This is a genomic window from Pseudonocardia sp. GCM10023141 (assembly GCF_042653605.1).
Map to the genome: position 1 here is coordinate 56047 of NZ_JBHSIR010000022.1, position 55358 is coordinate 111404.

At 72.7% G+C, this 55358-nt stretch carries 57 protein-coding genes (1 of these 57 running past the window's edge); 28 read left to right on the forward strand and 29 right to left on the reverse strand.

Annotation, left to right across the window (positions count from 1 at the left end):
- The 4 genes in view from ACFPFQ_RS11570 to ACFPFQ_RS11585 are tightly spaced (at most 29 nt apart) and all read left to right on the forward strand, a layout consistent with a single transcriptional unit that may run on beyond the window.
- Positions 1-82, forward strand: partial view of an SDR family oxidoreductase gene (locus ACFPFQ_RS11570; protein ID WP_379617724.1) — the 3' portion only. Its footprint begins 1625 nt before the window's first position; 82 of the gene's 1707 nt are visible here — the last part of the coding sequence; its start codon lies beyond the left edge, outside the window; its stop codon occupies positions 80-82.
- A gap of 29 nt (positions 83-111) precedes the next feature.
- The gene (locus ACFPFQ_RS11575) at positions 112-1005 is read left to right on the forward strand and encodes a metal-dependent hydrolase (RefSeq protein ID WP_379617725.1); all 894 of its coding nucleotides are present in this window, start codon (positions 112-114) and stop codon (positions 1003-1005) included.
- A complete protein-coding gene (locus tag ACFPFQ_RS11580; protein WP_379617727.1) occupies positions 1002-2057 on the forward strand; it encodes a PDR/VanB family oxidoreductase in 1056 nt (351 codons plus the stop codon). Before ACFPFQ_RS11575 ends, ACFPFQ_RS11580 begins: the two co-directional genes overlap by 4 nt.
- Positions 2054-2692 carry a TetR/AcrR family transcriptional regulator gene (locus ACFPFQ_RS11585; RefSeq protein ID WP_379617729.1) on the forward strand — a complete coding sequence of 213 codons (639 nt, stop codon included), beginning with the start codon at positions 2054-2056 and terminating at the stop codon, positions 2690-2692. The genes ACFPFQ_RS11580 and ACFPFQ_RS11585 overlap by 4 nt, the downstream gene beginning before the upstream one ends.
- 42 nt (positions 2693-2734) lie before the next feature.
- Here the strand turns inward: ACFPFQ_RS11585 and pyrE are convergent, their stop codons facing one another.
- Together pyrE and ACFPFQ_RS11595 are read right to left on the reverse strand one after the other, a co-directional pair.
- Positions 2735-3250 (reverse strand): orotate phosphoribosyltransferase, encoded by a 516-nt coding sequence (gene pyrE, locus ACFPFQ_RS11590; RefSeq protein WP_379617731.1) that lies wholly within the window; start codon positions 3248-3250, stop codon positions 2735-2737.
- Positions 3251-3267: 17 nt separating this feature from the next.
- Complete coding sequence (locus ACFPFQ_RS11595) at positions 3268-4158, reverse strand: DMT family transporter (protein WP_379617733.1); 891 nt, start codon at positions 4156-4158, stop codon at positions 3268-3270.
- A gap of 125 nt (positions 4159-4283) precedes the next feature.
- Between ACFPFQ_RS11595 and ACFPFQ_RS11600 the strand changes: the two genes are divergently transcribed.
- Positions 4284-5702, forward strand: coding sequence for a PLP-dependent aminotransferase family protein (locus tag ACFPFQ_RS11600; protein ID WP_379617735.1), 1419 nt, complete (start codon positions 4284-4286; stop codon positions 5700-5702).
- Positions 5703-5732: 30 nt separating this feature from the next.
- Here ACFPFQ_RS11600 and ligD read toward each other — a convergent pair whose 3' ends face one another.
- Complete coding sequence (gene ligD, locus ACFPFQ_RS11605) at positions 5733-6719, reverse strand: non-homologous end-joining DNA ligase (RefSeq protein ID WP_379617737.1); 987 nt, start codon at positions 6717-6719, stop codon at positions 5733-5735.
- A 50-nt stretch (positions 6720-6769) separates the two neighbouring features.
- Between ligD and ACFPFQ_RS11610 the strand changes: the two genes are divergently transcribed.
- On the forward strand, positions 6770-7138 hold the full coding sequence (locus ACFPFQ_RS11610) for a hypothetical protein (protein ID WP_379617739.1): 369 nt from the start codon (positions 6770-6772) through the stop codon (positions 7136-7138).
- Positions 7139-7142: 4 nt separating this feature from the next.
- On the opposite strand, the gene ACFPFQ_RS11615 is transcribed toward ACFPFQ_RS11610, so the two are convergent.
- Entirely contained in the window at positions 7143-7772 is a 630-nt protein-coding gene (locus tag ACFPFQ_RS11615) for a TetR/AcrR family transcriptional regulator (RefSeq protein WP_379617741.1), read from the reverse strand.
- 51 nt (positions 7773-7823) lie between these two features.
- Here ACFPFQ_RS11615 and ACFPFQ_RS11620 point away from each other — a divergent pair, with 51 nt between their 5' ends.
- Positions 7824-8672: an alpha/beta fold hydrolase gene (locus tag ACFPFQ_RS11620; protein ID WP_379617743.1), complete on the forward strand. Its 849-nt coding sequence runs from the start codon at positions 7824-7826 to the stop codon at positions 8670-8672.
- A gap of 62 nt (positions 8673-8734) precedes the next feature.
- Here ACFPFQ_RS11620 and ACFPFQ_RS11625 read toward each other — a convergent pair whose 3' ends face one another.
- The gene (locus ACFPFQ_RS11625) at positions 8735-9196 is read right to left on the reverse strand and encodes a VOC family protein (protein WP_379617745.1); all 462 of its coding nucleotides are present in this window, start codon (positions 9194-9196) and stop codon (positions 8735-8737) included.
- A complete protein-coding gene (locus tag ACFPFQ_RS11630) occupies positions 9193-9768 on the reverse strand; it encodes a DinB family protein (protein ID WP_379617747.1) in 576 nt (191 codons plus the stop codon). The genes ACFPFQ_RS11625 and ACFPFQ_RS11630 overlap by 4 nt, the downstream gene beginning before the upstream one ends.
- Positions 9769-9837: 69 nt before the next feature.
- On the opposite strand from ACFPFQ_RS11630, the gene ACFPFQ_RS11635 reads away from it, so the two are divergent.
- Positions 9838-10797, forward strand: coding sequence for a helix-turn-helix transcriptional regulator (locus ACFPFQ_RS11635; protein ID WP_379617841.1), 960 nt, complete (start codon positions 9838-9840; stop codon positions 10795-10797).
- Between the two features lie 16 nt (positions 10798-10813).
- Here the strand turns inward: ACFPFQ_RS11635 and ACFPFQ_RS11640 are convergent, their stop codons facing one another.
- On the reverse strand, positions 10814-11239 hold the full coding sequence (locus ACFPFQ_RS11640; RefSeq protein ID WP_379617749.1) for a MarR family winged helix-turn-helix transcriptional regulator: 426 nt from the start codon (positions 11237-11239) through the stop codon (positions 10814-10816).
- Between the two features lie 51 nt (positions 11240-11290).
- On the opposite strand from ACFPFQ_RS11640, the gene ACFPFQ_RS11645 reads away from it, so the two are divergent.
- Positions 11291-11893: a TIGR03086 family metal-binding protein gene (locus ACFPFQ_RS11645; protein WP_379617751.1), complete on the forward strand. Its 603-nt coding sequence runs from the start codon at positions 11291-11293 to the stop codon at positions 11891-11893.
- A 46-nt stretch (positions 11894-11939) separates the two neighbouring features.
- The gene (locus ACFPFQ_RS11650; protein ID WP_379617842.1) at positions 11940-12980 is read left to right on the forward strand and encodes a zinc-binding dehydrogenase; all 1041 of its coding nucleotides are present in this window, start codon (positions 11940-11942) and stop codon (positions 12978-12980) included.
- A 12-nt stretch (positions 12981-12992) separates the two neighbouring features.
- On the opposite strand, the gene ACFPFQ_RS11655 is transcribed toward ACFPFQ_RS11650, so the two are convergent.
- The 3 genes from ACFPFQ_RS11655 to ACFPFQ_RS11665 form a co-directional block, all read right to left on the reverse strand.
- Positions 12993-13505 (reverse strand): mycothiol transferase, encoded by a 513-nt coding sequence (locus tag ACFPFQ_RS11655; protein ID WP_379617753.1) that lies wholly within the window; start codon positions 13503-13505, stop codon positions 12993-12995.
- Between the two features lie 683 nt (positions 13506-14188).
- A complete protein-coding gene (locus ACFPFQ_RS11660; RefSeq protein ID WP_379617757.1) occupies positions 14189-14908 on the reverse strand; it encodes a DUF222 domain-containing protein in 720 nt (239 codons plus the stop codon).
- 590 nt (positions 14909-15498) lie between these two features.
- Positions 15499-15921 (reverse strand): pyridoxamine 5'-phosphate oxidase family protein, encoded by a 423-nt coding sequence (locus ACFPFQ_RS11665; protein ID WP_379617759.1) that lies wholly within the window; start codon positions 15919-15921, stop codon positions 15499-15501.
- Positions 15922-16067: 146 nt separating this feature from the next.
- Between ACFPFQ_RS11665 and ACFPFQ_RS11670 the strand changes: the two genes are divergently transcribed.
- Positions 16068-16253, forward strand: a complete 186-nt coding sequence (locus ACFPFQ_RS11670) for a DUF7455 domain-containing protein (protein WP_379617761.1) — start codon at positions 16068-16070, stop codon at positions 16251-16253.
- On the opposite strand, the gene fahA is transcribed toward ACFPFQ_RS11670, so the two are convergent.
- The 4 genes from fahA to ACFPFQ_RS11690 are packed head-to-tail and all read right to left on the reverse strand — an operon-like array spanning position 16242 to position 21152.
- A complete protein-coding gene (gene fahA, locus ACFPFQ_RS11675; RefSeq protein ID WP_379617763.1) occupies positions 16242-17426 on the reverse strand; it encodes a fumarylacetoacetase in 1185 nt (394 codons plus the stop codon). The genes ACFPFQ_RS11670 and fahA overlap by 12 nt on opposite strands.
- On the reverse strand, positions 17423-18622 hold the full coding sequence (locus ACFPFQ_RS11680; protein ID WP_379617765.1) for a homogentisate 1,2-dioxygenase: 1200 nt from the start codon (positions 18620-18622) through the stop codon (positions 17423-17425). Before ACFPFQ_RS11680 ends, fahA begins: the two co-directional genes overlap by 4 nt.
- Positions 18622-20190: an FAD-dependent monooxygenase gene (locus ACFPFQ_RS11685; RefSeq protein ID WP_379617767.1), complete on the reverse strand. Its 1569-nt coding sequence runs from the start codon at positions 20188-20190 to the stop codon at positions 18622-18624. Before ACFPFQ_RS11685 ends, ACFPFQ_RS11680 begins: the two co-directional genes overlap by 1 nt.
- The gene (locus ACFPFQ_RS11690) at positions 20187-21152 is read right to left on the reverse strand and encodes an MBL fold metallo-hydrolase (protein ID WP_379617769.1); all 966 of its coding nucleotides are present in this window, start codon (positions 21150-21152) and stop codon (positions 20187-20189) included. The genes ACFPFQ_RS11685 and ACFPFQ_RS11690 overlap by 4 nt, the downstream gene beginning before the upstream one ends.
- A gap of 504 nt (positions 21153-21656) precedes the next feature.
- On the opposite strand from ACFPFQ_RS11690, the gene ACFPFQ_RS11695 reads away from it, so the two are divergent.
- The 6 genes from ACFPFQ_RS11695 to ACFPFQ_RS11720 all read left to right on the forward strand — a co-directional run bounded on the left by ACFPFQ_RS11695 (position 21657) and on the right by ACFPFQ_RS11720 (position 28827).
- Positions 21657-22421, forward strand: coding sequence for an alpha/beta fold hydrolase (locus ACFPFQ_RS11695; protein ID WP_379617771.1), 765 nt, complete (start codon positions 21657-21659; stop codon positions 22419-22421).
- Between the two features lie 3 nt (positions 22422-22424).
- Entirely contained in the window at positions 22425-22793 is a 369-nt protein-coding gene (locus tag ACFPFQ_RS11700) for a hypothetical protein (RefSeq protein ID WP_379617773.1), read from the forward strand.
- Positions 22794-22816: 23 nt separating this feature from the next.
- A complete protein-coding gene (locus tag ACFPFQ_RS11705) occupies positions 22817-24448 on the forward strand; it encodes an amidohydrolase (RefSeq protein WP_379617775.1) in 1632 nt (543 codons plus the stop codon).
- 525 nt (positions 24449-24973) lie between these two features.
- Positions 24974-26155: an HNH endonuclease signature motif containing protein gene (locus tag ACFPFQ_RS11710; RefSeq protein WP_379617844.1), complete on the forward strand. Its 1182-nt coding sequence runs from the start codon at positions 24974-24976 to the stop codon at positions 26153-26155.
- 171 nt (positions 26156-26326) lie between these two features.
- Positions 26327-27193, forward strand: coding sequence for a crotonase/enoyl-CoA hydratase family protein (locus ACFPFQ_RS11715; RefSeq protein ID WP_379617777.1), 867 nt, complete (start codon positions 26327-26329; stop codon positions 27191-27193).
- Positions 27190-28827 carry an AMP-binding protein gene (locus ACFPFQ_RS11720; RefSeq protein WP_379617779.1) on the forward strand — a complete coding sequence of 546 codons (1638 nt, stop codon included), beginning with the start codon at positions 27190-27192 and terminating at the stop codon, positions 28825-28827. Before ACFPFQ_RS11715 ends, ACFPFQ_RS11720 begins: the two co-directional genes overlap by 4 nt.
- A 5-nt stretch (positions 28828-28832) precedes the next feature.
- On the opposite strand, the gene ACFPFQ_RS11725 is transcribed toward ACFPFQ_RS11720, so the two are convergent.
- The 4 genes from ACFPFQ_RS11725 to ACFPFQ_RS11740 are packed head-to-tail and all read right to left on the reverse strand — an operon-like array spanning position 28833 to position 31874.
- A complete protein-coding gene (locus ACFPFQ_RS11725; protein WP_379617781.1) occupies positions 28833-29912 on the reverse strand; it encodes a malate/lactate/ureidoglycolate dehydrogenase in 1080 nt (359 codons plus the stop codon).
- Positions 29912-30184: a DUF6295 family protein gene (locus tag ACFPFQ_RS11730; protein ID WP_379617783.1), complete on the reverse strand. Its 273-nt coding sequence runs from the start codon at positions 30182-30184 to the stop codon at positions 29912-29914. Before ACFPFQ_RS11730 ends, ACFPFQ_RS11725 begins: the two co-directional genes overlap by 1 nt.
- An 8-nt stretch (positions 30185-30192) precedes the next feature.
- Positions 30193-30924, reverse strand: coding sequence for a dienelactone hydrolase family protein (locus ACFPFQ_RS11735; RefSeq protein WP_379617785.1), 732 nt, complete (start codon positions 30922-30924; stop codon positions 30193-30195).
- A gap of 32 nt (positions 30925-30956) precedes the next feature.
- Complete coding sequence (locus ACFPFQ_RS11740; protein ID WP_379617787.1) at positions 30957-31874, reverse strand: SDR family oxidoreductase; 918 nt, start codon at positions 31872-31874, stop codon at positions 30957-30959.
- 99 nt (positions 31875-31973) lie between these two features.
- On the opposite strand from ACFPFQ_RS11740, the gene ACFPFQ_RS11745 reads away from it, so the two are divergent.
- From ACFPFQ_RS11745 to ACFPFQ_RS11765, 5 genes are read left to right on the forward strand one after another with little or no spacing between them, the layout of a single operon-like run.
- On the forward strand, positions 31974-33173 hold the full coding sequence (locus ACFPFQ_RS11745) for a TetR/AcrR family transcriptional regulator (protein ID WP_379617789.1): 1200 nt from the start codon (positions 31974-31976) through the stop codon (positions 33171-33173).
- 42 nt (positions 33174-33215) lie between these two features.
- Complete coding sequence (locus ACFPFQ_RS11750; RefSeq protein ID WP_379617791.1) at positions 33216-34676, forward strand: OB-fold domain-containing protein; 1461 nt, start codon at positions 33216-33218, stop codon at positions 34674-34676.
- Entirely contained in the window at positions 34673-35866 is a 1194-nt protein-coding gene (locus ACFPFQ_RS11755; protein WP_379617792.1) for an acetyl-CoA acetyltransferase, read from the forward strand. The genes ACFPFQ_RS11750 and ACFPFQ_RS11755 overlap by 4 nt, the downstream gene beginning before the upstream one ends.
- On the forward strand, positions 35859-37391 hold the full coding sequence (locus ACFPFQ_RS11760) for an AMP-binding protein (protein WP_379617794.1): 1533 nt from the start codon (positions 35859-35861) through the stop codon (positions 37389-37391). The genes ACFPFQ_RS11755 and ACFPFQ_RS11760 overlap by 8 nt, the downstream gene beginning before the upstream one ends.
- Positions 37392-37401: 10 nt before the next feature.
- Entirely contained in the window at positions 37402-37743 is a 342-nt protein-coding gene (locus ACFPFQ_RS11765; protein ID WP_379617796.1) for a YrdB family protein, read from the forward strand.
- Here the strand turns inward: ACFPFQ_RS11765 and ACFPFQ_RS11770 are convergent.
- The 6 genes from ACFPFQ_RS11770 to ACFPFQ_RS11795 all read right to left on the reverse strand — a co-directional run bounded on the left by ACFPFQ_RS11770 (position 37651) and on the right by ACFPFQ_RS11795 (position 44156).
- The gene (locus ACFPFQ_RS11770; RefSeq protein WP_379617798.1) at positions 37651-38154 is read right to left on the reverse strand and encodes a MarR family winged helix-turn-helix transcriptional regulator; all 504 of its coding nucleotides are present in this window, start codon (positions 38152-38154) and stop codon (positions 37651-37653) included. The two genes, ACFPFQ_RS11765 and ACFPFQ_RS11770, sit on opposite strands and share 93 nt — an antisense overlap.
- Positions 38151-39611 carry a DHA2 family efflux MFS transporter permease subunit gene (locus tag ACFPFQ_RS11775; protein WP_379617800.1) on the reverse strand — a complete coding sequence of 487 codons (1461 nt, stop codon included), beginning with the start codon at positions 39609-39611 and terminating at the stop codon, positions 38151-38153. Before ACFPFQ_RS11775 ends, ACFPFQ_RS11770 begins: the two co-directional genes overlap by 4 nt.
- 264 nt (positions 39612-39875) lie before the next feature.
- Positions 39876-41516, reverse strand: a complete 1641-nt coding sequence (locus tag ACFPFQ_RS11780) for a cation acetate symporter (protein ID WP_379617802.1) — start codon at positions 41514-41516, stop codon at positions 39876-39878.
- Positions 41513-41872, reverse strand: coding sequence for a DUF485 domain-containing protein (locus tag ACFPFQ_RS11785; RefSeq protein WP_379617804.1), 360 nt, complete (start codon positions 41870-41872; stop codon positions 41513-41515). The genes ACFPFQ_RS11780 and ACFPFQ_RS11785 overlap by 4 nt, the downstream gene beginning before the upstream one ends.
- Positions 41873-42084: 212 nt before the next feature.
- Positions 42085-43773: a cation acetate symporter gene (locus ACFPFQ_RS11790; protein WP_379617846.1), complete on the reverse strand. Its 1689-nt coding sequence runs from the start codon at positions 43771-43773 to the stop codon at positions 42085-42087.
- Positions 43773-44156: a hypothetical protein gene (locus ACFPFQ_RS11795; RefSeq protein ID WP_379617806.1), complete on the reverse strand. Its 384-nt coding sequence runs from the start codon at positions 44154-44156 to the stop codon at positions 43773-43775. Before ACFPFQ_RS11795 ends, ACFPFQ_RS11790 begins: the two co-directional genes overlap by 1 nt.
- 84 nt (positions 44157-44240) lie before the next feature.
- On the opposite strand from ACFPFQ_RS11795, the gene ACFPFQ_RS11800 reads away from it, so the two are divergent.
- From ACFPFQ_RS11800 to ACFPFQ_RS11815, 4 genes are read left to right on the forward strand one after another with little or no spacing between them, the layout of a single operon-like run.
- Positions 44241-44948 (forward strand): GntR family transcriptional regulator, encoded by a 708-nt coding sequence (locus ACFPFQ_RS11800; RefSeq protein WP_379617808.1) that lies wholly within the window; start codon positions 44241-44243, stop codon positions 44946-44948.
- Positions 44941-45984 (forward strand): ADP-ribosylglycohydrolase family protein, encoded by a 1044-nt coding sequence (locus tag ACFPFQ_RS11805; protein ID WP_379617810.1) that lies wholly within the window; start codon positions 44941-44943, stop codon positions 45982-45984. The genes ACFPFQ_RS11800 and ACFPFQ_RS11805 overlap by 8 nt, the downstream gene beginning before the upstream one ends.
- On the forward strand, positions 45981-47378 hold the full coding sequence (locus tag ACFPFQ_RS11810; RefSeq protein WP_379617811.1) for a purine-cytosine permease family protein: 1398 nt from the start codon (positions 45981-45983) through the stop codon (positions 47376-47378). Before ACFPFQ_RS11805 ends, ACFPFQ_RS11810 begins: the two co-directional genes overlap by 4 nt.
- Entirely contained in the window at positions 47375-48289 is a 915-nt protein-coding gene (locus ACFPFQ_RS11815) for a PfkB family carbohydrate kinase (protein WP_379617813.1), read from the forward strand. Before ACFPFQ_RS11810 ends, ACFPFQ_RS11815 begins: the two co-directional genes overlap by 4 nt.
- A gap of 75 nt (positions 48290-48364) precedes the next feature.
- On the opposite strand, the gene ACFPFQ_RS11820 is transcribed toward ACFPFQ_RS11815, so the two are convergent.
- Positions 48365-49735: a carotenoid oxygenase family protein gene (locus ACFPFQ_RS11820; RefSeq protein ID WP_379617815.1), complete on the reverse strand. Its 1371-nt coding sequence runs from the start codon at positions 49733-49735 to the stop codon at positions 48365-48367.
- A 108-nt stretch (positions 49736-49843) separates the two neighbouring features.
- On the opposite strand from ACFPFQ_RS11820, the gene ACFPFQ_RS11825 reads away from it, so the two are divergent.
- Positions 49844-50416 carry a helix-turn-helix transcriptional regulator gene (locus ACFPFQ_RS11825; protein WP_379617817.1) on the forward strand — a complete coding sequence of 191 codons (573 nt, stop codon included), beginning with the start codon at positions 49844-49846 and terminating at the stop codon, positions 50414-50416.
- Positions 50416-51627 carry an MFS transporter gene (locus tag ACFPFQ_RS11830; protein ID WP_379617819.1) on the forward strand — a complete coding sequence of 404 codons (1212 nt, stop codon included), beginning with the start codon at positions 50416-50418 and terminating at the stop codon, positions 51625-51627. Before ACFPFQ_RS11825 ends, ACFPFQ_RS11830 begins: the two co-directional genes overlap by 1 nt.
- A 2-nt stretch (positions 51628-51629) precedes the next feature.
- Here the strand turns inward: ACFPFQ_RS11830 and ACFPFQ_RS11835 are convergent, their stop codons facing one another.
- From ACFPFQ_RS11835 to gabT, 4 genes are all read right to left on the reverse strand, one after another.
- A complete protein-coding gene (locus ACFPFQ_RS11835) occupies positions 51630-52421 on the reverse strand; it encodes a LytR/AlgR family response regulator transcription factor (protein WP_379617821.1) in 792 nt (263 codons plus the stop codon).
- Positions 52418-53518 (reverse strand): sensor histidine kinase, encoded by a 1101-nt coding sequence (locus ACFPFQ_RS11840; RefSeq protein WP_379617823.1) that lies wholly within the window; start codon positions 53516-53518, stop codon positions 52418-52420. Before ACFPFQ_RS11840 ends, ACFPFQ_RS11835 begins: the two co-directional genes overlap by 4 nt.
- A 70-nt stretch (positions 53519-53588) precedes the next feature.
- Positions 53589-53843, reverse strand: a complete 255-nt coding sequence (locus ACFPFQ_RS11845) for a hypothetical protein (protein ID WP_379617825.1) — start codon at positions 53841-53843, stop codon at positions 53589-53591.
- A 79-nt stretch (positions 53844-53922) separates the two neighbouring features.
- Positions 53923-55260: a 4-aminobutyrate--2-oxoglutarate transaminase gene (gabT, locus tag ACFPFQ_RS11850; protein WP_379617827.1), complete on the reverse strand. Its 1338-nt coding sequence runs from the start codon at positions 55258-55260 to the stop codon at positions 53923-53925.
- Positions 55261-55358 lie beyond the last annotated feature (98 nt).

Consider the following 55358-nt stretch of genomic DNA (forward strand, 5'->3'; position numbering starts at 1 on the left):
GGCGCACGCGAGCCTGCTGCTCTACCGGCTCACCCCCGGGCTCGTGCGGGCCGTCGCGAAGCGCGAGATCGGCCCGAAGTAGCCCCGGTCCGACGAACAGGAGGGACACCGATGTCCGCACATGATGACGCCGACAAGGTCGCGCTGCACGCCCGTGACGTCGCCTTCGACTGGTCGCAGCTGCCGGTGCACTGGATCCCGGACGAGCCGTTCGCCACGCACCTGCTCGACGTCCTGCACCTGCTGCTGCCCGAGGGCGAGCGCTGGTTCGTCGAGCTGTTCTCCGAGGCGCTGCCGCTGATCCGCGACCCCGAGCTCGCCGAGGACGTCCGCGGGTTCATCGGGCAGGAGGCGATGCACGCCGAGTCGCACCAGTCGGTGCTCGATCACCTGACCACGCGCGGCATGGACACCGGCCCGTACGTCGACCAGGTGGCCTGGATGTTCCAGAAGGCGCTGGGCGACCGCGGGCTCACCGGCGCGGCCGCGCACGAGTGGCTCGTCGAGCGGGTGGGCGTGGTGGCCGCCATCGAGCACGTCACGGCGTTCCTCGGCCAGTGGATCCTGGAGTCTCCCGGCCTGGACGCCGCGGGAGCCGACCCGACGATGCTCGACCTGCTGCGCTGGCACGGCGCCGAGGAGGTGGAGCACCGGGCCGTCGCGCACGACCTGTACATGCACCTCGACGGGCGCTACCTGCGCCGGATCCGCTCCCTGATCACCGCGGGTCCGATGCTGGTGCGGCTGTGGATCAAGGGCGTCGCGTTCCTGCTCTCGATCGACCCGCGCGAGCCCGGCACCCCGCCCGTGAAGCCGACCTGGCGCGCCATGCTGCGGGCGTCGCGACGCGGGCTGGCGCCCACCGGCTGGGCCACGCTCAAGGCGATGGCCGCGTACGTGCGGCCGGGCTACCACCCGTCGCAGTACGGCTCCACCGACCTGGCCGTGGCCTACCTGGCCGTCTCGCCCGCGGCGCGAGCGGCCGAGGCCCGGGGCGCGGCGTGAAGGACCCACTGGCCACGCACAGCGTCGAGGGCGTGCAGCCCAACGCCATGATGCGCCGCGTCGACGCCGTGGCCGCGCGGGCCGCCCGGATCGCGGAGTGCAGCGGGCGGCGGCGCCGGCCGGCCCCCGGCGTCGACCGCGACATCAAGGTCATGATCGCCGAGCTGCGGGCGGAGGCCACCGACGCGGTCGGCCTGCGGCTGGTCAGCACCGTCGGCGACCCGCTGCCGGGGTGGCGCCCCGGAGCGCACCTCGACGTGACGCTGCCCTCGGGACGCGTCCGCCAGTACTCGCTGTGCGGCGACCCGTCCGACCGCTCCTGCTACCGGATCGCGGTGCGTCGCATCGACGGCGGGGCCGGCGGCTCCCGCGAGGTCCACGAGCTGGCGCCGGGCACCCGGCTGACGGTGCGCGGGCCCCGCAACGGGTTCCCGTTCGTCTCCGCGCCCGCCTACCTGTTCCTCGCGGGCGGCATCGGGATCACCCCGATCGCGCCGATGGTGCGCGCCGCCGCCGCGGCCGGTGCCGACTGGCGGCTGGTGCACACCGGCCGTGACCTGGCGTCCCTGCCGCTGCTGGAGACACTCGCCGGGCTCGACGAGTCGCGGATCCGGCGGCGCTCCGACGAGGAGCACGGCGGCCCCGCGACCGCAGCGGAGCTGCTCGCCGACCTGCCCGCGGGTGCCGCGATCTACTGCTGCGGGCCGCCACCGATGATCGACGCCGTTCGCCGGGCCGCCCCGACGTCGCACGGCTACCACTCCGAGCGCTTCTCCCCGCCCCCGGTGCTGGGCGGGCGACCGTTCGTCGTCGAGTTCTCCCCCGGCGGCGAGACGGTCGAGGTGGCCGCCGACCGGAGCGCGCTCGACGCCATCCGCTCCGTCCGCCCCGACATCGCCTACTCCTGCCAGCAGGGCTTCTGCGGCACCTGCCACGTCCGGTTGCTGTCGGGTTCGACGGAGCGTGACACCGCGGGCCCCGGCCGGATGGCATTGTGTGTGGGGCGGGCCGCAGGCGACCGCGTGGTGGTCGAGCTGGGACGGGGTGCATGAGGGGTTCTTCACCGGAGGGTTCCACCCGCCGCCCGGCGCGGCGGATGGTGCCGGAACGCCGCCGCGAGCACCTGATCGAGACGGCGCTGGAGCTCTACAACCGGCTGCCGCCCGAGCAGGTCACCGTCGAGGACGTCACGCGTGCCGCCGACGTCTCCCGCGCGCTGTTCTACCGCTACTTCGCGAACGTGGGCGAGCTGCACGTCGCCGCGCTCGGCTCGGTCGTCGAGGAGCTGACCGGCCGCATCACCGCGCCGCCCGGCGGCACGCTGGTGGAGCAGTTGCGCGCCGCCATCGACGAGTTCATGGCCGTGGTGGAGCGCCACGCGTCGGCCTACGTGGCGCTGCTGCGCAGCGGCTCGGTGTTCGCGACCGGCCGCACCGACGCCCTCGTCGACTCCGTGCGCCACCACATCATCGACCTGCTCATCGAACGCAGCGGCGTGACCGACCCGTCGCCGCTGGTCATGGCCACGCTGCGCGGTTGGGTCGCGCTCGCCGAGGGCAGCTCCGTGGCCTGGATCCAGCAGCCGATGATGTCACGTGACGAGCTGCTGGACTGGCTCACCGCCCAGCTCCCGGCCATGCTCGCCGTCACGGCGCAGTACGAGGGCAGCGCCGCCATCATGACGTGAGGCGGGTGGCGGAGCGTGCGCGGCCGGATGCGCAGCCCCTGCTCAGCGCGCCGCCAACGCCGTCCGTGTCAGGGCCGCCCGCAGCACCAGCCCGTCGGCGAGCAGGTTGGCCGCCCCGCCCTGCTCCCGGTCGATCGCGCACACCACGGTCTCGAGCAGCGCACCCTCGGCCCGCAGCGCCGCGCACGAGGCGAGCAGCGCGCCTGCCGTCGTCACCACGTCCTCGATCACGACCACCCGCCGGCCTGCCACTGCAGCACCTTCCGTCCGGCGCTCGGTGCCGTACGGCTTCGCCTCCTTGCGGACGAACGCCGTGGGCAGGCCGGTGAGCTGCGACATCATCGTGGCGATGGGGACGCCACCCAGTTCCATCCCGGCCAGCAGGTCGCAGTCGGGCAGCAGCGCCACCATCGCCTCGGCCACCTCGCGCAGCAGGGCCGGGTCGGCCTCGAACCGGTACTTGTCGAAGTACTCGGCGCTGACCTGGCCCGAGCGCAGTCGAAACGATCCGGTCAGACGGCAGGTGGCGTCGACACGGGCGGCGAGGGTGGCGTCCATGGCTGCAGCGTTCCAGGTCAGGCGGGCACCGCCGGCACGGGCTGTTCCTGCTTCGCCTTGCGCGCGGCGGTGGCCAGCACCGATCCGGCGAGGATCAGCACGAAGGACACGACGATCGCCACCGTCAGCGGCTCGGCCAGGAGCAGCACCCCTGCCGTCACCGCGACGGCCGGGCACACGTAGGTGAAGACCAGCGCGCGGGAGGTGCCGACCTCGCGGATCAGTGCGAAGAACACGAGGAACGCCAGCGCCGTGCAGAACAGGGCCAGGCCCGCCAGCGCGGCCAGCACCGGTGTCGACGGGAGCGCCGAGGGCCACGTCAGCCCGGCCGGGACCGCGTAGACCAGCGCCGCGAACCCGAGGCAGGCCGCCGTCATCGGCAGCGACGGGACGTCGGCGAGCTTGCGGGCGGCGATCTGCGGCGCCGTGGCGTAGCAGACCGCGACGACGAGCACCTCGACGATCGCCCACGGGTCGCCGCCGGTGAGGCCGGGTCCGGCCAGCACGACGACCCCGACCAGCCCGACACCCAGACCGACCCAGCGCACCGTGCCGAGCTGCTCGCCGGCGCCGGTCAGCCGGGCGACGACCACACCGACGATCGGGGACGCGGCGATCAGCAGGCCGGTCAGCGAGCTGGTGAGGTGGCGCTCGGCGTCGGCCAGCAGCCACCACGGCACGACGATCTCGATGACGGCGAACGCGAGCAGCGGTCGCCAGTACGGCACCAGCGGGCGCAGCCCGCCGCGGCGCAGTGCCAGCGGCAGCAGGATCGCCGCGCCCACGGCCGTGCGCGCGAACACCAGCACGGGCGTGGACACGCCCTCGACCGCCACCTTGATCATCAGGTAGGGGATGCCCCACAGGAATGCCATGAGGGTGAACAGCACCCAGCCACGTCTGGTCACGAGAACTCCGGTTCATGAGTGCGGGTCTCCATGCACTCAACCTAGAAGCCCGATTGGCCACATGTAAGCTCCAATCAACGTCACCTTAATTGGGCCAATGTCGACACGGTCGGGGAGGCGACGCCGTGGAGTTCCACGTGCAGCTCACCGGGCGCGGCGACCTGGCCGCACGGATCTACCGCCAGCTGCTCGACGCCATCCTCGACGGTCGCCTGCGATCGGGCGAGCGACTTCCGCCCACGCGCGAGCTCGCCGAGCGGCTCGACGTCTCCCGCAACACGGTCGCCGTGGCCTACGACCGGCTCACGGCCGAGGGTTTCCTCGTCGCGAGGGTCGGGGCCGGCACGTTCGTGGGCGCCCAGGCCCTGCCGCCGACCCGGCCCCGCGCCGCACCGGTCGGCGACGTCGCCCCCCGTGCGCTCTGGGCCGATGTCAGTGCCCCGGCGGCAACGGTCGCACCCGACCACGACTTCCGCGTCGGCATCCCGGACGTGCGCCTGTTCCCGCTGCGGACCTGGCGCCGGCTCGTCACGAGGGAGCTGCACGGGCCGGCGTTGCGCACCGCGGGCTACGACGACGCCGCGGGCCACGCGGGCTTGCGCGCGGCGATCGCCCGCCACCTCGGGGTGTCCCGCTCGGTCAACGCCGCCCCCGCCGACGTCCTGATCACCCACGGCGCGCAGCAGGCGCTCGACCTCGTCGCCCGCGTGCTGATCGAGCCGGGTGGCTGCGTGGCCGTCGAGGAACCCGGCTACCCGCCCGCGCGGCAGCTCTTCAGCTCGCTCGGAGCGCGGGTGATCGGTGTGCCGGTGGACGCAGACGGGCTGGTGGTGGACGCGCTGCCGGCCGACGCGCGGCTGGTCCACGTCACGCCGTCGCACCAGTTCCCGCTCGGCACCGCGATGTCGCTGGCCCGGCGCACCGCGCTGCTGTGCTGGGCCGAACGCACCGGCGCCGCGATCATCGAGGACGACTACGACAGCGAGTACCGGTTCGGCGGCCGCCCGCTGGAACCGTTGCAGAGCCTCGACCGGTGCGGGCGCGTCGTCTACATCGGCACGTTCTCCAAGACGCTGCTGCCGAAGCTGCGGCTGGGCTTCCTCATCGCGCCCGCGTCGCTACAACCGGCCCTGCGCGCCGCGAAGCGGCTGAGCGACCTGCACGGCGACCCGGTGACGCAGGGGGCCATGGCCGGGCTGATCGACGAGGGGCTGCTGGGTCGCCACATCCGCAGGGCCACCCGTGTCTACGCCGCTCGCCGCGAGGCGGTGCTGGCCGGGCTGAGGGAGCACCTCGACGGGCTGCTGTCCCCCGTGCCGTCGGCCGCGGGCCTGCACCTGTGCGCGCGCCTGCGCCCGGGCGTCGACGTCGACCTGCCGCGCGTCGTCGCCCGCGCGGCCGAGGCGGGCGTCGGGGTGGAGAGCCTCGCCGACCATTGCGCCGCGACACCGCCGCAGGAGGGGCTGGTGCTCGGCTACGGCGCGATCGACGAAGACGGGGTCAGCGAGGGCCTGCGGCGGCTGGCGGCGTGCTTCGGTCGGTGAGACAGCGGCGATCGGACGCCGGGCCCGCATTCAGCCGAGCGGGGGACGCACCACCTCCGACGGCTCCCGATCGGGCCGCAGCCCGCGCCACGCCGCGTGGCGCAGGTGGCCGTCGTGGGTCCAGGTCCGGTGCTCGACCTCCCCCACGAGCTCCGGCGTCACCCACACGGCCCCGGACGCCTCCGCCGCCAGGATGTCGCTGAAGGGCGTGGTCGGTGCGGCGAGCCCTTCGAGCCGCAGGAGCAACGCGTCGAGCGCGCGGTCGGTGAACCCGGTGCCGACGTCACCGATGTAGCGCAACGCCCCGGCGTCGTCATAGGCGCCCAGCAGCAGTGACCCGAGCCCGCCCGCCCGGCGGCCCTTGCCGCGCCGCCAGCCCCCGATCACCACCTCCTGCGTCAGCACGAGCGCGGTCTTGACCCAGGCCGGCGACCGGCGGCCCGGTTCGTAGCGCGCAGCCCGGCGCTTCGCGACGATGCCCTCCAGGCCGTGCTGGCGGGCGACGGCCAGCAACTGCTGGCCCGTGACCCCGTCGACGCTGGGCGGCACCCGCACCAGCGGTCCAGCGCTCTCCAGATCGAGGCTGTCGAGCAACGCCCGGCGGGCCACGTACTCCTTCGCGAGCAGCGGCTCGTCGTCGAGGACGAGCAGGTCGAAGGCGTAGAACAGCACCGGGACCGCCGCGCGCAGCTCGGGGGCCGGCCCGCGCACATGCATGCGGTGCTGCAGCAGCCCGAAGTCGGGACGGCCCTTCGCGTCGAGCGCCACGATCTCGCCGTCGAGCAGCAGCCGCCGCCCGCGCGCGGCGCCCGGCAGCGCGTCGAACTCGGGATAGCCGCCGCTGACGTCGTTGCCGTTGCGGCTGTGGGCACGCCACCGCTGCCCCCCGGTCCCGATCACCGCGCGGATGCCGTCCCACTTGAACTCGAACGCCCATCCGGGCCCCGCAGGTGGGGTGCCGGCGGTGGCCAGCATCGGCACGAGCGGCGCGGGAAGCGCCTCCTGCCCCTGTTCCACGAGATCACCGGGCCCTACTGTCAGGATCGCCCACGACGAGGGAGTGTGCGATGAACGATCAGACTGCCGGATCGGGCGGCGGAATGCCGTCCCCCGACATGGTCGAACAGATCCGTTCCCTGCTGGGACGCCTCGCCGAACTACCCGGACAGGTGACGGGCGGGCTGGGCCAGGCCGCCGGCGGGCTGCCCGGGATCACCCGGCCGGGTGCGCTGTCGGCGGCGCAGATGTCGAGCCTCACCTCGGCGATCACGGCCCAGCGCAGCACGATCGCCGCCCTGCAGGCCCAGCTCATCGCGTTCGACGAGCAGCTCGCGGTGCTGGAACAGCTGGTGGATCCGCTGTCCAAGCTGGCCGGAACATGGGCGAGCGTCGAGCGCGGGATCCTCGGTGGCGGGCACGGCGCGCCAGGCCAGTAACGCGTCAGGCCAGTAGCGCGTCGGCCAGCGTGCCGGCCATCCAGCGCTCCCACCGCTCGCCGCTCCAGCCGCGCGCGGCGAGGATCAGGTAGACCTCGATGCTGTTGAGCGCCAGTACGATGTCGGTGGCCTCGTCCACCGACATCCCGGGCTTGAGCGCGCCCCGGTCGGCGAACAGCTGCACGAGCACGCGCATCGCGGTGGCGCGCTGTTCCTGGTTGGTGGCCCACTGCGCAGCCATGTCGGGGTCGACCACCGCGGCGTCGCGCACCACGCTCATGATCGGCGCGATCCGCGCGTAGATCTCGCGGCCACTGCGCACCCAGAGTGCGATGGAGCGCCGCGAATCGGGCTCCGCGACGACCTGCTCGATCCACGGCCGGTCCAGCAGCGCCACCGGCTCGTCGTCGCCGACCGCCGCGATGTCGACCGCTTCCTTGAGCACGGTGCGCTTGTTGCGGAAGTGGAAGTAGACGGTCTGCACCGCGACGCCCGCGCGCTCGGCGATCTGTTCGAGCGTCGTGTTCCCGTACCCGCTCGCGACGAAGAGCTCGGCGGCCGCATCGACGATGCGCCTGCGGGTGGCCCTGGCCTGGGCAGTCCGTCCGGTCGGAGGCTTGACAGCACCGCTCATTCGCTGGAGTCTAACTCTAGAGTTCAACTACAGCGAAACGGGGATACCGTCATGGGCACGATCACCGACGACCAGGCCATGACCGTGCTCGACGTCGACGGCGACCAGGTCGCCTACACCGACTCCGGCGGCACCGGCACGCCGTTGCTGCTCCTGCACGCCGGGGTCTTCGGCTCGTGGTTCGCACCCCTGGCCACCGAGCCGGCGCTCGACGGCCACCGCGTGATCCGCGTGCTGCGGGCCGGCTACACCGCGGGTCCCGCACCGTCGCGCCCGCTGTCGATGGCCGATCACGCGGCGCACGCCGCCGCCGTGCTGGACGCGCTGGGCGTGTGCGACGCCCACGTCGCCGGGCACTCCTCCAGCACGGAGATCGTGCTGCAGCTGGCGCTGGACCGGCCGGACCTGGTCGCCGCGCTCATCCTGTCCGAGCCGCCGCTGGTCGACAGCCTCGCCGACCCCGCCGACCTGGACGTCCTGCACGCGACGCTCGGTCCCGTCATCGGCGCGGCCATGGGCGCCTTCGCCGCGGGCGACATCGCGAGCGCGTACGACGCGTTCATGGGCGGGGTCTGCGGGCCCGAGCACCGCAGCGTCCTCGCGGCGGCGCTGGGGGCCGACGCCGTGACCCGCGCCGAGCAGGACTCCCGGTTCTTCTTCGCCGACGAGGTGCGCGCGGCCAACATGTGGACGTTCGACGCCGCGACCGCGGCACGCGTCACGCAGCCCGTGCTGCTGGTGCAGGGCGGGGAGAGCCCGGCACCGACCCACCGGCTCGTCGCCCATCTCGCGGGGATGCTGCCCGACGCCCGCATCGCGACGATCGAGGGCGACAACCACCTGCTACCGCTGCGCAGCCCGGCAGCACTCGCCGAGCTGGTTGCGGGGTTCGCAGGGTAGGCGGCTAAGGGTGGGCCGCAAAAGGGTGGGCCGCAAAAGGGTGGGCCGCAAAAGGGTAGGCCTCAGTCGAGGCAGAACTCGTTGCCCTCGGGGTCGGTCATCACGATGTGGCCGCCGCTCATCGGCGGAGCGGGCTCCTCGCGGTGCACCCGGGTGGCGCCGAGCGCGACGAGCCGGAGGCACTCCGCCTCCAGCGCCGCCATCCGCTCCTCCCCCTGCAGGCCGGGAGCGGCCCGTACGTCGAGGTGCACCCGGTTCTTGGCGATCTTGTCCTCGGGAACCTGCTGGAAGAACAGCCGCGGGCCGGGTCCGTCCGGATCCTCGATGGCCGACCGCGTGTTGCGCTGCTCCGGCGGCACGCCGATCCGCGCGAGGAACTCGTCCCACGCGGCCAGCGGGTCGGCACCGGCGGGCACCACCACGCCGGGCGGTCCGGGGTGGACGTAGCCGAGCACGTCACGCCAGAACGTCGAGAGCGCCTGCGGGTCGTGGGCGTCGAAGGTGACCTGGATCTGACGGCTCATCGGGTGGCTCCGTTCGAGTGCAGGTAGAGATCGCGCAGCAGGCAGACCTCGGACAGGTGGTGGATCAGCTCGCGGTGGATGTGCAGCACCAGGTCGGCCATCGGGGCCTCGGGGAAGGGCTCCTCGTCGCCGACCCGGACCAGCAGCCCGGCGGTACCAAGGCCGCGCACCCCGGCGAGCCAGACGTCGAGCTGGGTCTCGAGCTGCTCCAGTGCCGCCTTCGCGCTGCCGGCGTACTCCCAGGTCTCGTACGACGCGGCCGGCGCACCGAAGTGCGCCGCGTTGCGCACGGCCAGCACGCCCACGATGACGTGACCGAGCCGCCACGCGATCGTGGTGAAGGGTGCGGGGTCCGGCGCCGGGAACGCGAAGTCCACCGTGAAGTCACCCGTGCCGGCCTGCACGGGCGCTGTCGAACTGCCGCGCGGCCGCACGCTCCAGGCGTCCGGCACCGGCGACCAGAAGTACTCGTCGTCGGTGAGGCCCTCCAGCCGGGCCCGGATCAGGTAGCTCCACTGGAACTCCCACTGCTCGCGCAGCGCCCGGTTCCAGTCGATGTCGTGTTCGGTCATGGGAACCACCCTGGCACCGATAGCGGACAGTATCGCTCCGCTATCTGCGGCAGAGTGGGTGACGTGGACGTGACGAGCGGTGCCGACCGGGGGACGACGGAGCGGGTGCTCACCCTGCTCGGGCTGCTGCAGCAGCGCCAGGTCTGGACCGGACCCGAGCTGGCCGACCGGCTCGGCGTCACGGCGCGCACGGTGCGCCGCGACGTCGAGCGGCTCCGGACGCTCGGCTACCCGGTCCACGCCAGCCAGGGTGTCGGTGGCGGCTACCAGCTCGGGGCGGGGCAGGACCTGCCGCCGCTGCTCCTCGACGACGAGGAGGCGATCGCCACCGCGGTCTCCCTGCTCGCCGGCGCGGGTGGCGCGGTCGCGGGCGCGGGCGATGCCGCGCTCCGGGCACTGACCAAACTCGACCGGGTGCTGCCCACCCGGCTGCGGCACGAGGTCCAGGCGCTCGCCGGATCCGTCGAGTCCTTCGGTGGTGGCCGCACCCCCGTCGACCCCGACATGCTCATGACACTGGCCAGGGCCTGCCGCGACGAGGTCGAGGCCGGCTTCGACTACCCGTCCGGCGGCGAGGTGCGACGGCGGCGCGTCGAGCCCTACCGGCTGGTCGCCTCCGACCGGCGCTGGTACCTGCTGGCCTACGACCTCGACCGGGCCGACTGGCGCAGCTTCCGCGTCGACCGGATCACCGCCGCGGCACCGCGATCCTGGCGCTTCCGCCCGCGCGCCGCGCCCGACGCCGCGACGTACGTCCAGGAAGGGGTGGCGAGCCGGGTCTACGCGCGGCAGGCACGCTTCCTCGTGCACGCGCCCGCCGCCACGGTGCGTGCCCAGATCCCGGCGTCCGCTGCGGTCGTCCGGCCGCGCGCCGACGAGCGCTGCGAGGTGCTCGCCGGCGCCGACAACCTCGACGGTGTGCTGCTGCACATGGCCATGCTGGGCCACGCCTTCGACGTGCTGGCGCCGCCCGACCTCGCACAGCGTTGCCGGGTGCTGGCCGAGCGGCTGCTGGCCGCGGGGACCTGAGCCGCGGCCACCCCGTTCAGGGTGCCCAGGCCCGCATCAGCTTGGCGAGCGTGGCACGCAGGGCGCGCTGCTCGGCGTCGTCGAGGTCGGCCAGCAGGTCGTCCTCCATGCCCCGGATCGCGGCACGGCACCCGGCGAGCACGGCGCGCCCCGGCGCGGTCAGCGCGACGACCTTGTTGCGGCGGTCGGCGGGGTCCGGTGTGCGCCGCAGCAACCCGCGCGCCTCGAGCCGATCGAGGATCGGGATGAGCCGGGTCTTGTCGCGGCCGACGCTCGCCGCGAGCTCGGACTGGGTGGACGCGGCGCCGCGCTCCAGACCGCTCAGCACCGCGTAATCCCACATCTCGACGTCGTGGGCGCGCAGCACCGGGATCTCCGCGTCGAGCACCGCGCGGGTCAGCGCGTACAGCATCGCCCCGAGATCGCGGTCCGGCTCGTCCACCGGGAGATCCTACCCCTTGACATATCGTCTACCTTCGTAGATCGTCTACCTATGACTACGATTACTGATCTGCGCCCCCTGCACCTGCGTGCCCTCGTCGACGCCCACCGGATCGTCGCCGCCGTGCGACCCGCCGACCTGACGCTCCCGACACCCTGCACCGACTGGGACCTGCGCGCCCTGCTCGCGCACATGATCGGCCAGAATCACGGCTTCGCCGCCGCCATCGCCGACGGCGACGCGCCCGTCGAGTCCTTCGCTCCCCTGCCACCCGATCCCGACGACATCATCGGGGACTGGACCCGGTCCGCCGACCGGCTGACCGCGGCGTTCACCGCCGCCGCGCCCGACCAGCAGGTGCGCCTCGTCGAGATCAGCGCGGAGCAGCCGTTCCCGCTGACGATGGTGGCGATGTTCCAGCTCGTCGACACGGTGATCCACAACTGGGACGTCGCCACGACGATCGGAATGGCCTACCGCCCCGACGACGACCAGCTCGCCGCGTCGCTGGGCATCGCCCGCCAGATCCCCGACGGTGCGGACCGCGAGCGACCGGGGGCGGCGTTCGCCCACGCGGTGCCCGCCACCGACGACCCGACCACGACCGACGACTGGACCACGACGCTCGCCCTGCTGGGCCGGCAGGCGCGGTAGCTGGCACGAGGATCTTCGGCGGGGCAGGATCGGGAGTGTGACCTCGATGCTGGCCGGACGCCTCCACCTCGATGACCGCCGCTTCGCCGTCGAGGAGGTGCCGGTCCCGGAGCCCGGTCCCGACGAGGTGCTCATCGCGGTGCAGGCGGCGGGTGTCTGCCTGTCGGACGTGCACCTCATCGACGGCACGCTGCGCCCGTCGTTCAACACCGCGGGGGTGGTGACGCTGGGCCACGAGGTGGCGGGTGTCGTGCACACCGTCGGATCGGCGGTGCCCGCCGGCTGGGCACCGGGCACGCGGGTGGCGCTGCAGGCGGGCCAGACCTGCGGGCAGTGCGCCAACTGCGTGCGTCACCGCTCGCCGTGCCAGCAGATCCGCACCCGCGGCGTCGACTACGACGGCGGGTGGGCCGAGTTCGCCCTGGCCCGCCACGACACGCTCGTCGCGATCCCCGACACGCTGCCGTTCGACCAGGCGTCGATCATCCCGGACGCGGTGTCCACCCCGTACGCGGCGATCGTGGTGACCGCGGGCGTCCGGCCGGCGCAGTCGGTCGGGATCTGGGGTGTCGGCGGGCTCGGCGTCCACGGCGTCCGCGTGGCCCGCCTCGCCGGTGCGGCGCCGATCATCGCCGTCGACCCGCTGCCCGGGGCCCGGGAGCGGGCACTGGCCGCCGGCGCCGACGTGGCGCTCGACCCCACCGACCCCGGGTTCGCCACAGCCGTCGCCGCGGCCACGGGCGGGCGCGGCATCGACGCCGCCTTCGACTTCGCCGGCGTCGCGGCCGTGCGCAACCAGGCCGCCACCGTGCTCGCGCCGGGCGGCCAGCTGGTGCTCGTCGGGCTGACCGCCGAGCCGATCACCGTGGCCAACGGCACCCTGTTCAGCTTCAAGGGCAACGTCCTGCGCGGCCACTACGGCTCGGGCGCCTCCCACGTCGAGGACCTGATCCGGCTGGCCGGAAGCGGACGGCTCGACCTCGGGCCGTCGATCAGCGCACACATCCCGCTGGCCGACGCCGCCGCGGCGGTGGAACAGCTCGAGCACAAGGAGGGCGACCCGATCCGGCTGATCCTGGTGCCCTGACCCGGCACGGGGTCAGGCGCGGCGCTCCAGGATGCCGCGGACGAAGCTCGCCTGCCCGGCGTGCTGCGCATCGTCGTCGATGACGCTGACGAGCCGCACGCCCAGGGTGACGGGCGGGTCCCACCGCGTGTCGACAACGCGGTCGAGGTCGTCGTCGGTGAGGGTGCGCAGGTATTCGACGGTGCTGGCATGCACGGCGTCGTAGTAGCCGGTGAGCAGCTCCCCCGACACCGCGCCCAGCGCGGCGATCTCGGCACTGCCCTGCCCGTAGCCGGTGGCCCGCGGGCCGAACGGGAGCGCGAACCGTTCCACCCACCCCTGCGCCGTCCACACCTGCTCGTGCCCCGCGACCTCGGCGACGTGGTCGTCCTGCACGCGCGTGAGGTGCCACACCAGCCACGCGATGGAGTTGGCCTCCGGATCGAGCCGGTGGCCGAGCTGCTCCTGGCCCAGGCCGTTCACGACGGTGTGGACGTTCTCCTGCACCCTGCCGACACTGTCGACGAGAAGATCGATCGCGTTCATGGTGATGACTCTGCCGGATCAGGGCCGTGGGCGCCCCTCCGGGAACTCCCAGGACTGGGACAGCAGGCTGTCATTGCCCGTGACACGCCCAAATGCCGCGGACCATCCTCCAGCCCGCAGGTGCGGAACCGGTTCAGAAGGGTGGCGGCCCGGTGTCGGTGTCCTGCTTCGCCCGAGCCGGTGGTGGCCGCTGTGGCGGCGCTGGTGGTTGCCAGAGGATCCGTAGATCCACGTGGCGGGCGACGGCGGACTCCTCGTGTTCGGCGGGTTGGGGTTCGGGAAGGTCGTGGCGGAGGGGTTCGCCGCGGGTGGTGTAGGTCCTGCCGAGCGGGCTGGTCCAGACGAACCGTCCCGGTGTCGGCTGGGTGAGTGTCCAGCCGCGATCTTTGTCGGGGCGGTGGCGGTGGCAGGCGGGTGGATCTGCACGACCCCACCGCGCGCCCGGCCACCACCGGCCTTCGGCCGTGAACGCAAGTACCCACCGTGGAGCAGGTGCCCGTTGTCGTCGACGATCGCGATCTCCCACGACCCACCCCGATACTGCCGCGCCACCGCAGCACGAGCGACCTCGGCGGAGACCGGCCCGACACCGGCGATCTCCCCGGGCCACTCATCACGCCCCATCAAGGTCGGCAGCCCGACGTGGACCTCGACCCCTTGACGGACCAACTCGGTGTCGCCGATCAGGGCGTCGATGATCTGCGCTTCGGTGAGGCCTTGGAACCGCCCGTCGAGCATGCCCAAATAGAGATCGGCACTGATCTGGCCGAGCGTTCCCGGGCACCCCTTGCGCCGCGGCCCAGATGACACGACACACCCCGCTTCTCCACCGCACCCCGACACTTCCGCCGCTGATAGGCGGGGTCGATGGCCAGGATCGCGCGCCACAACCGGTTCGCCAGCTGCCGCGTCGTCCAGCCCGACGCACCCGGCACCAACCGCTCGCACACCACAGCGATCTGCGCCGCCGACAACTCAGCGGGATCGAGGTACTCGCAGAACATCCACGCCTTGCTCCGGTCGATCCGCCCAGCCCGAAAGGCCGCCAACACCACTGGCAGGTGATCGTGGAGGTGTTCGGCCAAGCCGAGCTCCCGATCGGCGGCGGTCGGGGTCAAGGTCAGCAGGGCGGCGATCTCCGATGACCCCCACGCATACGAGGTCCCGGCGCGCCCGACCTCGGCGTCGCCGAGCTCATCGAGCGGCGTGGAGCGGGCGAGGTGCACCATCCCGATCAACATCTCCGCGGCGTCATGCGCCCGCTGCCGAGCCCGCGCGGCGACCACGTCACCGATGTGGGCGTTGGGGATCTCGCTCCACACCATCGCGGCGAGGACCACGGCCAGCTCCGGCCCGGGCGGCAGGGCTGCCGCCCGTTCCCAGGGCCGAACCGGATCCTTCACGGCTCGAACATACGTGCGAGCACCGACACTTCCGGGCCTTCTGGCGGGGTTTGGCAAAAGATCTTGAGAGTTGCTTCGCCGGCCCCCTGGCTCGCGGGTCCATCTGTCCCGACCCGTGCGCTGAGCTACACCGACGCGCCCCGCGGCAACGCTTGACCCGCTCTGCGCGGTGCCCTACCGGGCGAGGCTGCAGAGTGTTCTCCCGCCGACGAGACAGCGCCGAAGCCGGGATACGAAACCCCAGCCCGACCTGACCGGCGGAGAAGCTGAGGCGCCCCCACCTGGCCGCATCCGGCCCGCGGCCGATTTCGCCGATCCGACACGCCATCGCGCACCATCGCCGTGCCGGAATCGCGAAATCACCGTGTCGAAATGGCGAGATCAGCCGCCCCGCGCACACACGAGCCCAACTCGCGGGTCCATCCGTCCCGACTCGCGCGCAGACCTGCACCGACCGGCCCCACAGGCAACACCTTGCCCGGCTTCCAGAGAGCCCTGCCGGGCAAGAGAACCCGAGCGCGCGCACCAGGGACCTGCGTGTCCTCCCCGAGACCTGCCCCGCCGGCGAGGCGGCACGAAGCCGGGCCGCCTCACCCGTACCGCTTCACCGTCTCCGGCTCGATCACGATCTTCACCAGCTCCCCGTCCAGCATCGACTGCAGCGTGGCCTTGCGCTCGGGATCGCTGAGATCCCAGTACCGCGCCCCCAGCCGGGCCGCCAGCTCGACCGCGCCCTCGGCGACGACCGTCGTCTTCCCGACGACGGCCACCCAGTACTCCCGTTCCCCCATGTTGTTGCCCGCCACCAGCGACGCCCGCGGCACGCGGGCCACGCTGCGCACCTTCGGTGAGCTCGCCAGGGAGAACAGCTCGATGGTGCCGGCGTCGGTGAGCTCGAACCACACCGGCCGCGGTGAGGGGAACGTCGAGGGCTGGGCGGGTGTCGTGGTCAGGTAGCCGACCCGGGTGCGGGTGAGGAACTCGCGGTCGGTCGCGGTGAACTCTGCAGCCATGCCCCGATCCTGCCCTCCGGGCCTTGCCGGATGGTGAGGTGGGCCTGCCCGATCACGGCGGCAATGGTGCTGAGCCGGGGAGTCCGCAGATGGCGCGGCGGCGGCAGACTTCTCCCATCAGCCAGCCCGTACGGAAGGAGAAGGTCATGATCACCACGCCGATCGCCATGCCCCTCACCGCCATGGATCGCTGCGACCGTTGCGGCGCCCAGGCCAAGGTCCGCGTCGTCCTCGCCGCGGGCGAGCTGCTCTTCTGCGGCCACCACACCCGCAAGCACAGCGAGAAGCTCGCCGAGCTCAGCGCCGACATGCGCTGGGAGTCACGCCCCTGACGACCGCGCGGGCCCGATCCGTCCCGTCACCTCGCCGAACGCGATCCGGGTGCCATCGGGCCCCGGCGCGGTCGCCGAGATCGTGACCTCGTCGCCGTCCTCCAGGAACGTGCGGACGCTGCCGTCGGGCAACGTGATCGGCTGGGAGCCGCCCCAGCTCAGCTCCAGCAACGACCCGAACTGATCGCGCTCCGGACCGCTGACGGTGCCGGAGGCGAAGATGTCACCCGGCCGCGTCGGCGCCCCGTTCACCGTCATGTGGGCGAGCTGCTGCGCGGCCGTCCAGTACATCGACGCGAACGGCGGGCGCGTGACGACGTGCCCGTTGAGCCGCACCTCCAACTCCAGGTCCAGCCCCCAGTCCTCGACGTCGCGCAGGTACGGCAGCGGCTCCGGGTCGCGCGCCGGCGGTGCCACCCGGGCGGCCTGCAGCGCGTCGAGCGGCACGATCCACGGCGAGATCGACGTGGCGAACGACTTGCCCAGGAACGGGCCCAGCGGCACGTACTCCCAGGCCTGCAGGTCGCGCGAGGACCAGTCGTTGAGCAGGAACACGCCGAACACGTGCTCGGCGAAGTCGGCCACGTCGATCGTCGAGCCCAGCTCCGATCCCGCGCCGACGACGAACCCGACCTCCGCCTCGATGTCCAGGCGCACCGACGGCCCGAACACGGGCGCCGGGTCCTGCGGGCCCTTGCGCTGCCCCTGCGGGCGCACGATCGGCGTGCCCGACACCACGACGGAACCGCTGCGCCCGTGGTAGCCGATGGGCAGGTGCTTCCAGTTGGGCGTGAGCGCGTTGCCGTCCGGCCGGAAGATCTTTCCGACGTTCGTGGCGTGGTGCTCGCTGGAGTAGAAGTCGACGTAGTCGCCCACCTCGAACGGCAGGTGCAGCGTGAGGTCGGCACGCGGGTACCGGACCGCGGCCGGGTCGTCGGCCCACTGCCGCACCGCGGCGCGCACCGCGGTCCACGTCGCGCGCCCGGCCGCGAGCAGCGGGTTGAGCACCGGCGCGTCCAGCAGCGGCGCGAACGGGGTGTCCTGTGCCATCGCGGAGACGTCGAGCACGTCGTCGCCGTGAGCGACCCCGATGCGGCGGCGATCACCGCCGAAGGTGTTGTCGCCAAGGGAGAAGACCCCGTAGGGCAGGTTGTCGATGCCGAAGCCGGTCACGCGCTGGGTCCCCTTCCGGCCCACGTCCAGGCGTACGCGGGATCTTCACTGGCGACTGCGCCCTCACCGAGCTCCATCGGGCGGAACGTGTCGACCATGACGGCGAGCTCGTCGAAGAACTCCGCCCCGATCGACTTCTCGACGGCGGCGGGTTGCGGGCCGTGCGAGTGCCCGCCCGGGTGCAGGCTGATCGAGCCCTGCGTGATCCCAGAACCCTTGCGGGCCTCGTAGTTGCCGCCGCAGTAGAACATGATCTCGTCGGAGTCCACATTGGAGTGGTAGTAGGGCACCGGGATCGACAGCGGGTGGTAGTCCACCTTGCGCGGCACGAAGTTGCAGATCACGAAGTTCTGCCCCTCGAACACCTGGTGCACCGGCGGTGGCTGGTGCACCCGCCCGGTGATCGGCTCGAAGTCCGCCACGTTGAACGTGTACGAGTACAGGCAGCCGTCCCAGCCGACCACGTCGAACGGGTGGGTCGGCACCACGTAGCGGGTTCCGGTGATGCCCCGGCTCCCGCGGTGCTTCACCAGCACCTCGACGTCGCCCGCCGCCACCGTCAACGGCCCGACGGGCCCGTGCAGGTCGCGCTCGCAGTAGGGCGCGTGCTCCAGCAGCTGGCCGTAGCGCGAGAGGTAGCGCTTGGGCGGTGCGATGTGGCTGTTGGCCTCGATCGCGTAGCAGCGCAACGGCTCCGAGCCCGTCGGCACCCAGCGGTGGGTGGTGGCGCGGGGCAGCAGCACGTAGTCGCCCTGGCGCGCCTCCAGCGAGCCGAACACCGTCTCGACGGTGGCGGTGCCGGACTCGACGTACACGCACTCGTCGCCGACGGCGTTGCGATAGAGCGGTGATGCCTCGCCCGCCACGACGTAGGAGATGCGGACATCGGCGTTGCCCAGCACGAGCCGCCGCCCGGTGACGACGTCGGCCGCCTTCCACTCGTTGTCGCCGAACAGGTCGTGCAGCTTGAGGTGACGCGGCAGCAGCGGCCGGTTCTCGGTGGTGGACTGGTCGGGCAGCTCCCACGGCGTCGCGTCGACGATCGCCGACGGCACACCCGCGTGGTAGAGCAGCGACGAGTCCGAGGAGAAGCCCTCCTCCCCCATCAGCTCCTCGTAGTAGAGCGCCCCGTCCGCGTTGCGGTGCTGCGTGTGGCGCTTCGGCGGGATCGCGCCGACGCTGCGGTAGTAGGCCATCACAGTCCTCCTGTCGTGCGGCGGATCACCGTCGCGAGCAGTGCGGGATCCGGGCCGTCCAGCACCGCTGCGATGTGCGCATCGGGGCGGATCACCCACACCTCACCAGGTTTCGCGCCCAGCGCGACGGTGAGCTCGCCGGACGGGTCGATGTCGGGCAGGCACAGCACCCGGACGGGGCCGGAACCTGGTGGGATCGGCAGCGCGTCCGTGGTCAGCACCAGGATGCCGTCGCGGGCGAGCTCGCGCAGACGCGTCACCCGTCCGGCGACCACCACCGGCGCGTCCGGCACCAGGACCCCGGGACCGGCGGGCGGCACCTCACCCCGCGGCGGGCGCCCGGCGAACGGCCGCGCCGCATCCGGGGTCGTGAGCGGGGAGTCGACGTACCAGTACGGCTCCGAGAGCCGTCCCGAGTCGACGAGCGCGCGAGCGCCCGCATCAACGGCCGCCCGCTCCAGCACATCGACGCGACGTTCCGCCCGCGCGGCATCGGGTGGCACCAGGAAGTCCATCGTGGCCGTGGTGACCGCGATGTTCTCCGTGGCCGCGGCGTGGCGCTCGCAGTGGTAGCTCTCCAGCAGCTGCTCGGGCGCCCAACCGCGCCGCACGTAGGCGATCTTCCAGGCCGCGTTCTCCGCGTCGGCGACACCGGAGTTGAGGCCGCGCGCGCCGAACGGCGACACGAGGTGCGCCGCGTCGCCCGCCAGCAGCACCCGTCCCACGCGCATGCGGTCCACGAGCCGCGAGTGGAACCGGTAGACCGACTTCCAGGCGATCTCGTAGGGGGTGGCGCCGATGATGGCGCGGATCCGCGCGTCCAGCGCGCCGGAGCTCGACTCCGCGTCGAGGTCGAAGCCCGCGGGCACCTGCCAGTCGATGCGGAAGAGCGAGTTGGGGCACGGGTGGATCAGCACCTGCCGGCCGGGGTTCCACTCCGGGTCGAAGTAGAAGCGCCGCTCGGTGGCCCAGCCGGGCAGGTCGGCGCGGATGTCGCAGATCAGGAAGCGGTCGTCGAACGAGTGGCCGTCGAAGCTGACGCCGAGCTGGGTACGCAGCTCGGAGGCACCGGCACCGGGGCACGCGATGACGTGGGACGCGCGCAGCAGCGTGTCGCCACACCGCACGTCGACCCCGTCGCCGTCCTGGACGATCCCGGTGACCCGTCGCCCCCACCGCACCTCGATCAGCGGCTGGGCGGCGATCGCCGCATCGAGCAGCTCCTCGGTGCGCGACTGGGAGATGTTGACGAACGGCGGGAACGCGGAGCGGCCCTGGTCGGCGAAGGTGTAGCTGAACAGCTCGGCGTCGCGGTGGAAGGTGCGCGCCGTCGTCCAGGTGAGGCCCTCCGCCGCCACCTGTGCCCCCACCCCCACAGCGGCCCAGACGTCGAGCACGTCGCGGTGCTGGCAGATGGCCTTGGACCCGACGAGGTCACGCGCCGGGCGCTGGTCCAGCACGATGCTGGCCACCCCCCAGCGCGCCAGCAACAGCGCGGCGGTCTGCCCGACCGGCCCGTTGCCGATGACGATCACGGGGTCCGTGCGCTGCCCCGATGCGTCGCTCATGAGCCCTGCAGCTGCGCCCAGACCTCCTGGTCGCGCTCGGCCGTCCAGATCACCGGACGCTCGACGCCTGCCAGCTCGTCCCACAGCCGGGAGACGTCGAAGGGCAGGCAGTGCTCGAAGATCGGCCAGCGGCCGTACTGCTCGTGCAGCGCGGCGTGGCTGGCCTCGAAGGCGTCCTTCAGCGTGCCGCCGCGCGACTGGGCGGCGCCGACCTCGCGGATCATGGTGTCGAGGAAGTGGCGGGTCTGGGCGATCGCGGCATCCACGGCGGCCCGACCCTTGCTGACACCGCCACGGCCACCGATCAGCGTCTCGGCGCCGATGGCCTGGACGCGGTCCAGCGTGGTGGAGGACCAGTCGCGGTGGAACGCGTCGCCGGTGTACAGCGCGGCCTCGGCCTCCACCAGGTCACCGGCGAAGAGGATCTTGTGCCGCGGCAGCCAGCCGACGATGTCGCCCTCGGTGTGGCCGCGCCCGCAGTACTGCAGGACCAGGTCGCCGCGGTCGCCGCCGAGGTCGATGGTGAGCCGGTCGGAGAAGGTGAGCGTCGGCCACGTCAGCCCGGGAACGGAGTCGGCGCCGTCGGCCAGGCGCGGCATCCGAGCGAACTCCGATGCCCAGTCCTGCTTGCCCCGCTCGGCCACCAGCGCGCGGGTGTTCTCGTGCGCGACGATCACCTCGGCGTCGAACGCGGAGGCGCCCAGCACGCGGACGGCGTGGTAGTGGCTCAGCACGAGGTAACGCACCGGCTTGTCGGTGTGCTCGCGCAGCATGGCCAGCCACTTCCGCGCCGCCACCGGCGTGGCCAGCGCCTCGAAGCAGACGAGGAAGTCCTCGCCCTCGATGGCGCCGATGTTGGGGTCACCCTCCGCCGTCAGCGCGTAGACGCCATCGGCCAGCACCTCGAGGGTCTGCTCCTTCTCGGCGAGGTCCCCTGACGACGCGAACGGCTTCGCTGGCATTCCCGACCCCTTCGTTTGATCAAAGCTTTGACTACCTGACGCAGCGTACGGGAGACGGTGGCATGGGGAAACCCCCGAAGCGCCCTGCACCGGATTGCAGGAAAGCCACTTTCCTGCAACCTCGTTGCGGCACAGTGGCTGTCAGGAGAATCCCCATCCGAACGCGGCCTACCAGCGGGACCTACCGGGAAGCGCATCCGACGCCCCCGCGCCGGGCCTGTTGCGAGAGCCTGCCGCGCCGGGTGAGTGATCAACGCCCACCGGTTCCGGTTGGATCATGAGCCAGTGCGCGCTCGACCACCGACACGAAGATCAACGCCCACAGGCTCATGGTCAACACCGAACCAGTAGGCGTTGATCACCCCAGTTGTGCCCTCCTGTTGATCTGCCGGCCCGGCGAGGGCGCCCTGAAGCCGGGACGCACTGCCCAACCGCACCCGAGAGCGCCGATTCTCATCCTTCATGGCGGCCTCCGGCCGGAGCCCCGCGTAATACCCTCCGAGCGTGCCCACCTTCACCTCCCCCGACGGGTTGACGCTCGCCTTCCACACCTGGGGCTCCCCCGGAGAGCTGCCGCCGGTCGTCCTGCACCACGGCTTCATCTCCAGCGGCCGGGGCAACTGGGAGCACCCCGGCATCGTCGCCGTGCTCGTCAACGCCGGCCGCCACGTCGTCGCGATCGACGCGCGCGGGCACGGCGCGTCGGACAAGCCGCACGACCCGTCGTGTTACGGCGAGCAACGGATGGCCGACGACGTCTCCGCGCTCGCCGACCACCTCGACTTCGGACCGTTCGACCTGGCCGGGTATTCGATGGGCGGGATCGTCGCGGTCCTCACCGCCGCGCGCGAACGGCGGGTGCGCCGGCTCGTCGTCGGCGGGATCGGCGAGGGCGTCCTGCTCCACGGCGGCGTCGACCGGCGCAGCATGACCCCGCTGGCGCTGGCCGAGGCGCTGCGGGCCGACGACCCGGCGACGATCACCGATCCGACGGCGCGGACGTTCCGCCGGTTCGCCGACCGGACGGGCGGCGACCGCCTCGCGCTCGCCGCACAGGCCGAGGCCGCCCACCAGGATCTCGTCGACCTTCTCGCGATCACCGCACCGACGCTCGTGATCGGCGGGGACCGCGACCCGTTCGCCCGCGACATCGAGAAGCTGGCCGCCGCGATCCCCGACGGGCGGGCCCAGGTGGTGCCCGGTGACCACGTGACCGCGCTCGAGTCACCGGAGTTCGCGGCGGGCCTGCGCGACTTCCTGGCGGGCTGACCGGTGGCCGAGACCTGGACAAGCGCCGAGTGCGCCGCCGCCTGGGGCGTCAAGACGCCGACGTGGCTCGGGTACGTCTCGCGGGGGCAGGCGCCCGAGCCGTTGCCCGGCACGAGCTCCCCCAAGCTGTGGGACGCCGAGGCGGTGCGCCGCTTCCCGCGCCCCGGTGCCGGCCGCTCCCGCGCCGGTGCCGGACCGGAGGCGGCCGCGCTGATCGCCCAGATGGAGGAGGTGGCCGCGGGCATCGCGGAGCTGCAGGCCCGGCAGCGGGAGCTGCTGGCCGCGGGCAAGGAGCAGGGCCTCGAGACCAGCGCCATGGCACGGGCGCTGGGCATCTCCCGGCAGACCGCCTATGGCTGGCTCAGCTCCTGACCCTGCTGGCGAACGGAGGTGCCATGCGCGTCGACCTGATCATCCGCAACGCCGCGATCCGGACCATGGACGACGAGCGCCCGGTCGCGCACACCCTCGCCGTGCACCACGGCCGGATCGTCGCGCTCGACGAGGACCTGGACGCGCGCTCCGTGATCGACGCGCAGGGTGCGGCGCTGGTGCCCGGCTTCGGCGACGCGCACAACCACATGGCGTGGTTCGGGCAGTCGCTCGCCGAGGTCGACCTGCGCGGACTGACCACGCTCGCGCGGCTCTACGACCGCGTCGCCGAGCGCGCCACCACGCTCGCACCGGACGCCTTCGTGATCGGCTCCGGCTACGACGACACGGCGATCGGTGGCCACCCGCACCGCCTCGGGTTGGACCGCGCTGCGGGCGGGCGCCCGGTGCTGCTCAAGCACCGCTCCGGACACGTCACCACCGTGAACAGCCCGGTACTGGACCGGATCGGCGTGCTCGACGGGTCAGCCGCCGTGCCGACCGGTGGCGTCGTCGTCCGGGACGAGCACGGCGACCCCACCGGAACGTTGGAGGAGCAGGCGCAGAACCTGGCGAGCGGGTTGCTGGTGCCGTTCGCCACCGCCGAGGTGGCCGCGGCGATCGGGGCCGCGTCGGCGGTCTACGCCGCCGAGGGTCTCACCCACGTCACCGAATGCGGCATCGGCGGCGGCTGGGTGGGACGGACCCCGCGCGAGCTGGGTGCCTACCAGCTGGCCCGCGACCGCGGTGACCTGTCGGTGCGGGTGCAGCTCATGCCGGTGGCCGACACCCTGCATGCGCTCGGCGGGCACGCCGACGATCCCGGCGCGACGGGCCTGGACCTGGGCCTGCGCACCGGTTTCGGCGACGACATGATCCGCATCGGCGCCGTCAAGATCTTCCTGGACGGCTCGCTCGTCGCGCGCACCGCGGCCATGCTCGAACCGTTCTGCGACCGCCACTCCCACGGCTACTTCCAGAACGACCCCGACGCGATGCGCGCGCTGGTCATCGAGGCGCACGCGGCCGGCTGGCAGGTGGCCGCGCACGCGATCGGGGACCGGGCCGTCGACCTGGCGCTCGACGCCTTCGCCGCGGCGCAGGCCGCGCACCTGCGGACCGACGGGCGACACCGCATCGAGCACGCCGCCGTCACCTCTCCCGGGCAGATCGCCCGGATGGCGGCGCTCGGGGTGACGCCGGTGCCCCAGGCGCGGTTCCTCCACGAGATCGGCGACACGATGGCGGCCGCGGTGGGGCCCGCCCGTGCCGGCTCGCTCTACCGGCACGCGAGCTTCCTGCGCGCGGGGCTGCGCGTGCCGGGCAGCTCGGACCGGCCGGTCGCCGCCGGGGCGCCACTGCTGGGCATGCAGTCGATGGTGCAGCGGCAGACGGCGACGGGTGCGGTGATCGGACCCGACGAACGCGTCGACGCCCTCACCGCGCTGCGCGCCTACACCGTCGACGCTGCGTGGATCGCGGGCGACGAGGCGCGGCGCGGCTCGCTCACACCGGGCAAGCTCGCGGACTTCGTGCTGCTCTCCGACGATGTCGCGGCGGTGGCACCGGATCGGATCGGGGCGATCGAGGTGGTGGGCACCTTCGTCGGGGGGCGCTGCATCCATGGTGCGGAGGGGCTGGGGGCGGAGGGATGAGCAGGCGCGGTGACCGACCGGTTGCACTGGGAGCATTCGGGCCGCTCGCCGGCGGGGCAGGTCTCCAGGAGGGTTGGGGCCCCCGGTGTGCGCGCAGCGCGCGCCCGGGCTCTCCGCCCGGTAGGGCACGGGGCCGCAGACGCACGGCTTGCCGCGAGTTGCGCTCAAACGCACCGCGAGTTGCGACGGAATGACCCGCGAGTTGGGGTCGCGTTGCACGGCCAGATGGGCATGATCAGCGAATGCGGTACCTGAGCTGCATCGGTGCACCTCAGGTACCGCACCCGGCGATCATGGCCGGCACTCCAACCGATGCGACAGATGTACGGCGGCGTCTCCCGGCCGGGCCGGCAGGGCTTCGTCGAGAACGAAGTTAATGTGATCAACAGGGCCATTTGATCACCACAAGTACGTTCTCGATGGCAATTTCCGGGCTAGCGATCGAACGCGCATTCGGATAGAATCAAGCCTATGAGAACAGCCTGACAAGCCTCCGATGAGGAGATCCTGCACGGGCTCGCCACAATAGAGACGCAGAAGAATCTACTGCGCCTCTCGGAGTTCGAATTGGTACGCGAAGCCGAGCTGCGGGGACTCGCCGGCGCGCACGGCTACAACACCACCAACGAACTCCTGCAATGCACCCAGAACATCACCAGAGCCGAGGCCCGGCGCCGGATCACCGCCGCCAAGGACGTGCTGCCCGGACGCTCCCCCAGCGGTGACGCGTTGCCTGCGGCGTTGCCGGAGACTGCGAAGGCCCTCGCCGAGGGCGCGATCTCCGCTGACCACATCGCGGTGATCCAACGGACGCTGGGCGGGTTGAAGCCGGACCTCGAACCACACCGGGTCGAGCTGGAGTCCTACCTCGCCGCGCACGCCCGCGTGTTCAACCCCTACGAGCTGGGTGTCCTCGCGCGCCGGCGGTTGGCGTTCCTCGACCCCGACGGCGCCGCACCCCGCGACACCCCACCCGCGCAGGACCACCTCTCCTTCACCGCGAACGGCGAAGGCTTCGACCTGCGCGGCTGGCTCAGCAACGAATCCGCCGCCGACCTCAACACTGCCCTCTCACCCCTGGCCGCACCCCGCCCGGCCGAGGACGGCACCCCGGATCCGCGGACCAAGACCGAACGCGACGCCGACGCACTGGTCGACCTCGCCCGCCGATCCCTGACCTGCGGACAGCTGCCTGTCGATGGTGGGGAACGCCCGCACGTCAACGTCACCATCACCCTGGAAGACCTCGAAAGCCGACTCGGTGCCGGCCTGCGCGACTTCGGCGACGGATCCATGACCGGCCCGATCTCCGCCGAGGACGCCCGCCGCCTGGCCTGCGACGGCGAGATCATCCCCATCGTCCTCGGCGGCAACAGCGAACCACTCGACATCGGTCGCTCCCAACGCGTGGTACCCCGCTGGATGCGCCGCGCATTAGCCCAACGCGACAGCGGCTGCGCCTTCCCCGGCTGCACAGCCGCAGCCCCATGGTGCTCCTCACACCACATCGTGCATTGGGCCCGCGGCGGCATCACCGCACTCAGCAACCTGGTGTTGTTGTGCACGCATCATCACATGGTGATGCACAAAGAAGAATGGGAAGTCACCATCACTGATGGTTTCCCACTCTTCCACCCACCACCCTGGATACCGGGCGGCCCCCGCCGCAATCAGATGCATCGCATCGATCTACCCATGAGCGCCTGAATGAACGCGCCCGCATGCCGTGGCGCACGCAGCGCGCATTCCCGAGGCCGTCGTGCCCTCCCGTCGACCTGGCGCAGCCCGATCATGCGCCCACCCGTGGGGCAGCCAACCTCCCCCACCGCCGGCCGGCGAGGCGCCCTTCAGCCCTTGCCGTTGCGCCATGATCCCGTCATGGACTTCACGACCCTCACCTACGAGTCCCGTGACGGCAAGGCGTACCTGACGCTCAACCGGCCCGAGCGGCTCAACGCGATCAATGACGTGATGCCCGCGGAGATCCGGGCTGCCGTCGAGCGGGCCAACGACGACGACGCGGTGCGCGTGATCGTGCTGCAGGGCGCCGGGCGGGCCTTCTGCGCGGGGTACGACCTCAAGCAGTTCGCCGAGGAGAGCAACGCATGGAGCCAGCCGCCGGTCTGGGATCCGGTGAAGGACTACCGGGCGATGAAGCGCAACACCGACGACTTCTTCACGCTCTGGCGCTCGCTGAAGCCGACGATCGCGAAGGTCCACGGGCACGCCGTGGCGGGTGGCAGCGACATCGCGCTGTCCTGCGACGTGCTGATCATGGCCGACGACGCCCGCATCGGGTACCCGCCCGCGCGGGTCTGGGGCTGCCCGACCACGGCGATGTGGGTCTACCGGCTGGGTGCGCAGCGGGCCAAGCGGATGCTGCTGACCGGCGACACCATCGACGGCACCACGGCAGCCGCGTGGGGGTTGGCGCTCGACGCCGTGCCCGCTGCAGAGCTCGACGCGGCCGTCGAGGCACTCGCCGACCGCATGGCTGGGGTGCCGACCAACCAGCTCGTCATGCAGAAGCTCATGATCAACCAAGCCTACGACAACATGGGGCTGGCCGGCACCCAGGTGCTCGCCACGCTGTTCGACGGCATCACGCGGCACTCACCGGAGGGTCGCTGGTTCAAGGACTTCGCCGAGCGTGACGGCTTCCACGACGCTGTCGCCTACCGGGACTCCGGCCGTACGATCCCCGACGGCGGCGGGCCGCTGCCCGAGCGGAGGTCGCAGCCATGATCATCGAGACGTCCTACCACCCCGCCGACACGTCCGAGCCGGTGCTGGATCTGACCGCGGGTGACCTGCTCCGGGGCGCTGCCGCCGATGCGCCCGACACCGTGGCGATCCGTGAGCTGGTGCCGGCCGGGATGGGGTCGCTGACCGGCGCCGAGCGCACCGACCGCTCGTGGACCTACGCCGAGCTGCTCGCCGACGCCGAGGCCTGCGCGCGCTGGCTGCTGGTGCGGTTGCGGCCCGGCGAGCGGATCGTCGTCTGGGCGCCCAACGTGCCCGAGTGGGTCGTGCTGCAGTACGGGGCGGCGCTGGCCGGGCTCGTGATCGTCACCGCGAACCCCGCGCTGCGGGCAGGCGAGCTGCGCTACGTGCTGGAGCAGTCGCGCGCCTCCGGGCTGTTCGCGGCGAGCGCGTTCCGCGGCACCGACATGGACGCGATCGCCACCGAGGCGCTCGACGGGTTGACGGCCGTGCGCGAGCACGTCCGGTTCGCCGAGTGGCCGGCACTCGCCGCCGAGGCGCGCGGGCTGACCGGCGATCTCCCGGCCGTCGCCGCCGGCGATCCGGCGCAGATCCAGTACACCTCGGGCACCACCGGGTTCCCCAAGGGCGCGCTGCTGGCGCACCGCGGGCTCGTCACCAACGCGTACTACATCGGGATCCGGGCCGAGATGGAGCGCGGCTCCACGTGGATCAGCCCGATGCCGCTGTTCCACACCGCGGGCTGCGCGATGGGCGTGCTCGGCAGCGCCCACCTGCGGGCGACGCTGCTGCTGCCGCTGCTGTTCGACCCGGCGCTCGTGCTCGACGCGATCGGCACGTTCCGGCCGGCGGCGGTACTCGGCGTGCCGACCATGCTCATCGCCATGCTGGCCCACCCGGCGTTCGCGACCACCGATGTCTCCAGCGTCCGGATGGCCATGTCCGGCGGCTCTGCCGTGCCACCCGAGCTGGTGCGGCGGGTCGAGTCGGCGTTCGGGTGCGGCTTCAGCACCGTCTACGGCCAGACGGAGCTGAGCCCGATCATCACGCAGACCAGCCCGTCGGACCTGCCCGACGACCGCGCCGACACCACCGGCCGCCCGCTCTGGAACGCCGAGGTGAAGATCGCCGACCCCGTCGACGGCTCGCCGGTGCCGATCGGGGAACAGGGCGAGATCCGTGTGCGCGGCTACCTGTCGATGATCGAGTACTTCGACCTGCCCGAGCAGACCGCCGACGCTCTCGACGCCGACGGCTGGGTGCACACCGGCGACCTCGGCACGCTCGACGAGCGCGGCTACCTGCGCATCACCGGCCGGCTCAAGGACATGATCATCCGCGGTGGGGAGAACATGTTCCCCGCCGAGATCGAGCAGGTGCTGTTCACCGATTCCGACGTTGCCGAGATCGCCGTGGTCGGGGTGCCGGACCCGACCTGGGGCGAGGTCGTGGCCGCGGTGATCCGGCCCCGCGACCCCGACGCGCCGCCCACGGTCGAGAAGCTGCGCGCGCTGTGCCGCAGCGAGCTCGCCCCCGCCAAGACCCCGTCGTTGTGGTTCGTGGCCACCGAGCTCCCGTTCACGGGGTCGGGCAAGATCCAGAAGTTCCGGGTGCAGGAGCTGCTGGCGGCGGGCACCTACAAGCCGCTGGACTGAGTTCGCTACCCGGCCCCCACCTCCGCGGCCACCTGCTCGATCGCCGCCAACTGCGCCGGGGGCAGCGGCACGCCCCCGGCCAGCCGCTCCGCCCGCGTGCGCGCCTCCGGCTCACCCGGCAACAGCACGTCGACGCCGTCGACGGCCGGTCGTGAGGACGCCACCCAGTCCGCGTACTCCCGACCGGTCCGCTCGAACTCCTCCTGGGTGCCGAAGTGCCGCGGCGAGAGGTAGATCGAGAGCATCCCGTTGGTGATCCGCCCGCGGGCCCCGCTCTCGGGCCCGCCGGACGTGCCGCCGCCGGTGAACGCGCCGGCCAGCAGCTCGCACATCAGCGCCAGGCCCGAGCCCTTGTGCCCGCCGAACGCGCGCAGCGCACCCAGGCCGTTGCCGGCCAGCCGCACGTCGCCGGGGGCGTAGTCGCCGTAGAGCGTGCGCGGATCGTCGGACGCGCTGCCGTCCGGCGCCACGAGCGCGTCCGACGGCAGCGCCTTGCCGCCGTAGGACGCCATCTGGACCTTGCCCTCCGCCACCAGCGACGTCGCGAAGTCCAGCACCAGCGGCCGCTCCGGCAGCGGCACCCCGATCGCGATCGGTGCCGTCGAGAACCGTCGCTCCACACCGCCGAACGGCGCCACCAGCACCGAACCCGCGACGTTGACGAAGTGGATCGAGATCAGGCCGGCGGCCAGCGCCGTCTCCGCGTAGGCGCCCACCCTGCCGATGTGGCCGGCATTGCGCAGCGCGACGATGCAGATGCCGTCGCGCGACGCCCGCTCGACGCCGAACGCCACGGCCTGGGGCGCCACGGTCTGCCCGAAGCCGAACCCCCCGTCGATCACGGCGAACGCACCACCGTCGGTGACGACCTCGGCGGTGACGCCGGGCAGCACGTGCCCAGCGCGCAGCAGCGACACGTACAGCGGGACGCGGACGACGCCGTGGCTGTCGTGGCCCGCGAGGTTGGCGCCGACGAGCTCGCGCGCGATCCGGCCGGCCTCGTCGGCGGCGCACCCGGCCGCGACGAAGATCGCCTGCACGCGCGCTTCGAGCTCATGCGCGGGAACGTGGACGGGCGGCTCCACTACTGGTCGACCGACGCGATCCCGGCGGGCGCCGACGCCAGCGCCCGCTCGATCGCGGCGGCCAGTGCCCGCGCCGTCTCCTCCGTCAGCTCCAGCGCCACCCGCGCCGACGGGCCCAGCGTCGGGTTGAGGACGTCGATGTTGACGGTGTGCCCGTACTGCGCGTGCACGGGATGGTCGACGTAGACGATGGCCTCGGTACCGGCGAACCAGCCGGTGGCGCCCTTGCCGCTGCCGTCGACGGTGATCTTCTCGGTCAGGTAGGTGCACATGGGACGCCTCAGCTCGCCAGGTGGGTGCCGTAGAAGGAGAGGATCTGCTGCCAGCCGTCGACGGCGGCCTCCGGCCGGTAGGACGGGCGGTCCACGGAGAAGAACGAGTGGCCCGCGCCGTCGTAGGTGTGGAACTCGTGCGGTTTGCCCAGGCGTTCCAGCTCCGCGGCGAGCTTCGCGGTCTCGTCCGGGGCCGGGAACTTGTCGTCGGCACCGAAGAGCCCCAGCAGCGGGCAGGACAGCTCCGGGGCGAGGTGCAACAGCGGCTGCATCGCCTTGGGAATGTTGGGCGGCGGGTCGTTGACGACGAACGCGCCGTAGCAGTCGACCGCGGCCTGCAGCTCGAGCGAGCAGGCGGCGAGGAACGAGTGCCGCCCGCCCGAGCAGTAGCCGATGGTGCCGACCTTGCCGTTCGAGCCGTCCAGCCCGCGCAGGTGCGCGGCCGCACCGCCGACGTCGCCCACGAGCCGCTCATCGGGCACACCGCCCAGCGCCCGGACGGCGGCCGCGGCATCGTCGGGCGCCGCGCCCGGCGCCTCCCGGTGGTAGAGGTTCGGGCACAACGCCGCGTACCCCTCGACGGCGAAGCGCCGCACGATCTCCTTCGTCGAGGCGTCGTAACCCGGCATGTGGTGGATCACCACGACGCTGCCGCGCGGCCCGCCGTCGAGCGGGGTGGCCAGGTACGCCTCGATCTCGTCTCCGCCATGTCCGGTGATCGTCACGGATCCGGCTTGCATAGCATCGCTCACGAACCCAGAAACTACTCGACTCAGCCGTCGAACTTCGTGAGCGACGACGTGAACGACCGCGGCGCCGACGGCACCCCGGCCAGCGCCTCGTGCAGCTCGTCGACCGTCCAGCGCTCGCCGCGCTCGAACACCTCGGTCTCGGTCCAGCCCTGCTCGAGCCCGACGCGGCCACCACCGACGCCGAACACCTGCCCCGACGCGTGGCACTCCGCGGTGGCCAGCCACGCCACCAGCGGCGAGACGTTCTCCGGCGCCCACACGTCGAACCCCTCGCCCACCTGCTTGATCAGCTCGCCGATCCCCGGCGTCTGCTCGGTCAGCCGCGTGCGCGCGATCGGCGCGATCGCGTTGACCCGCACGCCGTAGCGGTGAAGCTCCTGCGCCGCCACGATCGTCATCGCCGCGATCCCCGCCTTCGCCGCGGCGTAGTTGAGCTGACCGGGATTGCCGCGCAGCCCCGAACCGGACGATGTGTTGATCACCGACGCGTGCACGGCACGGCCCGCCTTCGTCTCGGCCCGCCAGTGGTTCGCGGCGTGGCGCAGCGGGCAGAAGTGGCCCTTCAGGTGGACGTCGACCACACCGTCCCAGTCCTGCTCGGTCATGTTGACCACCGTGCGGTCACGCAGGATGCCGGCGTTGTTGACCAGCACGTCCAGGCCGCCGAACTCGTCGAGCGCGAGCTGCACCATGTCGCCCGCGGTGTTCCAGTCCGACACGCTCCCGATGTGGGCCACCGCTCGGCCACCCGCCGCGGTGATCTGCGCGACCACCTCGTGAGCCGGGTTGCTGCCGTCGTCACCGCGCCCGTCGGGCCCGGCCCCGTTGTCGTTGACGACCACGGCGGCCCCCAGCTCGGCGAACAGCAGGGCGTGGGCCCGGCCCAGGCCCCGACCGGCACCGGTGATGATCGCCGTTCTCCCGTGCAGTGTGGGCATGCGTTCACTCCTGTGTGAAATCCACCAGTCGCACAACGACAACGACGTTAGCCAGGGCCTCTGATAGCGTCAACAGCCGTTAACTCAGCGAGGAGTGGCGTGACCCTGTCCCGAGCCGAGCGCAGCGACGCCCGTCGCGCCGACATCGTCGCCGCCGCGGCCCGACTGTTCCGCAGGCGCGGCTTCGCCGGTGTCGGCATCGACGACATCGGCGCGGCCGTCGGCATCACCGGCCCCGGCGTCTACCGCCACTTCACCGGGAAGCAGGCCGTGCTGGCCGCCATCGTCAACGGCTGGCTCGACCAGGTCGACCAGCAGCGCGAGCTGCTCGGGGAGCCGCTCCGCAGCTCCGCACGCCGCGGCCCCCTGCTGCAGGCGACCATCACCGCGGGCCTGCACGACCCGGACGCGCTGGTCGTCGCCCTGCGCCAGACCCGCCACCTCGAACCCGCCGCACGGGCTCGGGTGGCGGCCTGCCGGGCCGAGCTGACCCGGTCGTGGGAGACGTTCCTGCCGGCCGCTGCTACGGGCGGGTTCCCCACCGCTCCCCTGCTCCTGCAGGCGTGCGGTGGCGTGGTCATCGGCGCCGCCTTCAGCCCGCCGACCCCGACCACACCGCGCGCCGAGCTCGCCGAGCGGCTCGTCGAGGCGGTCCTGCACACCGTGCTGCCGCCGTCGGCGGCCGCGGCGACGCCCGACCCGGAGCCGCCTCGCGTGCGCCTGCAGCACGCGTCGCGCCGCGAGGCGGTGCTGGCCGCGGCCTCCGAGCTGTTCCGCCGGCGCGGCTACGCCGCCGTCAGCCTGCGCGACATCGGCACCGAGGTCGGCATCACGGCGTCGGCGGTCAACCGGCACTTCGCGAGCAAGGACGAGCTGCTGGCGGCGATGTCGCTGCGCGCATCGGAGCAGATCGCCGCCGGCATCGCCGCCGCGCTCGCGGGGGCGCACGACGCCGCCGCGGCCGTCGAACAGATCATCGGCGGCTACGTCCGCATCGCGATCGAGCACCGCGACCTGATCGTCATCAACACCACCGAGGTCGCCTTCCTCGCCGCGGAGCACCAGGAGCGCCGCCGCCGCAACCAGCGCTCCTACGTCGCCGAGCTGCGCCACGTGCTGCTGGCGGCACACCCCCGGATGCCGCCGGACGAGGCGACGCTGCGCACCCGCGCCGCGTTCGCACTCGTCAACGAGGTGATCACCAGCAACGGCCTCGCGCGGCGTCCCCACCTGGACACCGAGCTCACCAGCGTGGCCACGGCGGTACTGGCACCCGGCGCGGCATTGCCCTCGAGTTAACGCGTACGTACCTTCGAGACACCCGAGCGAGCCGGAGGCGGCATGACATCGGCAGTGGCCACTGAAGTCCACAGCGACGGCCCCACCCGGGTCGGCATCATCGCGAGCGGCGTCCACATCCCGTACTGGCGGCTCCGGCGCGCCACGGTCGACGCGGCCTACGGGCGCCCGGCGGGCCGGGGCAGTCGCGCGGTCGCCGGACCTGACGAGGACACCACCACCATGGCCGTGGAGGCGGCGCGCCGGGCCGTGCGGGCCACCGGGGCCGACCCGGCGATCGGGGCCGTGCTGCTGGCCACCAGCACCCCGGCCTATGTCGACAAGACCAACGCCACCGCGGTGCACGCGGCGCTGCTGCTGCCACCGGACGTGCACGCCGCCGACGTCGGTGGGGCCGTGCGATCCGGGGTCGCCGCGCTGCTCGCGGGCCTCTACCGGCCCGGGCGCACGCTCGTCGCGCTCGCGGACGTGCGCACCGGGGCGGGCAGCGGCGCCGACGAGATCGGCAGCGGCGACGCGGCGGCAGCGCTCGTCGTCGGATCGGCCGAGCCCGGCGCGCTGCGCGCGGAGTTCCTCGGATCCGGCGCGGCCAGCGCGGAGTTCCTCGACCGCTGGCGCTCCCCCGGCGAGCCGTGGTCGAGCTCGTGGGAGGAGCGTTTCGGTGAACGGGAGTACACCCGGCTGGCCGCACTCTCGCTCGAGGGTGCGCTGAAGTCCACCGGCCTCGCCGCCGGCGACATCGGCCGGATCGCCATCACCGGTCTCGCGCCGCGCGCCGCGAAGGGGTTCCTCGCTCGCAGCGGCGTGGCCACCGAGGCGGTGCTGCCGGACGTCAGCGGCGTCATCGGCTACACCGGCACCGCGCACGCCGGCATCGCGCTCGCCGCGCTGCTCGACGCCGCCGAGCCCGGCCAGGTGCTGGCGCTGACCGTCCTCGCCGACGGCGCCGACACGCTGCTGTTCCGGGCCACCGAGAACGTCCGGGTCCCCGACACGCTCGCTGCGCAGATCGCGCGCGGCACCGGCGACGTCTCCTACGTCGACTTCCTGAGCTGGCGCGGGCTGCTCACCCGCCAGCAGCCGCGCCGGCCCGCACCCGATCGGGCCGCGGCCCCGCCGTCGCTGCGCCGGGCCGACTGGAAGTTCGCGTTCGTGGGCAGCCGCTGCACCGAGTGCGACACGCGCCACCTCCCGCCGCAACGGGTCTGCCTGCGCTGCGGCGCCACCGATCGGATGGTCGCGCAGCCGCTGGCCGACGCGCTGGGCACAGTGGCCACCTACACCGTCGATCACCTGGCGTTCTCCCTGGCACCGCCGGTGGTGGCCGCCGTCATCGACTTCGACGGGGGCGGGCGCTACTCCTGCGAGCTCACCGACCTCGGCGCGGTCGAGCCCGCTGTCGGCAGCCGCGTCGAGATGACCTTCCGCCGGATCTCCAGCGCCGACGGCGTCCACAACTACTTCTGGAAGGCCCGCCCGGCGAGCAGCGAGGGAGAACGATGAGTTCACACGGCATCAAGGACCGCGTCGCGATCGTCGGGATGGGGTGCACCCGGTTCGGCGAGCGCTGGGAGCTCTCCACCGCCGACATGCTCGTGGAGGCGGCATCGGCCGCCTACGCCTCGGCGGGTGTCGCCAAGGACGACGTCGACGCGTACTGGCTCGGCACGCTGGGCTCCGGCTCGTCGGGGATGCTCCTGTCCTCGGCGCTCAAGCTCGACTACAAGCCGGTCACGCGTGTCGAGAACTTCTGCGCCACGGGCTCGGAGGCCTTCCGCAACGCCTGCTACGCCGTGGCGTCGGGTGCCTACGACGTGGCGATGGCCATCGGTGTCGAGAAGCTGAAGGACTCCGGGTACTCGGGACTCGTCGGTGCCGCACCGCCGTCCGACGGCACCGGCGGCACGCTCAGCGCGCCCGCCCGGTTCTCGATGCTCGCCCCCGCCTACGCGGCGAAGTACGACGTCGCGCGGGCCGACGTCAAGAGGGCCATGACGCGCGTGGCCTACAAGAACCACTTCAACGGGGCCCGCAACGAGCGCGCCCAGTTCCAGGCCGAGGTGCCGGAGGAGAGGATCGCCAACGCCACGCCGGTGGCCGGTGACCTGGGCATCTTCGACTGCTCCGGGGTCAGCGACGGCGCCGCGGCCGCGATCATCGTCCGCGCCGAGGACGCCCACCACTACACCGACGACCCGCTGTACGTGAAGGCGCTGGCGTTCGCCGCCGGCCCCGGCAGCGGCCCGATCGACCCGCACTACGACTACACCACCTTCGAGGAGGTGGTGCGCTCCTCGCGCGACGCGTACGCGCAGGCCGGCATCACCTCCCCCGCCGACGAGCTGATGATGGCCGAGGTGCACGACTGCTTCACCCCCACCGAGCTGGTGCTCATGGAGGACCTCGGGTTCTCCGCGCGCGGCACGGCCTGCCGCGACACGATGGACGGCCGCTTCGCGCTCGACGGCGCGCTGCCCGTCAACCCCGACGGCGGGCTCAAGAGCTTCGGCCACCCGATCGGCGCGTCCGGACTGCGGATGCTGTTCGAGTGCTGGCTGCAGCTGCGCGGTGAGGCTCCCGCGGGGCGCCGCATCGCCGAGCGCGGCAAGCGCTACGGGCTCACCCACAACCTGGGCGGCGCACCGGGTGAGTGCGTCTCGTTCGTCTCCGTCGTGGGCGCCGAGCGTGGCTGAGGCCGGCGTCCGGTGCGGACCCGTCGAGCGGTCCTACCCGGTGGTACGGGAGCGCGCCGCGCGGCTGGCCTCGGCGATGGCGGAGCTGGGCGTCCAGCCCGGTGACCGGGTGGCGCTGGTGCTGCGCAACGACGTCACGTTCGTCGAGGCGACGATCGCGGCCGGGCTGCTCGGCGTCGTCCCGGTACCGGTGAACTGGCACTGGAAGGGCGCCGAGCTGCGCCACCTGCTCACCGACAGCGCGGCCACGCTGGTGCTCGCGCACTCGCACCTGCTGTCGGTGGTCGAGGACGCGCTGGCCGGACCGGACGTGGCGCCGTCGGTTCCGGTGATCGAGGTGGCCGTGCCGGACGGGCTCGTCGCCGGGTACGGGCTGTCGGGGCCGGTCGCGCTCTCGGGGCGCCACCCCGACCTCGAGCGGCTGGTCGGCGAGCACCCGCCGTGGGAGGGCGACCCTGCGGCCAGGCCGGCGGCGATGATCTACACCTCGGGCACCACCGGCACCCCCAAGGGGGTGGAGCGCGAGCTGTCCACGCCGGAGCAGACCGCGGCAGGCGGTCGGGGCCTGTTCCAGATCTTCGGGATCGAGGCCGACCACCGGGTACTGCTGCCCGCGCCGCTCTACCACACCGCACCCAACACCCACTCCGCCGTCGCAGCGGCCGCCGGGCTGGACCTGACGATCATGGCTCGGTTCGATCCAGAGGAGTTCCTGCGGCTCGTCGAGGAGCAGCGGATCAACTCGACGCAGATGGTGCCGACCATGTTCGTCCGGCTGCTGCGGCTGCCGCCCGAGGTGCGCGGCCGCTACGACCTGTCGTCGCTGCGGGCGATCGTCCACGCCGCGGCGCCGTGCCCGGTCGACGTCAAGCACGCGATCATCGACTGGTTCGGCCCGATCGTGCGGGAGTACTACGGCGGCACGGAGAGCGGCGCCGTCGTGGCGTGTGACGCGCAGCAGTGGCTCGACCACCCCGGCACGGTCGGCACGGCCGTCGCCGACGCCGAGATCCGGATCTACGACGACGATGGCGCCGTGCTGCCCGCCGGCACCACCGGCCACGTCTACGCCCGGCCGCCGTCGTTCTGGCCGAACTTCACCTACCGCGGCGACCCGGCCAAGCGCGCCGCGGTCGAGCGCGCAGGCGGGTTCATCACCGTCGGCGACGTCGGGCACCTCGACGCCGACGGCTACCTGTACCTCAGCGACCGCGCATCCGACATGGTGATCTCCGGCGGCGTCAACATCTACCCGGCCGAGATCGAGGCGTGCCTGCTGAGCCTGCCCGGCGTCCGCGACGCCGCGGTGTTCGGCATCCCCGACGCCGAGTTCGGGGAGTCGCTGGCCGCGCACGTCGACGTCGACCCGGCGGCGGGGCTCACACCCGACGACGTGCGCACCCACATCCGGGAGAACCTGGCGAGCTACAAGGTGCCCCGTATCGTCGAGTTCGACGCGAACCTGCCGCGGGAGGACAGCGGCAAGCTCTTCAAACGGAAGCTGAAGGAGCGCTACGCCCGTTGACCAGCACGACATGAACGCACTGAAGCAGGCCAACGATGTGCTCGCCTTCCTGCTCGAGCTGGCCGCGCTGGCCACGCTCGCGGTGTGGGGCGCCACGGTCGGGCCCACCCTGGTGCTGCGCATCGTCCTCGGGATCGCCGCGCCCGCGCTGATGATCGCCGTCTGGGCGTACGCGCTCGCACCCACCTCGACCCACCGCCTCGCGATGCCCTGGCTGCTCATCGCCAAGATCGTGGTGTTCGGCCTGGCGGTGGCGGCGCTAGCGGCCGCCGGTCACCCCACCGCGGCCATCGTGTTGGGCGTGCTCGTGGTCGTCAACCTCGGCCTCGCCACCGTCTGGGGGCGCAGCTGAGCCCGCCGCCAGCACCGCGATGATCCGGTCCAGCGCCGCCAGGTCTGCCGCCGGCAACGCGGACAGCGCCGCAGGCGGCGCCTCGAGGATCGCATCGGCGCGCGCGGCCTCGACGGCACCGGCCGGCGTCACGGTGACGATCTTGCTGCGCCGGTCGTCGGGGTGCACGCTGCGCACCACGAGCCCGCGCCGCTCCAGGTCGTCCACCACCAGCGTGGTGTAGGGCTTGTCGGTGGCCAGCTGCTCGGTCAGCTCCCGCATCGTCAACGGGGCGTGCGCCACCCGACGCAGTGCCTTGACCTTGATGAAGCTCATGCCCAGCGCTGCGCACACCTGGTGGCGCCGGTCGTAGCGCTCGAACACCAGCGTGCGCATGCCGAGCCAGGCCCGCGCCGCGGCACCGTCGGTCATCGCGCGGCCGCCACCGGGCGGGGCGCCTCGGCCTCGAAGAGCTCGGCCGCGGTGTCGGCCGTCCGCCGCGCCCACGCTCCGGTCGAGACGAACCCGACCGCGAGCACCACCACACCGCAGCCCGCCATGATCCACCACCCGACGTGGCTGGCCTCGGTGAACCCGACGCCGAGCGCGCCCGTCGCACCGCCCGTCACCACTGCGCCTGTCACCACCGCGCCCAGTACCGCGACGCCCAGCGCGCCTCCCACCTGCCGGCTGGTGGAGGCGACCGCAGCCGCCACCCCGGCCTGCGCCCGCGGCATCCCCGACACCGCGGCGTTGGTGATGGGCGCGTTGAGCAGACCGAACCCGACGCCGAACATCGCGAACGCGGCGATGATCACGCCGATCGGGGTGTCCACCCGCAACGTGGTGAGCACGAGCGCGCTCGCGATGAGGAACACGCCTGCCACCACCAGCGGCAGGCGGGCGCCCCGTGCCGCCACGATGCGCCCCGCGATCGGGGCGAGCACCGCCGTCATCCCCGCCATCGGCAGCGTCAGCAGCCCGGCGTGCAGCGCCGAGAAGCCCCGGACGTCCTGGAGGTAGAGCGCGGTGAGGAACATGAAACCACCCATGGCCGCGAAGCCGGCCACCGCCATCACCGTGGCTCCGGCGAACGGGATGCTGCGGAAGAACCTCAGGTCCAGCAGCGGGTCGGTGCGCCGCGGCTCGTAGCGCACGAGACCCACGAGCGCGGCGGCGGCCAGCACGAAGCTGCCGACGATGAGCGGGGAGCCCCAGCCGGCCTCGGCACCCTCGATGATGCCGAACGTCACGCTGGCGAGCAGCACGATCACGAGCAGCTGCCCGACGGGGTCGAGCCGGCGGGCCCGCGGCGCGCGCGACTCGGGCACGAACAGCGCGGCGAGCACGACGGCGGCCACCCCGAACGGCACGTTGATCCAGAAGATCGACCGCCAGCCGACGGAGTCGACCAGCGCACCGCCGACCAGCGGACCCAAGGCCATGCTCAGCCCGATGACGCCGCCCCAGACGCCGATCGCCTTGGCCCGGTCGCGCGGATCGGTGAACGTGTTGGTGATGATCGACATGGCCACCGGGTTCAGCATCGACCCGCCGACGGCCTGCACCATGCGGAACACCACGAGCAGCCCGACGTTCGGGGCGACGCTGCACAGCAGCGACCCCATCGTGAACAGGACCAGCCCGGTCTGGAACGTCCGTCGCCGCCCGATGCGGTCGCCGGTGGAGCCCGCCAGCATCAGCAGGCTGGCCAGCACGAGCGTGTAGGCATCGATGGTCCACTGCAGCTGCGACACCGAGGCGCCGAACTCGGTGCGGATCGAGGGCAGGGCGAGGTTCACGATCGTGCTGTCGAGGCCGACGATGAACAGGCTCATGCAGCAGATGGCGAGCACCAGTTGCTTGCGTCGCCTGGAGAGTTCCGGCACCCGATCCCCCGATAGTTGTACGCCTATAACCGTTACGACATTACAACCACCTGACCGCTCGCACACACCGAAGTGCGCCCGCACACACCTCCCACGGTGTGTGCGGGCACGCCCCGGTGTGTGCGAGCGACCCGCCCTGCGCCGTCGCGATGCGGGAGACCAACCTGCGGGTGCGGGCGTCGGCCCGGGAAACGTCCAGCGGGGTGACATCGCTGACGCCGATCGTCAGTGATGTCACCCCGCTGGAGAGACCGTGGAGCCCGATCAGTGCTCGACGGCTCCCTCGGAGCCGACGCCGGTGAGCGCCCGCACCTCCATCTCCGCGTACTTGTTCGCGTCCGCCTTCTCCTTGCTCAGCACCGTGCCCAGGTAGCCGAGCAGGAACGAGAGCGGGATCGAGACGAGGCCGGGGTTGTCGAGCGGGAACCAGTGGAAGTCCACGCCCTGCAGCATCGACGGGCTCTTGCCCGTCGTCGCGTCCACGGCCTTGCCCGACACCACCGGCGAGAAGATGATCAGCACGATCGTGATCACGAGGCCGCCGTAGATGCTCCACAGCGCGCCGGAGGTGTTGAACCGCTTCCAGAACAGCGAGTACAGGATGGTCGGCAGGTTCGCCGACGCCGCCACCGCGAACGCCAGCGCCACGAGGAACGCGACGTTCTGGCCGTTGGCCAGCACCCCGCCGAAGATCGCCACGATGCCGATCACCACGGCGGTGATCCGGGCGACCTTGACCTCCTCGTCCTTGCCGCTGACCTTGCCCTTCTTGATCACGTTGGCGTAGATGTCGTGGGCGAACGACGCCGACGCCGTGATCGTCAACCCGGCCACCACCGCGAGGATCGTCGCGAAGGCGACCGCGGCGATGATGCCCAGCAGCACGGTGCCACCGAGCGCGTAGGCGAGCAGCGGCGCCGCCGAGTTGGCGCCACCGGGTGCCTTCGCGATCGCCGTCGGGCCCACCAGCGCGCCGGCGCCGTAGCCGAGCACGAGCGTGAACAGGTAGAACAGCCCGATCAGCCAGATCGCCCACACCACGGAACGGCGGGCCTCCTTGGCCGTCGGCACCGTGTAGAAGCGCATCAGGATGTGCGGCAGGCCGGCCGTGCCGAGCACGAGCGCCAGCCCCAGCGAGATGAAGTCCAGCTTCGACGTGCCGGTCTTGCCGTACTGCTTGCCCGGGTTGAGCAGCGCCGCACCGGCGTCGCCCGCCTTGCTCACGGCGTCACCGAGCAGCGCCGACAGGTTGAACCCGTGCAGCCCCAGCACCCACAGCGTCATGACGCCGGCGCCGATGATCAGCAGTGCCGCCTTGATGATCTGCACCCACGTCGTGCCGCGCATGCCGCCGATGAGCACGTAGGCGATCATCAGGACGCCGACGATCGCGATCACGAACGCCTGCGTCGTCTTGTCGGTGACGTTGAGCAGCAACGCGATCAGGCCGCCCGCGCCCGCCATCTGGGCCAGCAGGTAGAAGAACGACACCACCAGCGTCGAGGTCGCGGCTGCGGCGCGGACGGGTCGCTGCCGCATCCGGAACGCCAGCACGTCGCCCATCGTGAACTTGCCGGTGTTGCGCAGCAGCTCCGCCACCAGCAGCAGCGCGACGAGCCACGCGACGAGGAAGCCGACGGAGTACAGGAAGCCGTCGTAGCCGTTCAGCGCGATCGCGCCCGCGATGCCGAGGAACGACGCGGCCGACAGGTAGTCGCCGGAGATCGCGATGCCGTTCTGCGGTCCGGTGAACGCGCTGCCCGCGGTGTAGAAGTCCGACGCGCCCGAGCGGGCCTTGCGGCTCACCCGCACCACGATCACCAGCGTGATCACGACGAAGATCGCGAAGATCCCGATGTTGAGCAGCGGCTCGCTGCCCGCCACCCCCTGCGCGAGGACCCTCATGCCTTGTCACCCTTCACGATGTCGACGCCCTCCAGCTCGCCACGCAGCTTCTCGGCCAGCGGGTCGTACCGCTTGGCCGCGAACCGCACGTACCAGGCGGTGATCGCGAACGTCGACACGAACTGGAGCAGCCCGAAGACGAGGCCCACGTTGATGTTGCCGAAAAGCTTGATCGACATGAACGGCGCGGCGTAGCTGGCCAGCAGCACGTAGAGCAGGTACCAGGCCAGGAACAGGCCCGTCAGTGGGAAGACGAAGGTGCGCAGCCTGCGTCGGAGGTCCTGGAACTCCGGCGACGACTGCACCGTTGTCCAGTCGCGTACGTCCTCAGGCGGCGACGACTCGGTCGTACTCATGGCGGTGTCTCCTTCCGACTCCTCGTAGAGCCGGAGCACAGGAAAACCGGGTGCCGCCCCGGGCGAAAGTGGCGCACGACACGTCGCCGGGCGGCGCGACGAACGGCTGACGAACGGTCGGATCTCACGACGAGCGGTCACGCGGTCACGGTGCGTCAGAGCGGGGTGACTTCCGGGCCGTCATCGGCCACATGGAGTATCGGGGCGAGGGCTCAGGGTGCCGTTCGCCGCGCGTCGTCACGGGTCTCGTCGAGGTGCAACCGGTACATCGCGGCGGGCGCCCAGGCGGGGGGACGGCCCCGCAACGACACGAGCACCATCGTCGCGAACGCCAGCGGCACCGTCCAGAGTGCGGGCTGGCCGAGCAGGATCGACGCGAGCCCCGACGGCGACCCGAGGAACAGGTCCACCCCGATCCCGCCCGCCGAGCCCGCGAGCCCGGCCACGATCCCGGCGACGGCGCCGCGCGCGGTGAGCCGCGACCACCAGATCCCGAGCACCAGCAACGGGCAGAACGTGGACGCGGCCACCGCGAACGCCGACGTGACGAGCACGCCGACGTCCAGGTGCACGGCGGGCAGTGCCAGCAGCACCCCGACCGCGGCCGCACCGAGCGTGGTGAACCGCAGGCGGCGCACGGTGGTGCCGGGCAGCAGGTCGTGCGACACGGCACCCGACAGGGCCAGCACGAGCCCGAGCGAGGTGGCGAGGAAGGCAGCGAAGGCACCCGCGGAGAGCAGTGCGGTGAAGAACGTGCCGGCCCAGCCGCTGTCGACGCGGGCGGGCAGTTCCACCACCACCGTGTCGGTGCCGCCGGAGAGGAACAGCTCCGGCGCCAGCACCGTGCCGATCAGCCCGTACACGGCTGGGAACAGGTAGAAGACGCTGAGCAGGCCCACGGTGATCGCCGCGGTGCGCCGCGCCCCACGGCCGTCGGCGCTCGTGTGGAACCGGACGATGATGTGCGGCAGCCCCATCGTGCCCAGCACCGTCGCCACCAGCACCGACAGCGTCATGAGCACCGGGTGGCCGGCCTGGCCGGGATCCAGCAGCGGGCGCGCCCAGCCGGGGCCGCCGGGTGCGGGAGCACCCGCGACGTCCGGGACGTCCGCGCCGTCGGCGAAGACCCACCTGCTGCCGGCGACGGCCGTGTACCGGCCGGGTGCGAGCGTCTCCACGGGGCCACCGCCCCGCTCGACGAGCGTCTTCTCGGTGATCGTCAGCTCCGTGTCGAGCCGGAAGTCGACGGGCGTGGCGTGGTCGAACCGCGTGAACTCGACGGGTGCGAGCGCCTTGGCGCGCGTCGCGTCGCCGACCTGCAGCACGAGCCAGATCGCCGGCACGATGAACAGCAGCATCTTGAGGCCGAACTGGAACGCCTGCACGTAGGTGGCCGCGCGCATGCCGCCCAGCGCGAGCGTGACGCTCACGGCGACGCCGGCCACGACCACGCCCACCCAGTAGGGCGTGCCGCTGACCACGGTCAGCACCATCCCGGCCGCCTTGAACTGCGGCACCAGGTACAGCAGCGCGATCACCAGCACCACCACCGCCGAGAGCTTGCGCAGCAGCGGCGAGCCCAGCCGGGCCTCGGCGAAGTCGGGCACGGTCAGCGCCCCGGTGCGGCGCATCGGGGCGGCGACGAGCGCGAGCATCACGATGTAGCCGGCGGCGAACCCGACCGGGTACCACAGCGCCCCGATCCCGTCCTTCGCGACGAGCCCGGCGACCCCGAGGAACGACGCCGCCGAGAGGTACTCCCCCGCCACCGCCGCCGCGTTGAGCGACGGCGAGATCCGCCGCGAGGCCACCAGGAAGTCCGACGTGCTGCGGATGGCCGCCACGCCACGCGCGCCGATGAGCAGCGCCGCGCCGACGACCAGGATGATCGCGCCGACGATCACCGCGGCAGCCCCGACCGGCTCGAAGGCGCCGGCGACTCGCCCCGCTCGGCCTGCTCGGCCCGGCGCAGGTGCCACCCGGCGAGCAGCACCAACACGACGTAGGGCAGCACCGCCACGGCCAGCCAGGACACGGGGACACCCGCGAGCCGCACCCCGTCGAGCTCGGGGAGCAGCCACAGCAGCACCGGCAGCCCGATGATCAGCACCGCCAGCAGGCCGACCGTCCACACGGCACGGCGCAGCTGCACCCGGTGGATGCGCCGGGCCCGTTCCAGGTCGGCCGGGGCGAGGTGGGGCGGCTCGGCCCGCACCGTGCGCCTGCGGGCGAGCGCCAGCCGGGTCTGCGGGCTGGCCACCGCCACCCTGCGATGCCGACTCATGTCTGCGTGCCTCCGTCCCGAACAGCGTGACGGTAGGTCACCCGGGTATGGCGATCAAGACGGCGAGAGTGTACATGTTTGTACATGCCTGAACAGGTACGGCACGGCAAGCGCGCTCAGCTCGTCGAAGACCTCACCGAGCGCATCCACTCCGGCGGGCTCGCCCGCGGCGACCGGCTGCCCGGGGAGAACCAGCTCGCCGAGACCTACAGCGTCAGCCGCGGCACCGTGCGCAGCGCGCTCTCGGAGCTGCAGCGCCGCAAGCTGATCACCACGGAGTCCGGGATCGGCTCCTTCGTCACGTTCGACGGGGTCCCGCTCGACCAGGACATCGGCTGGGCCCGCGCGCTGGCCGGCACCGACGTCACCGTCGAGCTGCTGGGGATCGAGCGCGGCGCCACCGCCGAGCTCGCGCGGCGCTGGGGAGCGCTCGTCACCGTGCGCCGGCTGCGCCGCACGTCCGACGGTCGGCCGGTGTCGCTCGAGGCCGCCACGGTGCCCGCGACGGGCGCACTCGCCGACCTGCCCGACCGCGGCCTCCTCGACGGCTCGCTGACCGCCACCCTGCGCGCCGCCGGGCTCGTGGGCCGGGCGGGCGAGCAGTGGATCGCGGGCGAGCCGCTCGACGCCGCCGCGGCGGCGCTGCTGGAGCGCCCGGCCGGTGAGCTGTTCCTGCGCTCCACCCGCACCACGCTCACGTCCGGCGGCGGCCTCGTCGAGCACGTCGTGAGCCTGCTGGACCCGTTGCGGTTCCAGTTCCACCTGACGTTCGGAGGCGCGACCCATGGCTGAGGGATCCGGGAGCGAGCGCGACCGGGCGATCGGTGCGCTCGCCGGGTTGGCGCTCGGCGACGCGCTGGGCATGCCGACCCAGTCGATGTCGCGCGCCGCGATCGCCGTGCGCTACGGGCGCGTCACCACCCTGCGCGCCGGGGCGCCCGACCAGCCGATCGCACCGGGCCTGCCGGCCGGGACCGTCACCGACGACACCGAGCAGGCACTGCTGCTCGCGCACCTGCTCATCGACGGCAAGGGCGTGGTCGACGCGCCGGCGTTCGCGGCCGCGCTCGACGCGTGGGAGCAGGACATGATCCGCCGCGGCTCCCAGGACCTGCTCGGACCGTCGACGAAGCGGGCGATCCAGCGGCTGCACGACGGCGAGTCGCCCGCCGAGTCGGGCCGCGACGGCACCACCAACGGCGCGGCGATGCGCGTGGCCCCGGTCGGGATCGCCTTCCCCGCAACGGATCCGGCCGCGTTGCTCGACGCTGTGGTCGCCGCGAGCCGGGTCACGCACAACACGGGCCTGGGCATCGCGGGCGCGGCCGCCGTCGCCGCGGCGGTGTCGGCCGGCATCGACGGGGCCGCGCTGCCCGACGCGCTCGACGCCGCCGAGCAGGCTGCCGAGCAGGGGGCGCAGCGCGGGCACTGGGTGGCGGGCGGGGACATCGCCGCGCGGATCCGCTGGGCCCGGCGCTGGGTGCGCGGGATGGGACCCGCGGCGCTGGCCGACGCGGTCGCCGACGTCATCGGCACCTCGGTGGCGTCGCAGGAGTCGGTGGTGGCGGCGTTCGCGATCGCCGAAGCCATGGGGGACGACCCGCTCGGCGCGCTCACGCTCGCGGCGGGGATCGGGGGTGACACCGACACGGTGGCCGCGATGTGCGGCGCCGTGCTCGGGGCCCAGCACGGGGTCGGCGGGCTGCCCGCCGACCAGCTCGGGATCGTCCGCCGGGTCAACCGGCTCGACCTGGAGCCCGTCGTCGACGGGCTGCTCGCCCTCAGGAGTCCCGCGCTGAGGAGTCAGACCCTGAGGAGTCGCACATGACCACCACGACCGACACCGCTGCGCCTGCCGCGCTGGAGACGCGCGGCATCGAACCCGTCCCCGCCGACGAGCGCCACGGCCATCCCGCGCAGCTGTTCTGGGTGTGGTGCGCGGCCAACATCAGCATCCTCGGGCTGCCGCTGGGCGCCACGCTCGTGGCCGTCTACGGGCTCACGGTCTGGCAGGCGGTGATCGTCGCGGCGATCGGGTCCGTCGGGTCGTTCGCGATCGTCGGCGCGATCTCGATCGCGGGCCGCCGCGGCGGCGCCCCCGGCCTCACGCTCTCCCGCGCGGTCTTCGGCGCCCGCGGCAACCTCGGCCCGACCGCCGTGTCGCTGGTGTCGCGGCTGGGCTGGGAGACGGTCAACACGACGACGGCGGCGTTCGCGCTGCTCTCGTTGCTCGCGATCGTGTTCGGCACCAGCTCCACCGCGAAGGAGCACCCGGTGCTCACGGTGGTGTGCATCGCCGTCTTCGAGCTGCTGACGGTGCTGGTGGCCGGGCTGGGCCACGCGGTGCTCGTGGCCGTGCAGCGCTGGGCGACGTGGATCTTCGGAGCGCTCAACATCGTGGTCGGCGGCTTCCTCGTGGCCACCATCGACTGGAGCGCGGTCGCCGCGGCCACCCCGGCCCCCGTGGGTGCGATGATCGCCGGGGTCGGCGTGATCGCCGCGGGCACCGGTATCGGCTGGGCCAACGCGTCGGCCGACATCGCCCGCTACCAGGCTCCCGCCGTGCGGGCGGGTGCGCTCGTCCTCTCGGCGGCCGCGGGTGCCGGCATCCCGCTGGTGCTGCTGATCTCGCTGGGCAGCATGCTCGCCGCAGGCGACCCGACGCTGGCCGCGGCGGGCGACCCGGTGGCCGCCATCCGCGCGATGCTGCCGCCATGGATGGCGGTGCCCTACCTGCTCGCCGCGTTCGGCGGCCTGCTGCTGTCCAACCACCTGTCGGTGTACTCCGCCGGGCTCACCACGCTGACGCTCGGCATCCGGGTGCGACGCGTCTACGCGGTGGTCGTCGACGTCGTCGTCACGTTCGTCGGGGCGCTGCTGTTCATGCTCGTCGCCGACGGCTTCTACGGCCCCTTCATCGCGTTCGTCAGCCTGCTCGCGGTGCCGATCACGGCCTGGGTCGGCGTGTTCGCCGTCGACATGCTGCACCGCCGGACGTACGACCCCGTCGCGCTGATGGACACGAGCCGCACCAGCGCCTACTGGTACCGCGGCGGCATCGAGCCGCGCGCCGTCGGGTCGTGGGCGGTCGCGATCATCGTCGGCTACCTGTTCGTCGGGCCGCTGTCGAACACCTGGGTCGCCACCAGCGGCCTGGGCTGGGTGGTCACGTTCATCGTCGCCGCCGGGGGCTACGCCGCCATGGGCGGGGCGCGGCGGTGAGCGGCGCGCTCGTCCACACCGGACAGGTCGTGCTGGACCTCGTGTTGCGCGTGCGCGGGCTCCCGCCGGTCGGCGGCGACGTGTTCGCGTCGCGTTCGCAGTTGCTGCCCGGCGGCGGGTTCAACGTGATGGCCGCGGCCACGCGGGCCGGGGCCCGGGTCGTCTACGCGGGCGGGCACGGTGTGGGCCACTTCGGTGACGTCGCGCGCGCCGCACTGGCCGCCGAGGGCATCGCGGTGGCCGCGCCGGTGACACTCGGGATCGACACCGGGATCTGCGTCGTGATGGTGGACGACACCGGCGAGCGGACGTTCGTCACGGGCAGCGGCGCGGAGGAGACCACCGACGCCGCCGTGCTCGCGGACGTCGCGATGGGCCCGGCCGACGTGGTGTACGTGACCGGCTACAGCCTGCTGGACGCGAAGGCCGAGATCCTGTTGGAGCGCCTGGAGAAGGTCACCGACGCCACGGTGCTGGTCGACCCCGGCCCGCTCGCGGCCGAGATCGACCCCGGCACCTGGACGCGGCTGCGCGCCATCACCACGGTCCTGAGCTGCAACGCCCGCGAGGCCCGGCTGCTGACCGGCGCCACCGACCTGCGGGTGGCCGCCGCCGCGCTGGCCACGACCCTGCCGGCCGGGGCCACGGTGATCGTGCGTGACGGGCCGGCCGGCTGCCTGCTCACCCGCGACGGCACGACGGTCACCGTGCCCGGGTTCGCGGTGACGGCCGTCGACACCAACGGTGCCGGCGACGCGCACTGCGGGGTGCTGGCCGCGGAGCTGCTGCGGGGAGTGCCGCTTGCGGAGGCGGCGCTGCGGGCGAACGCCGCCGCCGCCATCGCCGTGACGCGGGAGGGCCCGGCAACGGCCCCGACCCGCGCCGAGGTCGACGCGCTGCTACAGCGGTAGCGCTCGCACACACCGCGGTGCCACCGCACACACCGTGCACGGTGTGTGCGGTGCTGCGAAGGTGTGTGCGAGCCCCTACTCCCCCAGCTCCGTGTCGCTGATCCAGTTCCCGTGGAACCCGAACGGGACCCGGCGCGGCAGGTGCACCCGCGCGATCGGGGCCGCGGCGAGATCACCCGCGTCGAGCACCACCAGCTCCCCGCGGTCGGTGGTGGCGTCGTGCACCACCGAGAGGATCCAGCCGTCGTCCTCGGCCGTCGCTCCGGGCCGGGGCACGAACGCCGGTTCCATCGTCACGCGGCCGGTGCCGTAGTGGTGGGTCGTGGCCTCGCCGGTGGTCGTGTCGACCTTCACCAGCGGGCCGGTCTCGAAGCCGCCGTCGCGGAACCGGTCGACGTCGTCGGACAGCAGCAGCCCGCCCGCGCCGACACCGGCGAACCAGCCGTAGCGGTGCGGGCGGCCGGTCAGGGCCGGGTCGACACGCGGGAACTCGACGCTGTGGTCGTTCATGATCTGCTCGGTGACGGTGCCGCGGGCCGGGTCGATCGTCCACCGCGCCAGCGCGGGCAGGGCGTCGGCGGGCGCGCGCAGCTCGTCGCGGAACACCGTGTCGTGGCGGACGACGTCCATCGTGATCGAGCCGTCGGCGTTGTCGAACGCGTTGAGCACGTGGAACACGTAGCAGCGCGGGGCGTCGAACCAGCGCACCTGCTCCGCGCTCCCACCGCGGGGCAGCACCCCGACCCGGGAGGGGTGGTTGTCGTTCCAGCGCAACGGGAAGCGGTCGACGCTCTGGTGCGCGGCCTTGCCGGCGCGCAGCGCCACCTCCATCGACAGCGTCACCGGCAGGTCCAGCACCACGACGCGGGTCTCGGTCAGCGCCATGTCGTGCACCATCGGCCCGTCGGCCACCGGGATGTCGGCGCTGTGCGTGCCCTGCCCGGCGGCGTCGAGCACGACGTAGCGCAGGTGCGGTGAACCCGCCCGGTAGGTGACGGCGTGCAGCTCACCGCTGGCGGCGTCGATCTTGGGGTGGGCGGTGAACCCGCTGCGCAGCGCGCCGTCGCCGTCCCAGGTCGCCATCCGGTCGAGCTCGGGCGCGATCGTGACGGGCAGCCCACCCGCCTCGACGAGCGCGAGGATCCGGCCGCCGTGGGCCAGCACGTTGGTGTTGGGCGTCTCGCCGGCGTCGCCACGGACGAACCGGTTGCGGTACCACTCCGCCCGCCCGTCGCGCAGGCGCACGCCGTGGACCATGCCCTCGCCGAGGAACCAGTGGTAGTCCGCGCCAACGGGTCCCATCGGGTTCGGGCCGATGCGCAGGTAGCGGCCGTTCAGCTCGCGGGGCACCTGCCCGGTCACCGGGAGGTCGGCGGTGCTGACCTCGTCGGGGACGGGCGCGAAGTTGCCCTCGAGGTAGGGGTTGCGGGTGGTCGTCGCGGTCACGGCCGCTCCAATCGTCAGGATCAACGGTGCAGGCTGTACCGTCAGCGTCCTCGCGCCGTCGGCGAAGGCGCAACGGCGGGATCCGGACCGTCCAGATCGGGAGATGAGATGGCGACGCTCTCCGCCAGTGCCTACGTCGTGCTCGGCCTGCTCCGCGAGTGGGGGCCGGCCACCCCGTACGCGCTCGACCGGACGATCCGGCAGAGCATCGGGCACTTCTGGGTGTTCCCCCGCTCGCAGCTCTACGCGGAGGCCGCCCGGCTGGTGCGGTTGGGGCTCGTCGCCGAGGAGCAGGAGGACAGCGGACGCCGCAGGCGCCTGCTGTCACTCACCCCCGCCGGCGCCGCGGAGTTCGGGACCTGGCTGGCCACCCCAACCCAGGAGCCCACCGAGATCCGCGACGCCGGCCTGCTGCGCCTGTTCTTCCACGCCCCGGGCAGCGCGGACGCGGATGCGGTGCTGGCCCTCGCGCAGGAACAGGGGAAAGCCCATCGCCGCAAGCTCGCCGAGTACGACAGGATCGCAGCGGCCGCCCACATGTCGGCCGACACCCCGCAGGCGGCAGCCCTGGAGCTGGGCCTGCGGTTCGAACGCATGGCCATCGCGTACTGGGACGAGATCACCGCAGGCGGCAGCCGCGCGGTCACGTCGAGCTGGGCCGGCGGCGACAGCGGAGCCTGATGCCGGCCTACCCCGTCTACCTGCTGATCCGCGGGGTCGCCGCCTTCGCGATGGCCACGGCCGGCACGCTCAACCTTGTCTACCAGATCCAGACGATCGGGCTGGGACCGCTCGAGCTGGTGCTGGTCGGCACGGTCCTGGAGATCACCTGCTTCGTCGCGCAGATCCCGACCGGGGTGATCGCCGACCTCTACAGCAGGCGACTCTCGGTGATCATCGGCTACCTGCTGATCGGCATCGGTTTCGCGCTGGAGGGGCTGGTGCCGGCGTTCGTCGCGGTGCTCATCGGCAACGTGATCTGGGGCATCGGCGCCACCTGCGTCGACGGCGCCGAGGAGGCGTGGATCACCGACGAGGCCGGCGAGGAGCGGGCCGGGCGGACGTTCACCCGTGGCTCGCAGGTGGCCCAGATCGCCACGGTGCTCGGGATCGGCGCGAGCGTCGCGCTCGCGAGCGTGCGGCTGAACCTGCCGGTCGTGATCGGCGCGGCCGGCTGGATCGTGCTCGGGCTCGCGCTGATCGTGATCATGCCGGAGCGCCACTTCCACCGCGCACCCGCCGACGAGCGCGGGTCCTTCCGCAGCATGCGCACCCAGGTCGCCACCGGCGGCGGGGTGGTGCGCTCCAGCCCCGTGCTGCTGTGCCTGCTGGGGGCCGTGTTCTTCGTCGGGCTCAGCAGCGAGACCCGCGACCGCCTCACCCATGCCCACTTCCTGGCCGACCTCACCTTCCCCACGATCGGCACGCCGGTGCTGTGGTTCGGCGCGATGAGCGTGGCCGCGATGCTCTGCTCGATCGTCCTCACCGAGGTGGTGCGGCGCCGCTCGCAGAGCCTGCGCGCCGATCGGGTCGGCAGGCTGCTGGTGGCGTTCGGGATCATCAGCACGCTCGCCGCGGGGGCCTTCGCGCTCGCGGGCGAGTTCTGGACGGCCGTGGCCGCGTCCCTGATCGGGGCGCTGGTGCGCGGCTCGGCCGAGCCGCTGCAGTCCACGTGGATCGCCGAACGCAGCGACTCCCGCTCACGGGCCACGGTGTTCTCGCTGGTCGGCCAGGTCGACGCCGCCGGGCAGATCGTCGGTGGGCCACCGATCGGCCTGCTCGGCGAGCGGGCCGGGATCCGCGCCGCGCTGCTGGCGGCGGCGCTGCTCGTCGCCCCGGCCGTCGGGCTCTACGCCCGTGCGCAGCGGCTGCAGTCCCGATCACGCAGCTGAGCTCAGCGCCGCCCGTTGCCCCGGTCGAACTCGCCGCGCGTCGCCGCGTCGAGCAGCCGTTCCCGCAGTTCCCGGGCGTGGCGACGGCTGACGGGGACGTCGCCGACGTCGGTGTGCGCGAGCAGCCCACCCGTCACGTCGGAGCGCAGCTCCCGCACCGCCGGCACCGCCAGCAGGTAGCTGCGATGCACCCGGACGAACCCGGCGTGGGTCCAGTGCTCCTCCAGGCGCGAGATCGGGATGCGCACCAGGTGGGCGCCCGAGGGTGCATGCAGCCGCACGTAGTCGCCCTGCGCCTCGGCGAACCGGACGTCGTCGCGCCGCACGTAGCGGGTGCGCCCGGCCAGCTCGACGGGCACCGCGGCCAGCGCGTCGACGAGCGCCGGCTCGGGCGCCGCGCCGTCGGCGGCACCGAGGAACCGGCGGACGCGATCGAGCGCGCCGCGCAGCCGCTCGCTGCCCACGGGCTTGAGCAGGTAGTCGACGGCCCCGATGCCGTACGCCGACGCCGCGTGCTCCTCGTAGGCCGTGACGAACACGATCACCGGCGGGTCGGTCATGCGGCCCAGCAGCGCGGCCAGCTCCATCCCGTCCATCTCCGGCATCGAGATGTCGAGGAACACCGCGTCGAAGTGCCGTGCCTGCAGCAGCCGCAGCGCGGTGAGCGGATCGCCCGCGGTGGCGACGTCGGACACGCCCGGTGACTCCAGCAGCATGCGGTGCAGCTCGTCGAGCGCGGGCGCGACGTCGTCGACCGCGAGCACCTGCAACCCCTTGCCGGCTGTCCCCGTCACGGTGCCGCCACCACACCCGGCTGGAACCGCGGCACCCGCAGCACGACCCGCGTCCCGGCGCCGTCGGCCGTCTCGATCACGAGGCCGTAGCCGGGTCCGAAGACGGTGCGCAGCCTGCGGTCGACGTTGACGAGCCCGAGGCTGCCCGGGCGGCCCCGCCCGGCGAGCACGTCGGCGGCGTAGGACGGGTCCATGCCCGGACCGTCGTCCTCGACCGTGATCACGCACTCGCTCCCGTCCGCCTCGCCACTGACCTGCACCAGCCCGCTCGAGCCCGGCAGCTCGACGCCGTGGCGCACCGCATTCTCGACGATCGGCTGCAGCGCGAGGAACGGCAGGGCGACGGGGAGGATCTCCGGTGCGATGCGCACCTGCACCCGCAGCCGCTCGCCGAGCACCGCGCGGGCGAGCGTCAGGTAGGCCTCGATGGCCCGGAACTCCCCCGCGACCGTGGTGTAGTCGCCGTGGCGGGCCAGGCTGTGACGGGTGTACTCGGCGAAGTCGAGCATGAGGTCGCGGGCCCGCTCGGGGTCCGAGCGCACGAACGACGCGATGGCCGTGAGGCTGTTGTAGACGAAGTGCGGGGAGATCTCGGCGCGCAGCGCCCGCAGCTCGGCGGCCTCGGCGACGTCGGCGGAGGCCTCCAGGCGCGCCCGGTCGAGCGCGTCGCCCACCAGCACAGCGGCCTCGCGGCCGGCGCCCCCGCTCACCTCACCCTCGACGACGAGCACACCGGCGAGCTCGTCGCGCGCGTGCACCGGCCAGGCGACCAGCGGCCCGCGCGCGGCACGCGCATCGGTGCGCAGCACCTGACCGCACAGCTCCACGGCGAGCGCGGGATCCGTGGCCTGTCCCGACCACACCACGTCGCCGTCCAGCCCGGCCAGCCCGACGGCACCGGCCGAGAGCAGCCTGCGCAGCCCGCGCACGGCGGTGTGGACACCGGGCCCGTCGAGCCCCGGCGCGACGTCGGCGGCGACGCGGCGCCCGGCGGCGAGCACCGTCATCGGGTCCGGGCCACCACCGCGTGCCGGGCGGGCAGCGCGACGCCACCAACCGGCTCGTTGCGGCCGGTCGGACTCGGGTGCTGCGGGCATGACGGCCTCCGTCGCGACAGGCGTGACGGTAGGTCAACCCGACCGGGCGTGCCAGCAGGGGGCCCGCCCGCTACCGCGGCGCGAACGAGGGCAGCCCGCCACCCAGGCCGTCGAGCGCGGCACCGATGTTGCGCAGCTGCAGGTACCCGTAGACGACCAGGACGATGAACAGGAGGCTCGCCAGCGAGGTCAGGATGTAGGTGATGACGCGCAGCGCCGCCATCCCGCTGCCGTCGCGGGGCACCCGCACGACCTGCGGTTGCGGCGGCCGCTGCTGCTGCTGGGGCGGTGGGCCGTAACCGGGATTGCCGTACGGATTCGTCATCGATGCTCCAAGCAGGTGGCCGGATCCGATTCCTCTCTGATCACTCGGCGGCCGATTGCCCGGTGTTACGACGGGTGGGCTACCGCGCCAGCGCCTCGGCCAGCGCCTTCTCGAAGATGCCGATGCCCTGGTCGAGCAGCTCCTCGGAGATCACCAGTGACGGCAGGAAGCGGAAGACGTTGCCGTAGCTGCCGCACGTCAGCGTCAGGAGCCCGGCGCGGTGGCACGCGGCGTTGACCGCGGCCGTGACCGCCGGGTCCGGCGTCTTCGCCACGGGGTCGGAGACGATCTCGACGGCCTGCATCAGCCCGCGGCCCCGGATGTCGCCGATCACCTCGTAGCGCTCGGCCAGCGCCTGCAGCCGCGACGTCAGCAGCTCACCCAGGCGGGCGGCGCGGTCGGTCAGATCGTCGACCCGCATCGTCTCGATGGCACCGAGCGCCGCCGCACACGCCACGGGGTTGCCGCCGTAGGTGCCGCCGAGGCCGCCGGGGTGAACGGCGTCCATCAGGTCGGCGCGCCCGGTGACCCCCGCCAGCGGGAGCCCGCCCGCGATGGCCTTGCCGGTGGTGATCAGGTCGGGCACGACACCCTCGAACTCGCTGGCGAACCAGTTGCCGGTGCGGCAGAACCCGGTCTGGATCTCGTCGGCGATGAACACGATGCCGTTGTCGGTGCACCACTGCGCGACCCGGGCCATGAAACCCGGCGCCGAGACGATGAACCCGCCCTCGCCCTGGATCGGCTCCAGGATCACCGCGGCGGTGTTCTGCTCCCCCACCTGCGTGTGCACCTGCGACACGAACGCGTCGAAGGCCTCGTCCGCGCAGGCTGCCGCGCCCGTCGGCCAGCGGTAGGGGTAGGCCATCGGCGCCCGGTAGATCTCGCCTGCGAACGGCGCGAAGCCCGACTTGTAGGGCATCGACTTCGCGGTCAGGGCCATCGTCAGGTTGGTGCGGCCGTGGTAGGCGTGGTCGAACGCGACGACGGCCTGGCGGCCGGTGGCGTACCGCGCGATCTTGACGGCGTTCTCGACGGCCTCCGCGCCGGAGTTGAACAGCGCCGAGCGCTTCTCGTGCGTGCCCGGCGTCAGCTCGTTGAGCAGCTCGCACACCTCGACGTAGGGCTCGTAGGCGGTGACCATGAAACAGGTGTGCGTGAAGCGCGCCACCTGCTCCTGCACCCGCGCGACCACCCGCGGATCGCTGTTGCCGACACTGGTCACAGCGATGCCCGACGCGAAGTCGATGAGCTGGTTGCCGTCGACGTCGCGCAGGATCCCGCCCGAGGCCTCGTCGATGAACACCGGCAGGCCGGTGCCGACGGCGTGGCTCACCGCGCGCAACCGGCGCTCCTGCAGGGCCTGCGAGCCGGGGCCCGGGACGGCGGTGACGAGCTGGGCGTTCTGCGCGACCATCGATGGGCTCCCGGGAGATCGGTGCGGTTGAGCCGAACCTAGGGCCACCGGCGCCTGCGTGGGCCTGCCGGTTCGTCCAACCCGGCGGCCCGCCTTGG

Excerpts from the sequence above, each read along its gene's own strand:
- ACFPFQ_RS11575 (WP_379617725.1), top strand. The coding sequence starts at position 112 with ATGTCCGCACATGATGACGCCGACAAGGTCGCGCTGCACGCCCGTGAC.
- ACFPFQ_RS11585 (WP_379617729.1), top strand. The coding sequence starts at position 2,054 with ATGAGGGGTTCTTCACCGGAGGGTTCCACCCGCCGCCCGGCGCGGCGG.
- pyrE (WP_379617731.1), bottom strand. The coding sequence starts at position 3,250 with ATGGACGCCACCCTCGCCGCCCGTGTCGACGCCACCTGCCGTCTGACC.
- ACFPFQ_RS11610 (WP_379617739.1), top strand. The coding sequence starts at position 6,770 with ATGAACGATCAGACTGCCGGATCGGGCGGCGGAATGCCGTCCCCCGAC.
- ACFPFQ_RS11615 (WP_379617741.1), bottom strand. The coding sequence starts at position 7,772 with ATGAGCGGTGCTGTCAAGCCTCCGACCGGACGGACTGCCCAGGCCAGG.
- ACFPFQ_RS11620 (WP_379617743.1), top strand. The coding sequence starts at position 7,824 with ATGGGCACGATCACCGACGACCAGGCCATGACCGTGCTCGACGTCGAC.
- ACFPFQ_RS11625 (WP_379617745.1), bottom strand. The coding sequence starts at position 9,196 with ATGAGCCGTCAGATCCAGGTCACCTTCGACGCCCACGACCCGCAGGCG.
- ACFPFQ_RS11630 (WP_379617747.1), bottom strand. The coding sequence starts at position 9,768 with ATGACCGAACACGACATCGACTGGAACCGGGCGCTGCGCGAGCAGTGG.
- ACFPFQ_RS11645 (WP_379617751.1), top strand. The coding sequence starts at position 11,291 with ATGACTACGATTACTGATCTGCGCCCCCTGCACCTGCGTGCCCTCGTC.
- ACFPFQ_RS11650 (WP_379617842.1), top strand. The coding sequence starts at position 11,940 with ATGCTGGCCGGACGCCTCCACCTCGATGACCGCCGCTTCGCCGTCGAG.
- ACFPFQ_RS11655 (WP_379617753.1), bottom strand. The coding sequence starts at position 13,505 with ATGAACGCGATCGATCTTCTCGTCGACAGTGTCGGCAGGGTGCAGGAG.
- ACFPFQ_RS11665 (WP_379617759.1), bottom strand. The coding sequence starts at position 15,921 with ATGGCTGCAGAGTTCACCGCGACCGACCGCGAGTTCCTCACCCGCACC.
- ACFPFQ_RS11670 (WP_379617761.1), top strand. The coding sequence starts at position 16,068 with ATGATCACCACGCCGATCGCCATGCCCCTCACCGCCATGGATCGCTGC.
- ACFPFQ_RS11680 (WP_379617765.1), bottom strand. The coding sequence starts at position 18,622 with ATGGCCTACTACCGCAGCGTCGGCGCGATCCCGCCGAAGCGCCACACG.
- ACFPFQ_RS11685 (WP_379617767.1), bottom strand. The coding sequence starts at position 20,190 with ATGAGCGACGCATCGGGGCAGCGCACGGACCCCGTGATCGTCATCGGC.
- ACFPFQ_RS11690 (WP_379617769.1), bottom strand. The coding sequence starts at position 21,152 with ATGCCAGCGAAGCCGTTCGCGTCGTCAGGGGACCTCGCCGAGAAGGAG.
- ACFPFQ_RS11705 (WP_379617775.1), top strand. The coding sequence starts at position 22,817 with ATGCGCGTCGACCTGATCATCCGCAACGCCGCGATCCGGACCATGGAC.
- ACFPFQ_RS11715 (WP_379617777.1), top strand. The coding sequence starts at position 26,327 with ATGGACTTCACGACCCTCACCTACGAGTCCCGTGACGGCAAGGCGTAC.
- ACFPFQ_RS11720 (WP_379617779.1), top strand. The coding sequence starts at position 27,190 with ATGATCATCGAGACGTCCTACCACCCCGCCGACACGTCCGAGCCGGTG.
- ACFPFQ_RS11730 (WP_379617783.1), bottom strand. The coding sequence starts at position 30,184 with ATGTGCACCTACCTGACCGAGAAGATCACCGTCGACGGCAGCGGCAAG.
- ACFPFQ_RS11735 (WP_379617785.1), bottom strand. The coding sequence starts at position 30,924 with ATGCAAGCCGGATCCGTGACGATCACCGGACATGGCGGAGACGAGATC.
- ACFPFQ_RS11740 (WP_379617787.1), bottom strand. The coding sequence starts at position 31,874 with ATGCCCACACTGCACGGGAGAACGGCGATCATCACCGGTGCCGGTCGG.
- ACFPFQ_RS11750 (WP_379617791.1), top strand. The coding sequence starts at position 33,216 with ATGACATCGGCAGTGGCCACTGAAGTCCACAGCGACGGCCCCACCCGG.
- ACFPFQ_RS11755 (WP_379617792.1), top strand. The coding sequence starts at position 34,673 with ATGAGTTCACACGGCATCAAGGACCGCGTCGCGATCGTCGGGATGGGG.
- ACFPFQ_RS11765 (WP_379617796.1), top strand. The coding sequence starts at position 37,402 with ATGAACGCACTGAAGCAGGCCAACGATGTGCTCGCCTTCCTGCTCGAG.
- ACFPFQ_RS11770 (WP_379617798.1), bottom strand. The coding sequence starts at position 38,154 with ATGACCGACGGTGCCGCGGCGCGGGCCTGGCTCGGCATGCGCACGCTG.
- ACFPFQ_RS11780 (WP_379617802.1), bottom strand. The coding sequence starts at position 41,516 with ATGAGGGTCCTCGCGCAGGGGGTGGCGGGCAGCGAGCCGCTGCTCAAC.
- ACFPFQ_RS11785 (WP_379617804.1), bottom strand. The coding sequence starts at position 41,872 with ATGAGTACGACCGAGTCGTCGCCGCCTGAGGACGTACGCGACTGGACA.
- ACFPFQ_RS11795 (WP_379617806.1), bottom strand. The coding sequence starts at position 44,156 with ATGAGTCGGCATCGCAGGGTGGCGGTGGCCAGCCCGCAGACCCGGCTG.
- ACFPFQ_RS11800 (WP_379617808.1), top strand. The coding sequence starts at position 44,241 with ATGCCTGAACAGGTACGGCACGGCAAGCGCGCTCAGCTCGTCGAAGAC.
- ACFPFQ_RS11805 (WP_379617810.1), top strand. The coding sequence starts at position 44,941 with ATGGCTGAGGGATCCGGGAGCGAGCGCGACCGGGCGATCGGTGCGCTC.
- ACFPFQ_RS11810 (WP_379617811.1), top strand. The coding sequence starts at position 45,981 with ATGACCACCACGACCGACACCGCTGCGCCTGCCGCGCTGGAGACGCGC.
- ACFPFQ_RS11825 (WP_379617817.1), top strand. The coding sequence starts at position 49,844 with ATGGCGACGCTCTCCGCCAGTGCCTACGTCGTGCTCGGCCTGCTCCGC.
- ACFPFQ_RS11830 (WP_379617819.1), top strand. The coding sequence starts at position 50,416 with ATGCCGGCCTACCCCGTCTACCTGCTGATCCGCGGGGTCGCCGCCTTC.
- ACFPFQ_RS11840 (WP_379617823.1), bottom strand. The coding sequence starts at position 53,518 with ATGCCCGCAGCACCCGAGTCCGACCGGCCGCAACGAGCCGGTTGGTGG.
- ACFPFQ_RS11845 (WP_379617825.1), bottom strand. The coding sequence starts at position 53,843 with ATGACGAATCCGTACGGCAATCCCGGTTACGGCCCACCGCCCCAGCAG.
- gabT (WP_379617827.1), bottom strand. The coding sequence starts at position 55,260 with ATGGTCGCGCAGAACGCCCAGCTCGTCACCGCCGTCCCGGGCCCCGGC.